Below are 57,671 nucleotides of genomic sequence, written 5' to 3'. Positions count from 1 at the left end.
CCTTCTCCGAAAAATCCTGAAGTAACCACGATAGACTTAATATTTGCTCCAGCGAACTTCACATTAGTTCTTAGATATTTGTATTGTTCATTAAACAAAGCCCTATCCTTCATCTATCATAGCACCCCTTTCATCAACATAAGGAATATCTCCAATAACATTTACTCCCAAATCTTCCACATCAGTATTCACTCTCATGACATCATCGTGAGATTCTCTCACCATAAAAGCTATCAATGAAATAAAAAATCCCACAGCATATGCCAACAAAGTGTCCTTAACCAAATTTGGAGACACAGCTTGTAATGGAGCAGAAGAGTATTCCAACACCTTAACACTGTATTCATCTGCATCGTTCTCCACAGTGATATCTGCCAATTCATCGGCAATATCTCTTGCACGTTGAATAACAGTATCCTCAACATTTATACTAACAATCTTTGAGTTCTCGTCTGAAATGCTAATTTTCTTTCCCAAATCTTCAACATTTGATCTCAACTTCAAGTTTTGCTTCACTTCAGTCAACACCATTCTAGACTTAACCAAAGACTTCACAGTTTCTATTTGAGTAGTAGAAGTGTTGCCACTTTTCGCGCTCACTACAACCTTGGAATCCACACTGTACACAGGTCTCACCCACATAACATCGTAGCAAATCATCGCAATCCCGAACAAAAGCGCCACCATAACAATAGGCACAAATCTATTTCTCAAAGTTCTTACAAATAAGTTATCTCTCATCTTATCTCCTCTTACCAAAAATCTTCGACAAAACTCCACCGCTCTTCTTCTCTAATACAGGAATCCTGTCTATTCTTTCATCTTCCACGATAAGTTGTGGATTAAGTCTCATAATCAAATCAAAATAATCCGAATCTATAATCTTATGAAGAGATTTAATCCCATCTCTAATATATTCCGCCTCATATGCATTTTCAGATTCCGTAGCCACAACATCCACCATTTGTCTGTCCAACAACTCCTTAGCAGTCTTGAACAACCTGCTAGATTTAGACTTAACCACAGAACTCATATCCAATTGCACCAAACAGTCCCTTTCTTTCAAAGAAATCAAATAGTCTGGATTTTCTTGGACATACTTGCATCTTTCCGGATGAACGATAATCGGAACATATCCTTTGATTTGGATATCGTATATAAACTTATTCAAATCCTTGTATTCAGTTGTACTTGGAAGCTCAAGCAGAATATATCTGGAATAATTAATCGAACTAATCAGATCATTGTGAAAATACTCCATCATCTTAGGATCACAGCTCATCAAATTGCCCGACAACACCTGAAAATCAATCTTTTGATAATCAAGTTCTTCATTAATCCTATCGATAAGAAGTTGCTTTTCATCAGCAGTCAGAACCCTTCCATTCGTAGAAATCTCAGAGGCACTCACAACCTTTTTGTAACCAAGTCTCACATATTCTATTGCAGTCGCAATAGCCTGATCCATATTACTCGAACCATTCTTCATGTCCGCCATTATCTTGCTATTAATATCAATCATTTACTCACCCAAAAATTCCTTAGAAACAAAACCTACTTGACCATTAAAATCAACCTTAACCCAAGTAGCCCCATAGTCATCCTTTGTTTCTTCGATAACCTTAAGCTCATCGTCCTTCTTAAGCTTAGTCACAATATCAGAATTAGTGCTAGCTTCACTTCTCAAATTCAAAATATCCGCAGTAACCTTCATAGTCTTCTTTTCAGTAGATTCTTCCGGTTTATTGGAAGCAGTGTTTTCTTCAGAAGGCTTTTCTGCTGGTTGTTCTGGTTTTGAATCTTCAGGTTTTGTTTGTTCTGTAGATTCATTTTCCACAGACTCTGCTGTTTCCGTATTTCTCATCGATTCGTAGTGTTCTGGTTTTCTCAGACAACCAGTCGTCAACACCAACACCAAAATCGCAATAGGTATCAATCTCTTCATAAAATCATCTCCTAATTAACAATTATTATTTTAACATATATTAAGACTTTTATATACCTAAAAATCTCCAAAAAATCACTACTTACATTATACCATCAAATCGCGAAATAGTAACGTGACATTAGTTCCATTATTATATATAATAGAAGAAGATAATCATATTAATATAAGGAGAAAAGTGTGAAAATTTCAATAATAGGATATTCCGCATCAGGAAAATCCACACTAGCACAAGACATATCACAAACATACGATTTGCCATTGCTTCATCTTGACCAAGTAAACATGAAAGAAAATTGGCAAGAACGTGACCTTGATGAAGCGATTAACATAGTAGAAAATTTTATGAAACAAGACGATTGGGTAATAGACGGAAACTATAGCAAATTAAAGAAAACAGAAAGACTCGCTCTATCTGATATCATAATTTTCCTTAACTTCAACAGATTCAATTGCCTTGCAAGAGCCATCAAGCGCTACATCAAATACCATGGCAAAACCAGAGAAAGTTTACCAGACAATTGCCCCGAAAAACTGGACTTTGAATTCATCAAGTGGATACTAATAGATGGACGCAGCAAAGAAAAGCGTGAAAACTATGCCAACATGAAAAAACATTACTCACACAAATGGATTCAAATCAATAACCAAGAAGAACTCACAAAATTTAAGAAATACCTCCAGCGAAGCAACACGAGCCTGTAATAGGCTCTTTTTTATTGGAGTTTTTTGAAAAACAAATATTTTGACAAGTAAAAATACCCGATCACATGATCGGGTATTTTCAGTTCAATAAACTACAGAATCAAATCTATAATTTACTCTTCATCTTCTTTTTTCTTCTTTGAAACATACAATCCACCCAAAGTAGATAGAGCTGCAGCAGCCATCATCATAGCTTCTGATTCAATACCTGCTTTTGGTAAGTTCTTAGCTGGTTTGTCTTGTTTAGAAGGTTTAGAAGGTCTAGTTGGTGCATCGGCAATCTTTTCAACTAAATCACTACCCTTGATAGTATCCTTAGATCCATCTGGATAAGTGATAGTAGCTGATCCGTCTTTTCCGATTTCAACCTTAGTTCCTTGTGGGAATTTATCCTTATTAGCCTTTTCAATAGAATCCTTAACCTTGTCTTTTTCGTCCTTAGTTAAGTTAGAAGGATCTTCAACCTTAGTCTTTCCTGGAACTGTTGGATCTACCTTATCAGCGATATTCTTGTCTGATGGCTTATTGTCATCACCAGGTTTGTTTCCGTCACCAGGTTTGTTTCCGTCACCAGGTTTGTTTCCGTCGCCAGGTTTATTTCCGTCACCAGGTTTGTTTCCGTCGCCAGGTTTGTTTCCGTCACCAGGTTTGTTTCCGTCGCCAGGTTTGTTTCCGTCGCCAGGTTTATTTCCGTCACCAGGTTTATTTCCGTCACCAGGTTTGTTTCCGTCGCCAGGTTTGTTTCCGTCGCCAGGTTTGTTTCCGTCGCCAGGTTTGTTTCCGTCGCCAGGTTTGTTTCCATCACCAGGTTTGTTTCCATCACCAGGTTTTTGGTCATCGCCAGGTTTGTTTCCGTCGCCAGGTTTTGATGGATCAGTTGGGCCACCTGGAGTTGTTCCTGGGTTATCTCCAGTAGATTTTTCATTAACCAACTTGTCTGCTGGAATAGTATCCTTTGATCCATCTGGGTATGTGATTGTTGCATTACCCTTATCATCAACGTCTACCTTAGTTCCTTCTGGGAACTTATCCTTATTAGCATCTTCAATCTTCTTCTTAACTTCTTCTTTTTCCTTATCAGTTAAGTTATCTTTGTCACCTACATCAGTCTTTCCTGGAATAGTTGGGTCGATAATATCAGAGATTGGAAGTTCTGGTCTGCCATCAATTTCTGGATTTCCATGTTTGTATTCGAATACAAGATCTTCAGCTGGGATAGTATCTTTTGATCCATCTGGGTATGTGATTGTTGCATTACCCTTGTCATCAACCGATACTTCTGTTCCTTCTGGGAACTTATCCTTATTAGCTTCTTCAATCTTATTCTTAACTTTTTCTTTTTCCTTATCAGTTAATTTATCAAGATCTTTAACTCCAGTTTTTTCTTCTGGAATATTTGGTTGAACTTTTTCTGCATCAGTTGCACCCTTTTCAGTTATAGTTTGATCAGGAGTTAAGGTATTTGTTGATCCATCTGGATAAGTGATAGTTACATTACCTTTGTCATCAACTTCAACTTCTTTAGCTTCAGGATTTACTTTCTTAACTTCATCCTTAACTTTCGCTTTTTCTTCGTCAGTTAATTTATCCTTATTTTCAACTTCTGTCTTATTTGGTGCGACTGCTGGATTCTTTTCAGCATCTGTTTTTGCTTTTTCAGTTACTGTTTGTTCAGGTGTTAAAGTGTTTGTTGAGTTGTCTGGATATGTTAATGTTACTGATCCATCATTTCCTACTTCAACTTTTGTAGCTTTTGGGTTAGCTGTCTTAACTTTTCCTTCTACTTCTTTCTTTTCTGCATCTGTTAATGCAGTCTTATCTTTAACTTCTGTCTTTTCAGGTGCTACTACTGGATTCTTTTCTGCATCTGTTTTTGCTTTTTCAGTTACTGTTTGTTCAGGTGTTAAAGTGTTTGTTGAGTTGTCTGGATATGTTAATGTTACTGATCCATCATTTCCTACTTCAACTTTTGTAGCTTTTGGGTTAGCTGTCTTAACTTTTCCTTCTACTTCTTTCTTTTCTGCATCTGTTAATGCAGTCTTATCTTTAACTTCTGTCTTTTCAGGTGCTACTACTGGATTCTTTTCTGCATCTGTTTTTGCTTTTTCAGTTACTGTTTGTTCAGGTGTTAAAGTATTTGTAGATTTGTCTGGATATGTTAATGTTACTGATCCATCATTTCCTACTTCTACTTTTTCAGCTTTTGGATTCTTGTCTTTAACTTTCTTTTCTACTTCTGCTTTTTCTTCTGGAGTAAGAGCAGTCTTATCTTTAACTTCTGTCTTTTCAGGTGCTACTACTGGATTCTTTTCTGCATCTGTTTTTGCTTTTTCAGTTACTGTTTGTTCAGGTGTTAAAGTATTTGTAGATTTGTCTGGATATGTTAATGTTACTGATCCATCATTTCCTACTTCTACTTTTTCAGCTTTTGGATTCTTGTCTTTAACTTTCTTTTCTACTTCTGCTTTTTCTTCTGGAGTAAGAGCAGTCTTATCTTTAACTTCTGTCTTTTCAGGTGCTACTACTGGATTCTTTTCTGCATCTGTTTTTGCTTTTTCAGTTACTGTTTGTTCAGGTGTTAAAGTGTTTGTAGATTTGTCTGGATATGTTAATGTTACTGATCCATCATTTCCTACTTCAACTTTTTCAGCTTTTGGATTCTTGTCTTTAACTTTCTTTTCTACTTCTGCTTTTTCTTCTGTAGTAAGAGCAGTCTTATCTTTAACTTCTGTCTTTTCAGGTGCTACTGCTGGATTCTTTTCTGCATCTGTTTTTGCTTTTTCAGTTACTGTTTGTTCAGGTGTTAAAGTGTTTGTAGATTTGTCTGGATATGTTAATGTTACTGATCCATCATTTCCTACTTCAACTTTTTCAGCTTTTGGATTCTTGTCTTTAACTTTCTTTTCTACTTCTGCTTTTTCTTCTGTAGTAAGAGCAGTCTTATCTTTAACTTCTGTCTTTTCAGGTGCTACTGCTGGATTCTTTTCTGCATCTGTTTTTGCTTTTTCAGTTACTGTTTGTTCAGGTGTTAAAGTGTTTGTAGATTTGTCTGGATATGTTAATGTTACTGATCCATCATTTCCTACTTCAACTTTTTCAGCTTTTGGATTCTTGTCTTTAACTTTCTTTTCTACTTCTGCTTTTTCTTCTGGAGTAAGAGCAGTCTTATCTTTAACTTCTGTCTTTTCAGGTGCTACTACTGGGTTCTTTTGTGCATCTGTTTTATCTACTACCTTAACAACAACTTGAACTATTTGTTTTGATCCATCTGGATAAGTGATTGTTACATTTTGAGTGTATGGACCAACTTTACTATCTTTTGTTGGTAATTTTGCTGAGTCAACATATAACCAAGCATGAGAATCATTACCTATTGGTAGAAGGATTCTGTTATCTTCGCCGACTACAAATTCTTTGCCATTTTCCTTGAAGATTAGTTTAACTTTTTCATAAACATCGTGTGCTTTTACGTCAGTTCCTTTTGGTACTTCAAATTCTCCGCCTTTTGCGTTAAATAGTGAATTCCAAGAAGCTACATTCACTTTTACAGATACTTCATCTTTTGATCCATCTGGATATGTTACTACTACTGTAGCATCTTTTGATCCATCTGTTTTAGTGTCTACTGGTTCTTTGAATTCATATTTTGTACCTTTTGGTAGTGAATCTTTGTTTTTGATTGCATCTTCTGCTTTTGGTGTTTCACCTTTTTTAACTGTTATGTCTTGACCTTTTGGAGTATTTTTTGATGCTTGTGATTCACCTACTGTTACTGCCACGTCTACTATTCTTGATGAACCATCTTTAAATGTTACTTTTACTTTTCCTGTATAGCTTCCAGTTTTGTTTACATCTATTGTGCCTTCTGGTGTTACATCTACTACTGTTGCACCTTCTGGTAAGTTTTTGATGTTATCTGTTAAGTCATATGTGCCACCAAATTCTACTTGTTCAGCTTCTGCTTCAACTGCTGGTGTTGTTTTTGTAGCTGTTGCTGTGATTGTTGCATTGTCAGCTGTGATTGCTGTTCCTGGTACTGTTGACCAAGTTGGGTTTTCGTATCCGTCTTTTGCTGTTACTGTTGGATATTTATCAGCTGGTAATTTTGTTCCAATCTTTACATCATATACTTTGTTGTTTGCAATGTCGTTTACACCTTCACCATTTGTGAATGTTACTCTTACATATCCGTCTGGTGTTGGTTTGTCTTCATTTCCTGTTCTGTCTATGATATCTAATAAAGTTGCACTAGCTCTGAACGTGAAAATTCCACGTTTGCTATAATATGGCGCTCTATTTGTAACTTTATGATCTGCTGGGTCCCATTTTACTGGTCCTCCATAACCATCTTCAAATGTTATATCTGTTGGGAAGTGATCGTCTTCTAAAGTTGCGCCCATTTTAGCGTATATTTTTACACCATTAGTGTTCACTTTACTTACACCTAGCTTGCCAGCAAATACAACCGGAATTGCACCGTTAGGTAGGTCTGATTCTTTTATAGCATCAGGATCTGTATTATTTGGATCTATAACTACTACATGTTCACTTACATATAGCCATTGATTTTCAACTTCTATTGAAGATCCATCATTAAAACTTAATCTTAGTTTACCTTCAAATTTTCCGGCTTTACTTGAATCTCTTGTTGTTTGAGTTATATCTGTTACTGTTGCTTGTTCTATTAGTTCCCTTACTTTAGCTGCATTAGTAGTATTATTTGGTGTCACACCTTTTTTCCAATCAATGTCGTCACCCTTCCAAACTTTAATTGTTTCAGGGCTTATTCCGCCAAGTTCTTTTAGTTGATCGGCTATTGTTGCTTTTTTGGATACATTAATAACTGCATTAACATTATCTGTTGTTCCATCTGAGTATTTTACTACTACAGGAATTTTAACAGCTTTTTCTGCATCTCCCTCAACTGGTGTATAAGTCACGCTACCGTCAGCATTAACTTTTGCACCTGCTGGAGCTCCTTCACCTAATTCGTAAGTTACATTTTCTGGTGTTGCTGGATTTCCTTCTTTGTCAGTAAATGTTGGAGCAGCTACTGTTGCTTCTGTTCCTACTTTTCCATCTACAGCTGTATAAGATGGTTCATATTTAGTTGCTTCACCATCTTTAATTGAAAGTGGAACTCTGTCTACGTGTCCTTTTTTGATTAGGACTTCTTGTCCTTTATCATTTAATTTATAGATATCATAAGTTACTTCTACGTTTGGATCTTCTTGTGTTGCTTCAACTTTTACTGTTGGAGTTCCAGAGATTTGATCTCCTGCTATAGTTAAACCATCGATAGCTTTGCCATCTATAAATTTGGAAGATACATTTTTAAATACATAGCCTTCAATATCTGCAGGTTTTACAGTTTTATTGTATTCAAGGCCAACTTCTCCATGTTCTAGTGGCGAGTCTGTAACAAGGGCTGTGTAGTTAGATGTTCCTTCCATTATTTCTCCAGAATCTTCATCAAGAATAGAGGTTGTAACAGTTACAGTGTATTTTCCAGGGACTTTTACGTTCCCGGAGATTGTACCTGTTTTTTTATCTATAGTAAGTCCTTCTGGAAGACCTTCAGCTGAATAGGTTGCACCCTTCATTGATTCATCATTAGCTGCAGGATTTGCAATATTTACATCATCATAGGCAGACACTACAATCTTACCTACCTTAACAGTAAAGGCATCTTGAGCTAAAACTGGTCCTAGACCTCCATCCGGTTTAACATAGTGAAGTTTTGCTATAAAGGTTTTTGTTTCCTTTACATCTTTTGTATCATAAGCTGCTTCTGCTAATGCACCTGTAGCTTTTGGGTTTTGAGTAGGTTCTTCTTTTACTTTGTTTCCATCTTGGTCATACCATACGATTTTAAATGAATCATTAGTGTTTTTGTAAGGAAGACCTTGAGTATTAGTTTTTGCTACATCTCCTGGGATTGCTGTATTTGCTTGGGTATCAAAGTTTGTAATGTTGAATTTAATTTCTGCCGGAGCAAGGTTAAAGTCAGCTCTTGTTGAGTTAGCTGCTTGAACTGTTGATACTCCAAAGGCTGCTTGAGCCCAACCACCGTGGATACCCCAGCCATTGTCAGAGCCTGTGTACCAGTTGTAGTTCCATGGAGTTCTCTTTACAACATCATCTGTATCCTTGGTTGAGATAAATAACCAGTCAGAGTTTACGTGTTTTTCATTCCAATCAAGTGCACCTGTTAAGAATGATCCATCTTTGGCATTTTCTGCAACGGTACCAAGACGGTTTGCTTCTTCCGCGCTCCATTTGTGGGCATCGCCTGCATAGTACTTACCTGCTACTCTTTCGTATTCAGCTACTGCAGAAGTATTTCTATGAGGACCCCAAGTTCCCTTAAATTGGATTAGGTAATCGCCTTCATCATTTGTTTTAGCGCTTACTGTTTCTGCAATCCACTTGTCTTTATCAGCTGCAACTTGTTTAGCAATCCATTCTTGTAATTGGGTTTCAAGTTTAAATGTCCAACCTGATCCACGTATATCGCTAGGTTTGGAAAGGCCTAACATCTTTGCTGTTTTAGCACTGTAAATTTGTTTCAATGCATAGTCAGATAGGTAGGATGCAGTAACTGTTACTCCTTCAGCTGGTGATGTAGGCGTCGATACGATACCCCATTGAATACCACCTGCAGATTCATAGTCCCAAGAAACTTTTCCCCATACAGCTCCTTGACCTGTTTTAGAAATTTGTGGAGTTGTTGGAGTTGCTCCCTTGTGCATCTTTGCTTCATCTTGTTTTTCCATCAAAAGAACTCTGTAATTAACGAGTCTGTTTGGTCCAAGTTGGAAATCGCCACCTGCTACTTTTCTGTCTGTAAATTCAACACCTTCTCCTGTAGAGTATTGAAGTTGGTAGCCTTCTGGAATTGTAGACTCATCTACCCACATTTTATAGGATTCACTCCCTGCTGATGATGTCGTATCTGCATCGAATTTTACTAATTTTCCATCTTGGCCAATATATGGTTTCATTTTAATGTGGAATTGTCCGTCAGCTCCTGAAACTGCGTAATAAGTTGGTGATGTTCTATTCCCTTTTGCTTCATACCATTGGAAATATACCTTTACCCCTTCTATTGGTTTAAATCTTTGTCCAGTTTCTGCCCCTAAGTCAGCATTGATGTCGCCGCCAACTAGAACACCAACATAGCCATGAACTGCATCTTTTGCATCGGCACTTGTAGTTGTGTCTTCTGGTGGTGCAGCGTCTCTAACTCCAGTTGTTGGTGCTTTTGGTGCTAATGCTAATTCTGGTTGATTTAGTTTTTCTATAGCATCTTTGATGTGTTTTTCAACATCGTAATTAGGATCTTTTTCTAGTTCTAATTTAATGTCGTTTTCAATCTTTTGGATTTGTTCTGCATCAAATCCAGCTTCTTCAAGTTGTTTCTTTTGTTTTTCTGTTAATTTAAATTCAGTAGTTTTTTCTGCTGTTTTTTCAGTTGTTGCTTCAGATGTTTCTTCTGCAGTAGCTTTTACTGATCTATCTTGTGCATTTGTTTCAGTCGCTTGTGAAGAATAAGCTTGTACGTGAGAAACTGGTTGTTCAGTTTCTGCAATTTCAGCAGCTTCTTCTTTTGGTTGTTCTGATTCTTCTTCAACATTTTCAACGTTGTTAGCTTCTGTTAATTCAACTGTAGCTTCTACAGCTTGTGGTTGGTCAACTTTTTCAGCTGCAACAACGTTAGGTGTGAAGAACATCATGTAACCTAAAAGGCATGAAACTACACCTACTGTTAGTTTCCTAAGACCGTATTTTGGTCTTTCGTTAAAGCTTTTGGCTCTTTTTTCGGTAATGATTTTTTCAAATATCTTTTTGTTATTCATTACATTTTCCTTTCTTAGAATATTTTCTCTATTGGGTGGTTGGTTTTTGTAACAAAAATAAAATTTCGTATTAAAAATTGTTACTTTTTTGTAATATTTCCCTTTTAAATTCATTTTAATAAGCAAACCACAACAATTGTGAACTTAGAATTTTATTTTTTAAATAATGAAATGCCCGGAAAACGGCTTGTAGCCTAATGTGAAAAAATAATGATTTGTTCAAAAGTTTTCTAGCATTAAATAAAAAATCAACTCTTCGTATGGATATTTTACCACAATCAACAAAAAATGCAACCATATTGATAGCAAATAAAATAAATAGAATCTTCGTTCAATTTACTTACTTTATTGTGATTGTCTGTTAAAAAGCGTGTTTATGATAACATTTGAGCATATGTTTTTATCGCACTAAATCATGTATTGTTATTCTTTTTTATTCTTAATTATCACATTTAACAAAAACACCAATTCTTTTAAAAATTATGATTTTTTTGAAATTAGTTAAAGATTCTAAATTTTTGTTTGATTTGTTAAGTTTATATTGTTTTAAACATTATTTTTTCACTAGTAATGTTAATTCTATTTAGTTTTAAATTTTAAAATGAATTGTTATTTTCAATTTAATTGAGTAATTAGACTTAATTAAAATAAAAGTGTCAACATTTCCATATAAATAAAGTGGCTTTTCAGACAATATGAATTTTTATGATTTTTGAGATTTTTGAACAGAATTATGTTAATACGAAAAATTATTTCAAATTAAGTTACCAATCTATGAACTAAAAAAAGAGAGGACATATGTCCTCTCTAAATCTTTTTAGTATAATCTATTTGCGTAAATTATTTACGTTTTTTAAGTGAAAGATAAGCTCCACCCATTGTAGCCATAGCTGCTGCTGCTATTGTAGCTGCTTCAGCTGCTGCACCTGCTTTTGGTAATTGTTTCTTTACTTTTTTAGCTGGTTTAGCTGGTTTTTTGTTATCTTCTTTTTCTGGTTTTTTGTTGTCTTCTGGTTTCTTTTCGTTGTCTTTTTCTTTTTCAACTACGATAGTTCCACCTTCGATAACTTTTTCGTCATCTTTTTCTTCTTTTTTGTCTTCTTTTCCACCTTTAATAGTTACATATTCAGGAATTTCAATTTCTTTGTCTTTAGCTTCGTCTTTTTTGTCAGATATTTCTTCAACGTTGTTTTCAGCTTTTACTTCAGCTTCTGGTCTGAATAAACTTTTAACTTCAGAAACCATTTTACCTTTTTGAACCACTTTGTATCCTGTTGGGACTGTAGTAATTGTAATCTTGTAAGTTCCTTCAACAATACCTTTAACAATGATGTCTCCGTTTTCGTCAGAAGTAGCTGCGTATACTTTTGAAGTATCTTCGATATTAGTGAAAGTTAATGTTAATCCTTGTACACCTTTACCAGTAGTATCTTTTACTGCAAACTTGTAAGTGTATACTGATTTAACTTCTTTGATTTCATCTTTTGTTTTGTTGTATTCTTCTTTAAGTTTGTTTAATTCTTCTTGTAATTTAGCAATTGCATCAGCTTGTTCGCTACCTGATAATTTTGCCCAATCTTGAAGAGCTTTAATTGTTTCTGCACTTAATTGACCTGCTAGATCATTGATTGATTTATTTTGGTCAGCTAATATTACATTTATTTTAGTGTAGTTTTCTTTTAAAGTTTTTTCGATAGTCTTTAATTCTTCTGCAACTTTGTAAGTTTTTTGGTTAGCTGCTGCATATGCTTTTTTAGCTGTCTTATATCCTTCTAAAGCACTATCATAAGCTTTTTGTGCTGAAACTGTTCCAGCTTGAGCTGCTTCATATGCTTTAGTAGCTTTTTCAATTTCTCTTCTAGCCTTTGTTAATTCAGCTGCAGATTCATTCCATCCGTCACTTAATTTGTATTTTTTGTTTAATCTATTAATTTCAGCATCATAAGCGTTTTTGGCTGTATTAAAAGCTGATTTTTGAGTTGCTTTTGCCGCGTTTACAACATCATCAATCTTTGCTAATTCAGCATCGTATACAAGTTTAGCTTTAGCTTCAGCTTGAGTTTTTTGTTCAAGAATTAATCTTAGTTCAGTAATGTGTCCAGCTTCTGAACCTGCTTCAACTGCTGCATCAAGTGCTTTTTGTGCCGCTTCTTTGTCAGCTACAGTTTTGTCATATGCAACTTTAGCATCTTCTGATTTTCTCTTAGAATTTGCAATAACTGTATCATATTCTCTTTGTGCTTTTTCTTTAGCTGCTTCATATTCACCTTTAGCTTTTGCTACTGCTGCTTGGTATTCACCATATTTAGCGTCGAATGCATCATTTACTTTGATTAAGTTTAATCTTGCTTTTTCTTCATTATCTTTTGCTTTTGTTAATGCTTTTTCAGCTGCTTCATATTTTGCTTTTGCTGCTTCATATTTTGCTTTTGCTGCTGCTTCTTCTTTTTGTAATTTTTCAATTAAACCTTCAGAAGTTCCATCTGGATTGAATGGTTGAGTAACAATTTCAGCTCTTCTTGCTGATTTTTCTTTAATAATAGCAGTGTATTCTGCAATCTTTGCTGCTGCTTGTTCTTTACTTAAGTTTAATAAATAAGTGTAAGAATCTTCAGCTTTGTTGTGATCAGCGAATGTTCCAGCTGGAATTGCTGTTACGATTAGAGCACCAGCTAATGCTGCTGTCAATAATTTTTTGTTTAATTTCATTGGTTTATTCCTCCTAAAATTTTTAACCTTCATAAACTTAAACTTATATCATTTATGACTGTTTATCTGTAATTATATTTTAAATCAAATAATTTAATAAATCAAGCTTTTTAATAAAAGTTTAGTGCTGATTTGTCTAAAATATAACTTAGTAAACTTTCATTTCATGATAACGTGTGTCTATGTAAATTTAATTATACTATAACGAATTAAAATTTCAACCTTTTTTCGAGAAATTTTTTGTGTTTTTACATATTTTTAATGGTTTTTTGATGTTTTTTTGATATTAGACGTATTTATTCTTGTTTTTCTTGGTTTGTATTGGTAGATTTCGCTTAATTTAAATTATTTTTTTGAGTTTGTTTTGTTTTTATGTTCTAATTTTCTTCGATTTCTTTCTCTATATATTATTATATGTTCGTGTGGTAATTATTAGTAGTGTTGTTATGTGAATATTGTGATATATGAGAAAATATTTACATGTCAACTTTGTTATAAAATTATTGCTAGCAGTAGTACTTATAGCACAATGTTATTTGATTTTGAGTTCGTTTGATTTGTGTCAGATGTTTCGTATTTACGCTGTTATGCTAATGCATCTTTTTTTAGATGTTAACTATCGGTACTGTTAGTATAAATGAGATTTGTTTTTGTAACTTTTTTGTAATTTTTTCTCATATTTTTATTTTTTTCAAAGAAAAACACCAAGTTTTTTTGTCCTTGGTGTGTTGTCGTGTTTTAACTTACAATATATTTCATCTGCATGTGTTCGATTCCATCTTCATCGAATGGTTCTGAGTTTTGAATGAATCCTATTTTTTCGTAGAAGTTCTTAGCGTAGGTTTGTGCTTCTATGATTATGGTATCTGCGTGAAGTGTTTGCGCTGCAAATTCCAGCGCTGCTTTCATTATTTGTGCGCCGTATCCTTTGCGTCTTTCTGATGCGATTACTCTTCCGATGTGGAATGTGTCTTCTATTTTGTACAATCTACAGTAAGCCAAGATTTTTGAGTTGTCGTCTTGTAGATATATGTGGTAGCTTTCTAGGTCGATGTCGTCTATTTCGTGGTAGGGGCATTTTTGTTCAACTACGAATACGTCTACTCGGAGTTTGTAGATTTGATAGAGCTCTTGTGTGGATAGTTGTGTGAATTTTTGGATGTGTGTTTGCATTTTATCTCCTAAAAAACTATGCAATTATTCTTGCATAGTTACTTGTGTTTGTTCTTGTTTTGTGTGTGATAGGTTTTCTTGTGTTTTGTCTGATAACGCGATTAATGATGTGATTATCATTGACATTATCAAAAATGTTGTGGCTGGCGATAATTTTAGTGGTACGGATTCTGGAAAATGTACGAGATATCCGTAATTTGTATTAAGAATTAGGTTTACTGTCATTATTACTGCATTCATGATGCTTGTTATCATGAGCGTGTCTTTGATTTTGATGTGTGATGTGTGTGATGATATTATTAACGCTCCGGTAAATGCTAGTAGCAAATGGTTCATGGTGTATGTTAGGTTGGTTACGTGTGGCCACAAGTATTTTGATGGGTCTGGAAATGCGAATGATATGATCGCTCCGATTAGTCCGAGCCATGCGAAGTAGCGCATGAGTTTGTCGTTGCGAAGGATGTATGCTACTAGCATCATGATTGCTGATATTCTGCAGTGAAACAGCGGCAATCCTTCTTTTATGAATATGTTGTGGTTTCCTACATACCATGTAAACAAAAGGATTTGTCCTGCAAAGCCCAGAACCAGTGCTGGTTTGAGTAATTTTTGTTTGTTTTTGATTTTGTAGGCTAATAATATTACTATTAATAGCATTATTCTGAGTAATGCTATGTTGATGTCGGTGTAGGCATCTTCTGTGTATCTGAAAAATTGTGTCATTAATTTTAATAATCTCCTCGTAGATTTACGGATTGTCCAGTGTTGCAGATTTTTTTGACTTTTCCGTCTTTGATTACGTAGCAATTTCCGTAGATTTTGTTTTCATTAGGGACGATGTATGCTCCGTCTTCGATTGCGTAGAATTTTCTCCCGTAGCTGTCGGGAAGTGTGACATCTTCCATGATTCTTTGATTGTCCAGGCGCTCATCTTTGATATCTTTGTAGTGTGGAAGCACTGTGATATCTGTAATAGCCAGTCCTTCAAGGAATCTGTCGTAGTGCGGCGATTTTGCTTCGCCAAGTTTTTCGGGCTGTGCGTACACTTTTGTTGCAGAGTTCATGCTCCCAGCACTTATTCCTATTACAAGTCCTTTATAATCTTTTATGTATTGTTTAAGCCTAATGTCGTGGAAGAATTTGTTTTGTGTGGGAACGTGCCCTCCTGCGAGTATTATGAGGTTTGCGTTGGATATTAGTTTGTTTAAAATGTTTTTTTGAAAAAGAGAAAAAACATCCCAGCTTTTGACTGTGAATCCACTTTTCTCGAATGCTCTTTTGTGGTGAGAGCTTATTGTATTTGTGAGAAATTGCCTGTATGGATTTGATGGAATGTATAGGCAGTTGATATCATCTACATATTCGTGGATTTTGTCGACAAATCCATTTAAGCTGTTAAGTTGTCGTTTGTCCTTGGACATTATGTCACTTGTGAGTATGACCTTCATTTGGTTCTCCTATATTTCGTGCAAATATATTTCGATTCGTATTTTGACCCAATTATCCAATATTTCTTTGGATATAACTTTGCCATACAATAATTTGCCAGCGTCCATTAATCTTGAAAATACAATATTGTCCGCTTTTGGCACGTATCCTAGCTTTACGTTCATATCATTTCTGATTTCGATGGCGTTAGTGTCGTAAGGATTGTCCTGTTGTCTGTAAAATTCCAGCCTATCTCCTATGTGGATGTGCTTTTCCAACTCGTCCATTCCTTCGATGTGTGTGGTTCCTGCGATATGCGTATCGAAAAGCAAAATATCACGTTGGAACGGTTTGATTCCAGATAAGCCATGTCCATCAGTGTATTTTATTCTCAAATAATCGTTGTTCTTTTTTATGATGTCACTCATTTTATTCCTCTTTCAGAAATTGTTTGATTTCTTCGGTGTATATTTGTATTTCATAAGAATACCTGTCGTACATTTCGTTAAGTTCCTTGTATCGTTGAATGGTTTTTTCTTTATTTACCAAAGTTTCTTTTAATATATAAGGATAGGTCGATTTGATTTCTTGAATTTGCGAGTTTAGTTTGTCAACTAATTTGGTAAGCCTTTGTTTTTCTTCAAGGGAATTTTCGACTGTGACTGATTTGTCCTCCAATGATATTTCTATCATTTGTAATTCAAGCAAGTTCCCATTTTCGTAGCATTCTACAACCTTGTTGAAAAGTTCCTTTTCGTATTCTGTGACATTTGGATTCATGTCCGGGTGTAGTTTTTTAATTAGTTTTCTGTAGAGCGATTTTAGTTCCTTATCTTCTTCAACGGATAATCGCGGTAACCCTTGGCGAATTTTCGCATCTTCGATTTCTCCAAGCTTAGCGTTAAGTATCTTGTAGAATTCCTCCATTTCTTTCTCAAGTTGTTCTTCAATCGTATCCAAATCGATAGGCTCGTTGTGATTGCGAGAAGTTATAATTAATTCCAGCTTTCTTTTCAGCCTGCGATACTCACATTCCGCTTCATAGACCTTGTATTCAAGCTTTCCGAATTCCAGAACGTATTCAGCTTCAATATTCTTGCATTCATGAAACAACAAATTATCGCGTTCAAGTAAAAGCATCGACACTGACACTCTGAGCTTGTCAATCTCATCGTCGTATTTATCATTGTAATCCACCTTAACGATTTTTTTAATCATAGCCTTCTCCCCCGATAATTTCTTTAGTTTATTTTACCACAATATTGAGACTTTTGGAGTGTGGTGTAAAATGTTGTAAGTGTTTTGATAGTGTTTGAAAAAAGTATACGTCGTGCGACTCTGATTTTCGTAAACAAACCAAAAACATCGTAAATAAGCGAATCATTCGGAAAAAATTGGAATAAATTCTAGCGAAATGAAACGTAAAAAAAATTGTGCTGTCTGAGCCGAAGGCGAGTTCACAATTTTAGTTTCATAAGCGATGAATTTATCAATTTTTGTAGATAGATGAGCGTTTTACGAGTTTTTGTGTTTCCCTGTCCCTGTACGATGTATGTGTGGTGCGAAACCCCATCTCCCCTTTTTATAGAATTGAAAAAAGTAGAATACCATCTTTGCTTAGAATTCCGTTAGCATTGAAATAAACAAAAAGATCGTAGCTGAATGAGTCATCTGGAGAAAATTGTGCAAAATTCAATCGAAAAAATCCGGCTAAAATTTGACCGCGTAAGCGAAGCGTGCTTCAAATTTTAGGATTTTGAGATTAGAATTTTTCAATTTTTGTAAGCTAGACGAATGTGCTACGAAAACGGGGAAGAAAAAAGTAGATGGAGAATGTTTGCTGAATAATTTAGCATTAAAACAAACCAAAAACATCGTAAATAAGCGAATCATTAGGAAAAAATTGAAATAAATTCTAGCGAAATGAAACGTTAAAAAATCGCACTGTTTAAGCGTCAGCGAGTTTGCGATTTTAGTTTCATAAGCGATGAATTTATCAATTTTTGTAGACAGATGAGCGTTTTACGAGTTTTTGTGTTTCCCTGTCACTGTGTGATGTATACGTCCTGCGAAACCCAATCTCCCCTTTTTATAGAATTAAAAAAAGTAGATTACCATCTTTGCTTAGAATTCCGTTAGCATTGAAATAAACAAAAAAGATCGTAGCTAAATGAGTCATCTGGAGAAAATTGTGCAAAATTCAATCGAAAAAATCCGGCTAAAATTTGACCGCGTAAGCGTAGCGTGCTTCAAATTTTAGGATTTTGAGATTAGAATTTTCCAATTTTTGTAAGCCAGACGAATGTGCTACGAAAACGGGGAAGAAAAAAGTAGATGGAGAATGTTTGCTGAATAATTTAGCATTGAAACAAACCAAAAACATCGTAAATAAGTGAATCATTCGGAAAAAATTGAAATAAATTCTAGCGAAATGAAACGTAAAAAAATTGTGATATCTGAGCCGAAGGCGAGTTCACAATTTTAGTTTCATAAGCGATGAATTTATCAATTTTTGTAGACAGATGAGCGTTTTACGAGTTTTTGTGTTTCCTGTCCCTGTGTGATGTATACGTCCTGCGAAACCCCCTCTCCCCTTTTTATAGAATTGAAAAAAGTAGATTACCATGTTTGCTAAGAATATCATATGGAGAAAATTTTGTTGATTTCATATCGAAAAAATCCGTCCAAAATTTGACCGCGTAAGCGAAGCGTGCTTCAAATTTTAGGATTTTGAGATATAGAAATCACAAATTTTCGTAATCTAGATATTCGTGCAAGCATGGTTTTCTACTTTCCATTTTACTTTAATCTACTGATTTTAATGCTTCAAGCATATCTACTTTTTTCAATTTGTGGTTGACTATTACTCCCAACGCGTAAAGTATAACAATTACTAAAATTACCGGTAGGATATATACCCACACTTCGATGTTTGGGTTGAAGAATATTTCCGCTGGGGCTACTTTATCGAGAATTACTTTGTGAAGTATTTTCCCACCAAATATTCCAGCGATTATTCCAATAATCGACAAGCAGATTGTTTCACGATAGATGTACATGGTTACTTCATTGTTGAAAAATCCCAATACTTTTATCGTGGATAATTCTCTGATTCTTTCTGCTACGTTGATGTTGGTCAAGTTATACAGAATTACTATTGCAAGTAATAGCGACATTATAGTTAGCACTGTCATTACTTTCGTGAGCGAGTTGGTCATCGATTCAACTTGGATGATGACGTTGGTGTTTTGTGATACGGCTTTGATTCCGTTTGACGCCATGAATTTCGCTGTAACCTTCTCTACGTTTGTCTTGGATTTATCTTTGAGGGCAATGAAGTAGCTGTTGTTTGTCGGTTTATCATTTGTAATTTTCGCAAAATAATCATCACTCATGAAGATAAAATGTCCAGCGTACATTTTGGTGATTTGTGCGATTTTGAATTTTCTATCTTGGTTTGCAACTTTTAGCGTTATGGTGTCGCCTATATTCACTTTCATTAAATAGGCTAGTTTCTGCGATATAACTATGCCGTCATTCGTTATTTTGAGTGCGTCTTCGGAGTTTTTGTGTTCCAAATTTATATATGGCGAAAATGTGTCGGCGTGTGTGACAAGCATGGTTAGTGTTTGTTCGTCTTCAATTCCAGGGATGTTTTTCGTTATATCTTCAAAGTGAATCGGAATGTAGCCTTGAATATCATCTGATTTTAATAATTGATCGATCTTTGCTTGTTCTTTTTCTGTTACGAAATCTTTCTTAGCGACTACTGCATCGTATTGGATGATTTGTCCGTATTGTTTGGTTTGGATGCCTTTGATTGATGATGAGATTCCTAGTCCTGCAAATAATAGTGCGACAGACCCTGCAACTCCAAATATCGTCATGAACATTCTTTGCTTGTATCTGAAGATATTTCTTGCTGTGACTTTTTGCGTGAATGTCATTCTGCTCCACAAAGGCGTGATTCTTTCCATGAAAATCTTGGAGCCTTTTGTCGGTGGTTTCGGCAATAAAAGTTGTGCCGCTGTTTCACGAAGTTCCTTGATTGAGATGTAAACTGCTGGCAGTACGCTGCAAATTATTGCGAATAGCACTGATAGTCCGAGTATTTTGAATGAAAAATAGTACTTGACTGGTGGTATGGTCATATTTGCCAAAAGCGACGTGCACAAAATGTACGGAAGTACGTACGTTCCAAGTAGTGTTCCCAAAATCGTGCCCAACCCTCCAGAGATAAGTCCGTATAACACGAATTTCTTGATGACATCAGTATCATTGTAGCCCAATGCCTTCAGAATTCCTGCATTGTTTCGTTCTTCTTGGACAAATCTCGTCATTGTCGTGACTGTTACTAGCGCTGCGACAAGATACAAGACTACTGGGAATAAGTTACTTACTTTCGTAATTCCCGATGATGTCGTTTCGACCATTTTGATTCCGTCGCCACCCGGCATTGTCCTTCTCGTGTATGTCGAATATTCTGGCAACGATAATCCGTCGATTTCTATTTGTGCGTCGTGGATTTTGGATTCTGCGTCTTGGATTTTGTCGTCGGCTTTTTTCTTTTCATTTTCAAATTCTTTTTTGTTGTCGTCGAGTTCTTTTTGTGACGAGGAAATTTTGTTAAGTCCTTCTTGGATTTGTCTTTTTGATGAATTCAGCTGTGCTATTCCGTTTTGGTATTTTGTTTTGGATGCGTTAAGCTGATTGCGTCCAGAGTCATACTTCGCAACAGAATTTTGATAGAGCTTTTTCTTTTCGGATAGTTTTCGTTGTGCTGTGTCAAATTCATCAATTTTTTTCTTTCCAGATTTGTATTGTTGAATTCCCTGATTGTACTTCGCCAATCCTTGGTTATACTGAGCTTCGGATTGTTGTATCATTTTTGATTGTTCTGCGATTGAACTTTCAGCTTGTTGGATTTCTAGAACAACCTCAGGATTTATTCCCTGTTTTTTGAGTTCTGCTTTCTTTTGTTCAAGGTTTTGTTTTGCTTGTTGTAGCTTTGCTTTTCCTTGTTGGATTTGTGCGTTTGATGAATCAAGCTTTGCTTTTGTAGCATCAAGGGTTGTTTTTGATTGTGATAACTTCTTTCTGTTTGATTCGACTTCTTTTTTCTTAGAATCCAATTGTTTTTGTCCGTTGTCAAGCTGAACTTTCGCATCGTCCAATTGTTTCTTGGTTGCTTGAAGACGGCTTTCTGCTGATTCGATTTGGTATTTTGAATTCTTGATTACGGACTCCTTGTCTGCGATTTGTTTTTGTGCCGATACTAGCTTTGCTTTTTCGTCGTCTATTTTCTTTTGTCCGTCGGATAATTTCTTCTCTGCATCGGATATTTCTTTTTTTGAATCTTCGATTTTCTTCTTGGATTTTGTGATTTTGTCATTCGCCTTGGATTTGATTTCTTCGAGTCGTTGTTTGCCGTTATCTTTCAGGATTTCATCGAGTTGTTTCTGATGTTTGTCGACTTTTCTGATGTATTCAGAGTCTGTATAATTAAGCCCACGCACATCGTGAAAGCGTGCACGTGCAATCGTGTAGACATCAGTGTCGAAGTTGTCTTCTGTTACAACTGCGTAACCTTCCAAGTTTCCAGATCCAGCAGAAGAATTTCCCAAAGCGGTCTTGGAGACAATTTCTGTAGAATTGACAAATCCCGTTACTGTGAATTCTTCTTTTTTCAAAATCTTACTGTCTTCGTCTTTTTCTTTGAATTTTATTTTATCTCCGATTTTGTATTTGGATTTGTATTGATCGGTAAGTGCTATGTCTCCTATTTTTTGTGGGAATTTGCCACTTACTAGCTCAAACTTAGATATGTTTTTCGTATTAGAAAATATTCTAAACGATGTTGGAGTGTCATCTATCGTCGCATCTGAAAAATATCCGTACTCAACGTCTGCGATATTTTTGATTTGGTCTATCTCCTTCGCATCATTTGTCGTGATTCCGTAATCGCTGATGACATTGACATCGGACAAATTATAATCTTCGTAGTATTTGTTAGCCGATTTGTCGATATCGGGGCCTGTGACTTTGAGCGCGACAAGTGTCATGGATCCAAGCATCATCAACAACATTATCGACAAAAATCGTCCCTTAGATTCTATAAACGATTTAAAAATCGTCTTGTTTAATGTTTTTTTCTTCATTTTAGTATTCCAACGTTTCTATGTTTTGTGGATTTGCATTCATTACAACATCACGAATTTTCGAGTCGTGCATATGAATAACTCTGTCTGCAATCGGCGCCAACGCTTGGTTGTGCGTAACGATAACAACAGTCGCCCCTTCTTTTCTAACCATATCTTGCAAGATTTTCAAAACTTGCTTGCCTGTATGATAATCCAGAGCCCCTGTGGGTTCGTCACACAAAAGTAGCTTAGGATTTTTCGCAACTGCACGTGCGATTGCGACACGTTGTTGCTCTCCTCCGGATAATTGTGCTGGAAAGTTGTCGATTCTTTCTCCAAGTCCAACTGATTGTAAGACTTCTGTTGCATCAAGCGCATCTTTTACGATTTCAGATGCTAGCTCCACGTTTTCTTTGGCAGTTAGATTGGGAACAAGATTGTAGAATTGGAACACAAATCCTACGTCATTTCTTCTGTAATTTGTGAGTTCTTTTTCGTTGAATGTGCTGATGTCCTTGCCATCTATGATGACATTTCCTTCGTCGTTTGTATCCATTCCACCGAGAATATTTAAGACGGTTGATTTGCCCGCTCCTGATGAGCCGAGAATAATCGCCAATTCTCCTTTTTTTATTTCAAACGATATGTCATTGTTTGCAATTATTTCAGATTGTCCTGATTTATAGCGTTTGTAGCTGTTTCTCATTTCAATGTATGCCATGTGTCACCTCTTATATGAACAATGTGTTGATTTATCTTATAAATTATTTTATATTAAAAGTAGAATTGTAACAAAACAATAGTGAACAGTTTGTTGATTTAAGGAGATTTTATGATTAGAGAAACAGATACCAGGGACAAATTAAAAAAAGCGTTGACGATTTTGTTGAACGAAAAAAGTTTGAACGATATTTCCGTGAGCGAATTGACGAAAGAGGCTAGCATCAACCGTGGAACTTTTTATTTGCACTACGATGATAAAATGGATTTGGTGAATAATTTGGTGGAGGAAATCTTCGAAGAATTAAAGGAGATTTTGACGTCGGAAAAAGTCGGCAGTAAATATTCTTACGATATCATCAAAAAAGTTATCGATTATGTAAAGGATGATTTCGATTTTATTTACGCGTTGACGATGAACAGCTACAATTACATCAACGATACGTTGAGAAAGTTTTTGTTGGCGTTGATTGATACTCTTCCTGAATTAAAATATTCTATTGAGAACCATCCGTTTTTGCCGAAAGATTATTCGACGGAGGTTTTTTTGTCGTTGAATTCGGGAATTATTTTACATTGGATTAGAAAAGGTGGCGTGGAAAGTACGGAAGAATTGGCAAATTATTTTTACCAAGTTAGCAATTTAAAAACGACTTAGTCATCAATGTGACTGAGTCGTTTTGCGATTTAAATAAATGTTACTGTTTCTGACAAATCTTTTCTTTTGTCGTGAAGTGGATTGATTTCAGAATCTTCAGCAGGATATCCTAAATCAAGCATCATTAGGACTTCTTCTTTTGCTGGAAGGCGGAACTTCTTGTGAGTGATATCTGGATCCAAGAAATTAATCCAACAACTTTCCAATCCTTGGTTTTTCGCAGCTAACATCAAATGAGTAGCAACGATAGATGCATCTTCTATTCCAGAATCTCTTCTATCACCAGGATATGTAAACACGTTTGTCTTGTCAAAAGTTACAAGCAAAACTGTACTTGCGCCATATCTACAAGGTGTCACTTCGTCGACTTTCTTCAAATTTTTTTCTGATTGTATTACATAAATGTGATGTTCTTGCAAGTTTTTCGCTGTTGGAGCTAGTCTTCCAGCTTCCAAAATCTTGTCCAGTTTTTCCTTTTCTACCTTTTTGTCGCTATATTTTTTGCAAGAATATCGATTTTTGATTACTTCTCCAAAATCCATATTATTCCTCCCATAATTTTCAAAATATAATACTAATATATCACATTTAGAGGAATTTGTAATATTTTGACAAGAAAAAACCAGTACACATTTTCACGCGTACTGGAATATCCTATTAATTACTTTTGTTGAATAAAGTTGTTGAAAACTTCTGTCAATTTTTGTTTTACATCTTCTGGGATTTGACCTTCTGATTCTTCAACTTTTTTGTAAAGATCAGGGTGTTGTTCTTTTACTTTGTTTACAATTTCTGATAGTGCACCACCTTGTAAAAATCCCGGTAATTTGTTCTTCAATTCTTCTGGAATTAAATCCATTATTTTTTGTTCTGCGTTTGCCATTTTGTGTCCTTTCTTAAGTTGAAATTATTTCGACGTTCCTACGATACATTTATACCCATTTTTTCAAAATAAAAAAGGTCCAACCAAAATTGATTGAACCTTGTTGTATTATAATTTAACTACGTTAACTGCTCTGTCGCCTTTTTCAGAAGCTTCAACATCGTAGGAAACTTTTTGTCCTTCTTCCAATGTTCTGAATCCTTCTTGTTGGATTGCGCTTTGGTGAACAAAAATGTCCTTGTTGTCTTCTCCTGTTATAAATCCGAATCCTTTAGTAGAATTAAACCATTTAACTGTTCCGTTACTCATAATATCCTCCTTGTTATTCCGTAGAATAACTGTACCACTGTACAATTTTATTTTTTGTGATAACTAATTAATTTAAGAGAATAAAATATTTTACAAAACTTTGATTCACTACCTTAATTACTTACTACTTTTTCAGTATACAACTTAAAAGTTATACTGTCAAGCATTTTTAATTAATAGTTTTTGTGTTTTATAAGTTTATTTTTTCATTTCTTTATGTTTTGCAGTCACAGATGTGACTTTTAATTTAAAAACTCTAGTTCTCGGGATTGCCTTGGGATTGAATTCGAAATGTTCCATGTGATATTTGTCCGTCATCACAGTTAGTGCTTTGAATTTTTCTTGCTGATCTGTCACATATTCGACTACACCCTTGCCCATTATGCTCGAATAATTCATCGTGCAGTATCCTATTTCTCTATTGGAATACAAATCGTGACCTGTATCCATCTCAAAAGAAGCCTTGTTGTTCTTGTCGATTAGTTCGTATTTGTAGCCTTCCAACGCTCCATGAAAATACAAAACCAATTCATTGTCAATCACTTCATACCCAAAATTAAGCGGCAAAATATATGGATAACCCTCATCATCCACAAGCCCAAGCCTACAGACATCGCACTGATCAATTATCTTCAATTGTTCATCAAAACTTGTAATTTCACGATCTTTTCTTCGCATTTTATCTCCTTTTCTTTAACGATTTTAGATATTGTTTTTGTGCCGGTGTTATTCTGAAACTTTCCCTCGCTTTTTGAATGGTTTTATTGTGTGTCCAACTCTCCAGCAAATTATCTTCCAGCACGAATATAACATCGTCCCATTGTTTTGCCAATGCTGTCGCAAAAAACCACGCAATCATCATATTTACATAGTATTCTTCGCTTCTGATATCAGAAGCTATTTTCAAATACTCTACCTTGAACTCATCATCCAAGAAATATTTCATCAAAAGACAAATAGCCACTCTAATGGTGTAAGGGTGTGATGATTGTGCCCACAATTTTATTTTTCCGATTAATTTGTCGGTATTTTTGGTGAAAATTTTTGGCGAAATACAGTCGCACACTGCCCAATTATCGACAAACGGAAGAAATCTCTCCAAGTGATTGACACAATCGTCGTAACTTTTCATATTAGAAACCAAAATAGAATGAAGCATATTTTCTTCGTAATATGTGTGTGGCAAATCTTCCATGAAAATTTGTGCCTGTTTTTCATCAATTTTCTTCGCTAATTTTCTCAAATCAGGCATTCTAACTCCAATTATCGTTGACTTGTCGATATTAGGAATTAGTTTTGCTTGGAAATCACGATATTTAAAATCTTGTAGAGATTTTAGTTCATTAATTATTTCCATTTTTATTTCCAATCAAAGTATAAATCTTATAACCAACGCTTACAGTCATCAAAATTCCAAACACAAAAAGCTTTGTCCCAACGGATGGATTTCCTTCTTTGAAATATCCGTAACCTGCCCAGTATAGCAAAAACGTTACGAGTACAGCGATTATCCAGAAAATTCCCACAATTATTTTGTAGACTTTATTGAGCGTAGGGTTGTTTTTTCTATTTCTGAAGATTCTTTCGAATAGAGCGATTAATGCCACAACTATCAGCACGTAAATTATATTGTAAACAAATTTATTCATGATATCATCCTTTGCGTAAAATTCTATGTACAGGCATTTATGTTTATATTATAATATGAATGGTGATTAAATGAAATACGTGTTTTTGTTGAGTAGCAAGGCCGGAGCAGGCTCATTCTCAGAATTAGAGCACTCAATTGTGAAGTGTTACTCAAGCAATAATTTGAAATATACAATAATAAAAACAGAACACAAAAACCACGCTTGTGAAATCGTTCAAAAATATTGCGATTGTTCGGACGTCGTTTTGTATGTGTGTTCAGGAGATGGAACATTAAACGAAGTAATAAATAAAATGAAAGAAATCAACGCAAAGTTCAGTGTGGGACTTATTCCATCGGGAACAGCGAATGATTTCTCTAAGAATTTCGATTATTCAAACTTCAAAATCGAAAACACAATCAAACCCTTTATCGACGATATCGATCTAATCAAAGTCAACGGAAGATATTGTGTGAACGTGCTAAGTTTCGGTTTTGATACAGTGATTTTAAATTCTGCATATAATTTGTTGAAGAAAAACCCAAAACTCAGGGCAAATGCATATCCTCTTGCCGTTTTTCAAAATATATTTAAAATCCCAAAATACAAGCTGGAATCTAGTACAAGTAACGGACAAAACGGAGATGTGAATTTGAAAGGATATTATCTTTTAGGTGCCATTTGCAATGGTGGTTTCTACGGAGGAGGGTTCAATCCTTCACCATATGCGAATTTGACCGATGGAGTGTTGGAAATGTGCTTGGCAGAAACAATGCCATTGTACAAGATAATTCCTTTGATTTTTAAATACAAAAAAGGTGCTCATTTATCACATCCTCTTATTCATTTTCAAAAATTGACTAAAGGAAGTATCAAATTCGAAAAAGAATTAATGGTCAATGTCGATGGAGAAATCTTCACGACAGATTCCTTGGATTTTGAAGTGTTAGCGAAATCTTTGCGATTCGCTAAAGTTTGTGATTATAGGAAGAAATAAAATTTTGTCACGGATATGATACAATATCCGTGACAAAGGAGAATTTTAAATTACTCATTAAAAAATCAGAGCTTTTTAATCAGCTCTGATTTTGTGTGTTATTTGCTATTTACTAGCTTTTTCCAATTCTAATACTACTGAATTTGGAATAGATTTTTCCCCACCAACTATGATTAAGTAGTCGATTGTTTTCTTAACGTATTCTTTTACTTCTTTTGAAGCTCCGTTTTTGCTAACTAATAATATTGGTGAATCGTGACTTGCAGCTACTGGTGATGTTACCAATGCATCTGCGAATACTTCGCCACCTGCAACAAAGGATTGTCTTCAAATACTTTCCTCCGTTTTTTTTTGACTTTCGCAAATTTATAATTGCAAAAATCTTTTGTTATCTATCTTGTATTCCTTATATATATTTTTTGCAATGTTTTTTCTCACATCTTTTTTGTCTATTCTTTTTACAGTTTTCAACAAAAAACTTCCAAGATTATTACAATCCCAGAAGTTATCCCCTATATTTTTACTTATTCTAATTATTTAACGTCGTAGTCGAATTCATTTATCGATCTTTTGCTGTCTATGTTTTTTTCTTTAAGAAATTCCATTTCTTTCAATCCTTTAGATTTTGCGACAACTGATTTAGGAAATGACACGATTTCTTGATTTATTATGCTGATATTGTTATTAACGATTCTTTTCGCGGCTGCTAATTGTTCATTTTCGTCGCTAATTTCATCTTGGAGATTGATGAATTCTTGTGATGATTTAAGGTCCGGATAGCTTTCAGCAAGTGCAAATATTTTGCTGATTTCTTTGTCTTGGTTTTGTATTGCAGTGTTGAATTCTTTGATATTTGCATTTTGTCGAAGTTTAATTACATCCGAAAAAGTTGAGCTTTCATGTTTTGCGTATGATTTGGCAACTTTTATCATTTCACAAATTGTGTCGTATCTTTTTGCTAATGCAATGTCCACGTTTTTCTTGGATTCGTCTATTACGACTTTGTATCGGTTAAATCTATTCGATGTTTTTACCCACCAAATTAATACTATAAAAATGATTAATGCAATTATTCCAATTGCTGTGAATTCCGAATTTAAAAATCTGTCCATAATTTCTCCTTATAATTTTTCACCTATTATATCTATTAGAGAGTAAAATCCTGATAATTTTTCTCTAACTTTTTCGTATTCTGCTGAAAGCGACAATTCATCAACTTGTTTTTTCGTTTGTGGTAATGTAAATAAAAACTCATTTGATTCGAATGATACGGAGATGTATTGTTCATTCATGTATAAGCACACTCTCATTTTCTCTTTCCAATCGTTCAATAACTCTATAATTTTAGGATCTAGAATTAGTCTTGTGTAGAAATCATCTGTTGAATATATTGCGTATGAGTTGTTAAATTCAATGGATTCCGTCTCAATTCCTTTTTCTATTTTTGTTTTCTTGCCGTAGTTTCCATGATTTCTAAGTCCAAGTACTTTACCTTTTTTTATGGGAACTACTCTTATGTGTCCATTTATTTTAGTGTCAAATTTGGCCATCAAAACCTGTCCACAAAAATCGATAATTCGTCGTGTGTGTCCTTCGCTATCTTCAGTTTCTGTGTATGCTTGCATATTAGAAAACTCTGTTTTGTAATCATCACCAAATACTATGTGGCAGTTTCCAAAATAATACTGAGAATCAGGAACCAGCCTTTTCATTACTTTCACATCAATTTTCTTAGAATAATCAATTGTTGTATCCGGCAAGATTTCATTCAACACTGGTAATAGGAAATTATCAATATAGGATTTTGCAAGTTCATTTCTTCGTTGTTTTGAATATTTGTTCCAAAAATACACTATAGCAGCCATTACAAGAAGCGAATAAATATCTAGCATCGCTCTTAATGCAATAAATCCGAATATGGCACCTATAACTAATACAAATGGATTAATGATGTTATTCTTCATTCCATTTTTTACTGAATGTAGTTTTGATTGCATTTGTGGAGAATTTTCTATTTGTTTAATTCGTTTTACGATTTCGGGATTGGTGAATTTATCCCTGTATTTTTTCCTCACTGCTTTTCCTTTCACTCACTTTAATTGCACGTGTATTTATTTATATTTATACCCGATTATTCGTGAAAAATAAGCTATTTATACTATTTTTTGATATTTTTACAAATATTTTACACGTATTTATTATTTCTATGATGCTTGTGTTCAATCATATAAGTAGTAAAGCTATGACAACCTGGAGGTATATATGAATAATGTAATTTTGTTGGTCGAAAATTTAAAATCATGGTACGAAGAAGGTAATCTGGTTTTAAAGGATGTCAGTTTTCATATAAACAATAATGAAAATGTGGCATTAGTTGGTTCAAATGGCTCTGGAAAGACAACTCTAATAAAAACTTTAATGGATATTCATCCTAAGTTTAGTGTAAAAAATATGAAATTCATGGACAAGGGTTCTGATTTTTCTGATGAAAATTTTAAATTAAATAGGATAGCAGTGTTTACAGAAGATAATTCATTTAAGTATTGGACTTTTGAAGAATACAACAACTTCTTGCACAAATCATATAACAGAAATTTTGATAAAAGCTATGAAGAGTACATGATTGAGGAATTTAATTTCAAAAAGTACTTGAAAAAACCTTGCAAGGACTTGTCTACGGGAAATAAGAAGAAGTTTTTTATTATTGCTGCTATGTCACTGAAGCTTCCTTTAGTTTTATTAGATGAGCCGGTCGACGGGTTAGATTTTGAATCTACAAGTTTCTTATATAAATTAATTAAAGAATACAAAAAGTATGGATCAGTGTTTATGTCATCTCATATTTTGGAAAGTATTAATGAGTCTTGTGATCAGCTTGTTTTATTGAAAGACGGATATTTGTCAGAAAAGAAAGAGTTAGACGGACGTTTAAACATGGAAGATATTATGAAGGTTTTTAAAGGTGAAGAAGATGACTAAGGTGTTTCTTAAAGATATGCTCGATAGAAAAACTATCAGAAATTATCTTCTAACTTGTGTTTTGTTTTTTACTGGTGTGAGTTATTTAATGGATAAACAACCTGGATTTTTGAGTGTGAATATTAATATAAATTTCTTATACTTCATTTTCTTGGCACTACTCAGTACGACTTATTTTTTTGTAAAATCTTTCTCAAATTCCGATAATATTTTGCTTTACTATGCACTTCCTTTTAGTAGAGAAAAAATAAATATCGGGTTTTTATCAGCACTCATTGTTGACACGATTATTAGAAAAATGTCGATAATATTTATATTTTTATTTTTGATGAAATCAAATGTTTACAACTACTGTTTCATATTCATAATAGGCTTAATCGTTTGTAATATGGCTTTTGTATGCAATTCTACTAATATCCTTAAATCAGAAAAGACAATATTTGTCATCGTATCGCTGTTAATTATTGCAAGCATTTATTTTCTTGATAAAAATTTTGGATTAGAGCTCATATCAATTGCCATACTTTTAATAGAAGCTATAATTTATTGTGTAATTTCATACTTTGTTTTATTTAAGAAAATCATTGTAAACAGCAATGATTCAAATGTAATTGGTAATACTAATATTTCAAATTATTTCTTGAAGTTCATTTTTGCAGAGAAAATATATTGGGTGAATACTCTAGCCATTTTGTCGATGATGATTTTAGTTTCATTATTAATGCCAAAACCTATAAACATTCCTCTCGCTTTGGCTGTAGCTACGATAAATTCTCCATTATTGACAATTTTTTCAACAGAAAAAGGTCTTAAATATTATGCAAAAATGTTACCTAGTAAATTCGTTAGCCTTTCTTCAGAATACCTAAAGGTTTTATCGATTTATTTTGCGATTGCTAATTTACTTGTACTAGCCGTGAATTACAAGGATTTGAGCATTAAATTAGTTACTCTAATTATTATCGCATGTCTGATCGATATCATAGGCTCATTCATTTTAGAAAATAAATTTAATATACAAAACCAAAAAACTAATATGGATATTTGGAAACATCCTAGAAAATATATCTTATCTATTATAGTGTTCATTGTAAGTTTTATTGGATTCGTAATAATTTAAAATGGCACCTTCTAAGGAGCCATTTTCATTTTGATTATTTTTTTGTTATGCTCATTCCTATAACCATACCCAAAAGCATACCGATTGATATAGAAGTCGCGATGTTGTCTTTTCCTAAAGCAGTTCCGAAACCCGCGCCTAGCGTCATTCCTAACGCCATTCCAAGTGACATATAATTATCATCGGTTTTATCTGATTGTTTCTTCGATTTTTTGATGACGATTAGAACTAATATCACTGTTATAATCAAAGGTAAAAGTATTTTAAATATTTCCATGTCTTCTCCTTTTACAAATCTTTTTTGAAACAAATAATACTGTTTGCCTCGATAAATCCAATTGCAAGATGAAAATTCATGCTTTGGATATTATCCAATAGACAGTCGCTGGCAAACTCAGAACATCCCATTTTTTACCCAAATTTCGCAGGATTTTATGCAAAGTTCTACATTCGCAAAACAAAGTGCTATGTACAATAACACCACGTAAAATTCTGGGAACACACTATTGGATTTTCATAGCTATTATATTTTTGTTTTTATTATTTGTCAAGAAAAAGAACTGATACACATTTGTGCTCAGCTCCTTGTAATAATTTTATTTATTTTTCTTTTTTTTTGATAAATAAACTCCTCCCAGAGTCGTAATTCCAGCAATTGCTAATGATAAAATTTCATTTTCATATCCCGCTTTTGGTAATCTTCTTTTTGGATTATTTTTGTTATTTGCCTTATTTCTTCTTTGAGGATTATTTGCTTTATCTTTTGGTTTTTTCACTTCTGGTGTTTTTGCTTCCGGCTTTTTAACTTCTGGTTTCGTTTCAGGAGTTTTGTTTTCCGGTTTTTTATCTTCTGGCTTTTTAACTTCGGGTGTTTTTGCTTCCGGCTTTTTAGCTTCTGGCTTTTTAACTTCTGGTTTCGTTTCAGGAGTTTTGTTTTCCGGTTTTTTATCTTCTGGTTTCTTGTCTTCTGGTTTTTTGTCTTCTGGTTTCTTGTCTTCTGGTTTCTTGTCTTCTGGTTTCTTGTCTTCTGGTTTCTTGTCTTCTGGTTTCTTGTCTTCTGGTTTCTTGTCTGCTTTTTGAACAACTTTTAAAATTTTTGGTGAATCTTTTTTGCCTTTTTCTTGTTGTTGAATTATATATTCATCGCCTTCTTTTGCTGCTTCTTTCAAATCAACTGACCAGTTACCATCTTTTCCAACCACTGTGCTTAATGATACGCCATCTCTTTCTCCATTTTTAGGTAGTTTTGTTACATTAATTGTAGCGCCAGGAACTCCTTTACCTGTTACTTTAGTATCCCCAGTTTTGATGTCGTGTACTAATGGGAAACTTGATAATGCTTTTTGTTTTTCATTTGGCTTTTTATCTTCGGGTTTCGTTTCAGGAATTTTGTTATCGGGAGTTGGTTTTGTTTCTCCTTCTGGCTTTTTGTCTTCTGGTTTTTTAACTTCTGGTGTTTTATTATCTTCAGGTTTCTTTTCACCTTCAGGTTTCTTTTCAGTTTCTGGTTTCTTGTCTTCTGGCTTTTTATCTTCTGGTTTCTTATCTTCTGGTTTTTTGTCTTCTGGTTTTTTGTCTTCTGGTTTCTTATCTTCTGGTTTTTTGTCTTCTGGTTTCTTATCTTCTGGTTTTTTGTCTTCTGGTTTCTTATCTTCTGGTTTTTTATTATCTTCTGGTTTTTTATTATCTTCTGGTTTTTTATTATCTTCTGGTTTTTTGTCTTCTGGTTTCGTTTCAGGAGTTTTGTTATCAGGAGTTGGTTTTGTTTCAGGTTGTTTTGATTGATAATCAGCTTTTTCAACAGTTATCTCTGTTTGATCTGAATAATCTTTTCCATCTTGACGCTGAACGGCGAATATAATATCTCCTGCTTTAAATTTTTTCGTATCTCCAATTGTAACTGACCAATCGCCTTTTTCATCAACAACTACATCTTTTGCTAAGATAACACCTTTAGAGTAGTTCTTATCAGTTTTTGAAATACTTACTTTTGCACCTGGCACTCCTTTTCCAGAAATTACTGTATCTCCTTCTTTTACGGGATTAATTGCTGGTTTTTGTGATTTTTCTTTTCTTGATTCATTTTCTTTTGCTGGCGGATTTGGTTTGTTGTCTTTGTTATCTTCAGCTGGCGGTTGATTATTTTGTTTTTTTGATTTAACTATTACAGTTTTTTCTCCGTTAGCATATTTCTTATATTGAGTAACTATTATTTTGTCGCCCGCTTTTAACTCTTCACCTAATGTCGCTGACCAGTTACCTTTTTTCATCAACAACAGCATCCTTACTTATGCTTGTACCTGGTTTGTTCTTTAATTCTACTATTAAACCAACTTTGTGTCCTGGTGCAGCGGTCCCTTTAATTGTTTTGTCGCCTTCATATACATCTTTTACTGTCAATTTTGCTTGTTCTTCTTTTTCACGAGCATCTTCGTCTTCTTGTGAAGGTGGATCTTGCTGAGGTTTTTTATTTTGATCAGGATTTTGTTGTGGATTTTTTTCGTTTTTCTTTGCTTCTACAACAGTATTTATTTGTTTAGAAATCTCTTTTCCTTCTTCTTGTTGAACAACTAGAACCACATCACCTTTTTTCAATTCTATTCCTTTTGGAACATTTAAAATCCATTTACCATTTTTATCGACTTCAATATTTTCTCCAATGATAAGACCTTGAGGGCTTGTAACATGAATCTTTGCACCAGCTTTTCCAGTTCCGCTTATAGTCTTATCTCCTTCTGTAACAGGATTTATTGTAGGTGTTTGTGACCTTTCTTTTTCTATATCTTTTTCATGATTTTCTGGTTTATTATTTTCTGTTTCAGGTTTCTTTTCTACATCAGGCTTTGTGTTTTCTGTATCTAAATTGTTTTTATCTTTAACTATACTCATAGCTGTTGCATTTTCTTTGTTTCCATCATATTGAGTAACGTTAATGATATCACCTTTTTCCAATTCGTCTTCTTGTGTCAATGAAACTTTCCACACTCCATTATTATCAACCGAAGTTCCCGCTTGGAATTTTCTACCTGTTTTTGTAGATGTTACTGATAGCTCCACCCTATTACCTGGTTTACCTTTACCAGAAATGACTTTATCCCCTACATTTGATTCATTTATTGTGATTTCATTTTTTTCTTGTGGAGTTTGTTTTTCTGTTTCAGGATTTTTGTTTGCAGTTTCAGTTACAAATGTAAATGTTGTAGTAGATGTTTTTCCTGGTTCTGTTTGAATTGCTTTTACTTTGTATCCTTTTTTAAGCGAATTTTGATCTACTGTGACTTCCCATGTTCCATCTTCTTTTACCGTTGTTTCTCCTGCTGTTTCGCCATCATCTTGTTTCTTTTCGATTTCAACTTCAATCTTAGATCCTTTTACGCCTGTTCCACTAATTTTAGTCTGACCTTCTATAACTTGATTAATCATTGGCGCTTTTGAAGCGTTTTGATTGTTTCTGACTGTTATGTTGGCCGTCACTACAGCTGTAGATTGATCCTTGTATTTCACAGTTACAGTTACGCTTATATTTTTTTCTTTATCTATATTTTCGAATTCTGAAGCATCTGGAGTGTAGCTAATCATTCCTGTATTTTTGTTAATACTCAATCCTTTAGGCGCACCTGTGCCCAATTCAAAAGTTGTGCCTTCAGGCATTGTAACTTTCTTGTCGTTTTGTTTGAACGAAATATTCATAGTTGTACTATTTCCAACATATACAAGACCAGGTATTCCATAAGTCGCTGTGTATTGTGTGTTTAATTTTTGTACTTGATTTTGAATTTCTCCTATAGGGTTAACTGAGCTATCCTTTTGTATGCTAGAATTATCATTGACTTTATCAGTTGCCAAATCTGAATGATCCACTTGTCCAACTGGGGGAATTATTTTTCCTTGTAGTAATTCAGTTGATTTTTCTTTTTCTTTAGTATTTGATTTGTTATTTTTTATGTTTTTTGTCTCATTATCTACCAACACAGAATTTATTTCAGCATTTGCTTGTGATAGGTTTGGAGTTAAAGCAAGCGCATATCCTAAAAAGCACGATACAACTCCTATTGATAATTTTCTTAATCCGTATTTTAGTCTTTTGTTAGCGTTATTCGCTCTTTTTCCGTCAATAAATTTTTTAAGTAATTTTTTCTTATTCATCTCTTTTCCTCTCAATTTTTATTTTAGCTTGTTTCCATTTTTGTATAAGCTAATTTATTAAAATACACTTTATGTTCCTAACAATGCATATTTTACCATGTGAAAATGAAAATTAAAATATTTTTATTCCAATCGCCACTTTTACACATCAAACACTGTTATATCAATCTTTTCGGGTTGAATATATTGAGTTTTTAGACGTTTTTTAACAAAAATCCGTTTTCACAAATTAATTTTCAGTGTGATTTTTATGTTTTTATTTGTATTTTACTTGCATTTTAAGAAGAGTATTTATTATTTTATTTTAGATATTTTATTGAATTTGCTAGGATTCATTTCTTTTTTATTTCATAATTCTTTATTTTATTTTCGCATTTTTGAACATTTATTGTGATTTTTAAGAAATTTTTATTCTTTTTCTTGTATCTTTTTCTTGATTTCGTAAATTTTTCTTAATTTATTTTTATACATTGATTTTATTACGATAAAGATAAGGGTGATTTTTGCTCTAATCTAATAATTTTATGTATTTTTATTCCTTTATCAATGTATATTTCACTTTCATTTCATAATTTTTAATTGTTTTTAAATATTTTTTAAAGTCATGATTACAAATAGTGTTATTAATTTGTGGATATTCTCTAAATTATTACAAAAACGAAATATTTTTCTTCTCTTCGCCATAATTTCATATCCTTTGTCCACTTTCTTATTAATTTCGATGTTTTTATAACAATATTGTTGCTTCATCCCAATAAAAAAACTGACCTTCTAAGTCTTATAACTTTTGAAGATCAGTTATATTTTATTCAGATAAATTTTTCCCCGATAATTTGTATACTTTTTTCGCTCTGTTTTTGAGTCTTGAATCGTGTGTTACACATATTAGTGTCGTTTTTTTGTTCAATTCATCAAGCAAGTCCAAGAATTTGTCGACGTATTCTTCATCCAAGTTAGCTGTTGGTTCATCTAGTATTAATAGCTCTGGTTCATTAATTAACGCCCTTAGAATCATTAATTTTTTGATTTCTCCGCCAGACAAATTTTTCGCACTGTTTAGTTGAAGAAGTTCTTCCATGTCGTATTTTTTGATGAATTTCTCATAATCAAAATTATCCACGCCTGAAATGTCTGCTTTCATTTCCAAGTTTTCCTTAACTGTTAGTGCTGGAAATACTATCAAATCTTGTGGTACAAATGATATTTTTTTGGAACGAAGATCAGATATTTCTTCGTCTGTAAAATCTTTTACTTCTTTGGAGAAAACTTGTACGCTTCCTTCATCGTAATTTAAAAAACCTAAAATCACATTTAGAAGTGTACTTTTACCTGCGCCACTTGCTCCGACTATAGCGATATAGTCATTTTCATCTACAATTAGGTTTACATCTTTTAGTACTTCGTTTTTTCTATCAGAATTGATAAGGTAGCTTTTTGATAAATTTTGTATTTTCAATATTTCCATTTAATTACCTCTCAATGTTAGGGCTAATTCGTCTTTGGATATTTTGATTACGTTGAATATTTGCGTGATTAGGGCAATCACTACTACAACTAATAATGTTATCGCAGAAATAATTAGTATTTCTTTTGCATTTACGCTCATAAATGCCAAGTCCAAAGATTTTTCGATTTGACCGGAGAATAGCTTCACTGTGAGTATGGATAATCCAATTCCTATTACTGCCCCAATAAATGATAGTACTACTGAGTATTTTAGGATAATGGATTTTAGTTTACTCTTTTTTATACCAAGTATTCTAAGTGTTGCCATTTGCTTTTCTTTGTCTTTGAAATCAACTGTAAATATCGAAATTAATACGATTATTGCCATTATCAATGTAAATGTTAGTAGTATTTTCAAATATTTCATAAGAGAGAACATTTCTTTGGATAGATTGTCTACGAAGTTTTTGTTCATGACAACCATAGTGTGAGTTCCTCTTAGTGATTTCATAAGGTTAACTGTTAATTGTTCACTATCTGCATTATCTTGTTTTTTTATTAAAATTGAAGATATTTCAGAATTTGGAACGTATTTTTGTGGATGAACTTTAACAGAATCTTGTAGCATTTTCTTCGCCGTATCAAAATTCATGAATATTGCATTATCAAATCCAAGGCCAGTTTTCATTAATTTTGATTTTACTTTGTATTTTTTGCCGAAAAAAGTCAATGTGTCTGCATCAACTACACTCACGTTATTTCCGATTAAAATTTCTCCGTCTTTCAATTCCTTTACATCTTGTTTCATCCAAGGTTTTATTGTAAAGTCCTTTTCAAAATCAATTCCTATAGCTTGGACAGGGAATGAACAACAAGATTCTTGAAGTGTCGCAATGTACAATTGTGGAGCTGCTTGTTTTACTCCTTTGACTTTTTGTACTTTATCAAGCACATCATTTTGCATGTAGAACTCAGAAGGCTTACCAGATACGAATAATGCTTCTTGTTCTTTTCCGCTTTTTTCTGGAACAATCATCATATCTGCGCCCAATCTTTGTTTCATATTGTCAATTGAATTGTTAAGTCCAATTGAAAAATACATGCTTACAAACAAAAGTGCGGACACTATCGCCATAATCAAAACTATTATAAATGTTCTGACAGGATTTGATGACATCCAGTTTTTAAGGTAAAGTTTATCTTTCATCGATACTCTTCTTCAATACCACAAGATAAGCTATTGAAATTATTGCAAGGATTATCGAGCAGATTGACACTGCTGGAATTGTCTTCATTTGACAAGCGGCACCTGCGTGTTTGCATCCTCCTATTACTACTTTTGCTAATAAAAATGAATCAATAGCTAAAACTGGAACTGCGATATTAATTCCCCATTCGATTTTTTCGTCTTTAATGATGTATGCGATGACTAATAAAATCACGATACTTACTGCGATGACAAAAACAGCATTTGACATGTGGAAACATTTCATTGGCATTTTGCCTGGCATTACTTTGCATGGTTTTGCGATGACTTTTGGTATTAAAGCTAAAATAACCGCCGCTACCAATTGTAAAATTTTCAAAATTTTCTTCATATTTTCCCTCTTAAATATTTAATGTTTCTAATATTATTTTCTTTTTACATACAAATAATTTTATCATAAATATCATTAGTTCATTAATTGAAATTTTCTATAAATAACGCCGTATTTTTAACTTTTTGCAAATTTTTATCATTTATATTCTAAAAATTATCTTACAAATATTGATTTATTAACATTTTGTAATTTTGAATCACTTATAGATTTTTCCTATAAATAGTAAATCGTTTGTTAAATTTATTTACAATTGGGTATATTACTATAAAGTATTTGCGTATTTTGTAAAATAAAAGGTATATGATAAAATATATATATTAAATACCACGAAGAGAGAGATATTATGGATTTAAAACAATTAGAAACGTTCATAACTGTTGTGGAATGGGATAGTTTTTCTGAAGCTGCTAAAAGACTTTATCTTACACAGCCCACGATAAGCACCCACATCAAACAAATTGAAAATGAACTTAATGCAGAATTATTAAAAAGAACAACTAAAAAGTTAGAGCTTACTCCTGAAGGAAGAGAATTCTACAATTACGCTAAGGCTATTTCGAGAATTATGGAAAGCATGCAGGATTCTTTTTCAAAAAAAAGTCTAACTACTTTTAACATCGGTGCAAGTTCTGTTCCTGCAACATATATTCTACCTTCTCTTTTAACAAAATATCACAAATCTCACATCAAAACTTTGGTGAATATAATTCAATCAGATAGTTTAACTACGATTGACGGAGTTATAAATGGTTCAATCAATATTGGAATCGTAGGCATGACTACAATGGATAAAGAACTTACCTTTGAAAAAGTTCTAAGCGATAAGCTAGTAGTAGTCACACCATATAACGATTATTATAATGCATTGAAGAAAAACAATGTCAAGATAAGTTCTATTTTAAAGGAACCAATAATTTTTCGTGAACAAGGTTCTGGAACATTAAAAGAATCTATGAAAATGATAGACGCTTTAGGAATCAGCAAGAATTCACTGAATTTGATTGGAACAGCAAATAGCACTGAAACGTTAAAGCAATGCATCAGAAATGGTATGGGAATATCGATTATGAGCAAACTTTCAGTAGAAGAAGAAGTTGCAAATAATCAATTGATTTCTTTCAAAATCGATGATTTCGAATCGGTACGTCACTTCTATCTGGTATATCGTTCCAACTCTTTACTCTCAGAGCCAGTTATAGATTTCGTAAAATTCACAAAAAAATACTTAGAAGAGAATTTTTAATTCATAAAAATAACCGCAATAGCTCATACTGTAAGCATTGCGGTTTTTTGTGTTTGTTTTTATTAAGTAAGATGAAGTAAGTCATATAAATAATAATGAATGATATCAAAGTATAATGAACGAGTCCTCTGAAAAAAATTTTATAAAATTCAATCGAGAAATTCGTAAAAATTCAACTGTTTGAGCGTAGTAGAGTTTTGAATTTTAGAATTTTGAGATTAGAATTTTAAAATTTTTGTAAGCGAGACGAAGCGAGTTATACTTTGATATATTTTAGGACTTACTCACTTTACTTTTTTAGGACCTTTAACTATTACCCTTCATCATCAAATTACTTCAAATCTGTTTGCTTTTCCTTGTCTTTTTTTTCGATTATTTTAGCCATTATCAAGCTCACAACAGTAAGTCCCACTACCAAAATAATCGCTTGGTAGAATTCCTTGGATCCTACATTCAGCACTTTATCCCCCAAATTCAAATACACAAGCGTTCCAGGAATTATTCCAAGAACTGATGCAAACATATATTTGGACAGGCTTATGTTCGTCAATCCAAATCCGTAATTTATAAGATTGTATGGAATAATCGGAATCAATCTGCAAATGAACAAAAGAGTGAACAGTTTTGAATCTGGTGCATTTAGTATTCTGTCCCTATTTTTTTCGGAGAATTTTTCATTAATCATCTTAACAACATAATCGTGTCCGATTTTTCTAGAAAGTTCAAACATAAGCAAGCAATTCATCGATGCTCCTATAACTGTGTAAATACTTCCCTTAACAAGCCCGAAACTAACTCCACCGATTAACGCCAATGCTGGAACTGGGAAGAAACCAATTGGAAGTATCGTGAACAATAAAATATACACAACCGCTCCCCATGGGCCAGATTTTTGTACCAAGTTTCTGATTGAATCGTAAGGAACGAATACCATCAGTCCCACAGTTAACGCAACCAAAAGAACTATCAAAAATATTTTCTTAAATTTTTCCATATTTCACCTACTAATTATATTTGAATTCATTGTATCGTATAAATTTAATATAATCAACTAAAAAATGCACACAGCCTACTAAGCCATGTGCATTTCTAATATTTTTAAACTTTCAAATCAACAGAGTATTCTGTGTCGTATTTTGAAATAACTGGTTTGACGTCTTCTTCTATAAATTCAACCACTTGTTCTGGGCATCTTCCAATATAAAGTTTGCCATCTAAAAGTGAATTCAAATCGTCTTTGTCAAGATTAAAAGCTTCGTCTTTTTCCAATAATTCTAATAAATTGTTGTCTAGTCCTTCTTCTTTTACTCGTCTACCTGCAACCATAGAATATTCTCTGATTTTTTCGTGAAGTTCCTGTCTGTCGCCGCCACGTTTTACAGCTTCCATCAATATGTTTTCAGTCGCCATAAATGGTAATTCCTCATTAACATGTGCTTTGATTTGGTTTTCGTAAACAACAAGTCCGTCTGTAACGTTGATTGCTATTTCCAAAATACTATCCACAGCCATGAAACTTTCTGGAACACTCATTCTCTTATTTGCAGAGTCATCCAATGTTCTTTCAAGCCATTGAGTACTTGCCACAAATTGTGGGTTTTGAACCAAACTCATCACGTATTTTGAAAGCGATGAGATTCTTTCGCATCTCATTGGATTTCTCTTGTATGCCATCGCTGATGAACCGATTTGTGTTTTTTCAAAAGGTTCTTCCAATTCTTTTCTGTTTTGCAAAAGTCTGATGTCATTTGTCATTTTGTGAGCTGATTGTGCGATTGATGATAGAACTTGAAGCACGTGGTAGTCGATTTTTCTTGTGTATGTTTGTCCACTCACGCTAACTGCGCTGTCAAATCCCATTTCCTTTACGATTTTCTTTTCCAATTCTTTTACTTTGTCGTGGTCATTGTCGAAAAGTTTTAAAAATGATGCTTGAGTTCCGGTAGTTCCCTTTACTCCTCTCAATTTCAAATTTTCTTTTCTGTAAATGACTTCTTCCAAATCCATAAGGAAATCTTGAATCCACAAAGTAGCACGCTTTCCAACAGTCACTAATTGTGCTGGTTGATAATGAGTGTAGCCAAGCGTTGGCAAATCTTTGTATTTAATCGCAAAATCAGACAAGTGTTTAATCAAAATCGCTAACTTTTTCTCTACGATTTCAAGTGCATTTCTCATCACGATAATGTCAGTGTTATCAGTTACATAGCAGCTTGTCGCTCCCAAGTGGATAATTCCAGCTGCGTTTGGACACACTTCACCGTATGTTTTCACGTGAGCCATTACATCATGACGAAGAACTTTTTCGTATTCAGCAGCCTTGTCAAAGTCAATGTCTGAAATGTGCGTTTGCAATTCTTCTATTTGTTCGTCTGTAATATTAAGTCCCAATTCTTTTTCAGATTTCGCCAATGCCAACCACAATCTTCTGAAAGTTTCAAACTTAACTTGAGAGCTGAAATTGTGGCTCATTTCGTGGCTTGCGTATCTCGTGTTTAATGGACTTTGGTAAATATCGTTGTTCATTATTTCTCCTTGAAGTATTCTACTGCATTTCTAAAAATATTTTGCTTGTCGATATCGTAAATATTTTTGTACAAATCATCTGCGATTCTTTCAGTGTGACACATTCTTCCCAAAATCTTACCATCTCTGGATAAAATTCCTTCGATATTGTAGTCTGATCCGTTTGGAGAGATTTTGTAAGCTGAGAAAACTTGTTCATTATCCAAAAGTTCTTGGAGTTTATCTTCTTTGATTACAAATCTTCCTTCACCGTGTGAAATCGGCATTCTGTAAGTTTTGTTCAAGTCAATTCCATTTGTCCAAGGGCTGTTATTAGTCAAGCACAATGTATCTACAAATGTCGCAATGTGTCTTCTGTTTGTGTTAAATGTCAAGTTTGGATCATCTTCTTGTGGTGATGTAACTTTTCCATAAGGAAGAAGTCCAGTCTTCACCAAAGCTTGGAATCCATTGCAAATTCCAATTACCAATCCGTCGTTTTCGTTCAACAAATAATCTATCGCACTACTTATTTTCTCATTTCTTAGAATATTTGCCAAGAACTTAGCTGATCCGTCTGGCTCATCTCCTAGTGAAAAACCTCCAGGAATGGCAAATATTTGCGCTTTTCTAATTTTTTCTGCCAAAACATCAATAGAATTTAATATATCTTCTTGGTTTCTGTTTTTGAATAGAACAATTTCTCCATCTGCTCCATTTTCTTTGAATGCATTCAATGTATCCCATTCACAGTTTGTTCCAGGAGCTGCTAAGATTACAACGTGAGGTGTATCAGTTGGTTTCTTGGATTTCATTCTACGTTGTTCGATTTTTTTATTTTCTATTGGTTTGTACTCGATTTTTTCTTTTGGTGTGAATACTTTATTTAAAACTTGAGTGTAGCCTTCTAGTAATTTTTCTGAATCTAATTTAACATCATTTACGATAATTTCATCACTAAATTCACCGATGTGTTCGATATTTTCGTCGTCTTCAATATATTCAACTACGAAACTTCCGTACATTGGGTTGTACAAATTATCAAATTTGATATTAAAACCAGTGTTTCCTACAGATTGTTCAAAAATATTAGCCAACAATCCTTTCTTATCCAATGCAATTGCAGAAATAATATTTTTCTTTCTGATTTGTTCTGTGATAAAATCGAAATTTTCTTCTAATTTTTCAAGGTTCAATGTTCCGTCTTCTTCGTAAGGTGTTCTCACAAGACCTATTTTGCCTTTGCCTTTCAAATCATTCGTAATGATGTTGTCCACATCTTCGTGTGTCACTGCAAATGAAATCATAGTTGGTGGAACCTTGATGTCCTCGAAGTTTCCACTCATACTGTCTTTCCCACCGATTGGCATTGCTTTGAAATGTTTGGAAACAGTGAATGCTCCAAGTAATGCTTTCAATGGTTTGGACCAGATTTTTTTGTCTAGCATTTTTTCGTAATATTCTTGGAATGTCAATCTGATTAAGTTTTTGTCAGAACCCAAAGCGATTAGTTTACTGATTGATTCTACAACTGCGTAGTATCCTCCCAAGTATTGAGATTGTTCGGACAAATCAGCGTCAAATCCATAACTCATCATAGATACAGTTTTCATAACTCCATCCATTGTTGGAATCTTTGCGACCATTGCTTGAGAAGGATTCAATTGCAATTTACCACCCATTGGATTGATAACAGTGTTTCTTCCGATTGTGGAGTCGAACATTTCTATCAAATCTCTCTTAGATGTTATGTTAAGCATTTTAACTTTGTCGTAGAATTTGTTCGCATCAGAACATTTTTCAGTCAAAATTTCTGGAACATCTTCTGATACAACTTCAACTTCAGCGTTTCTATCTGAACCATTTGTGTTGATGAAATCGTAGCTGATGTCTGCAATCAAATCTTCATCGTAGAACATTCTCATTCTGTTAGTATCTGTGATGTCTGCAACCACAGTTGTCCCGATGTTCTCTGCGTCTGCATATTTCACAAATTCTTCCAAATCTTTCTTAGCTATAACACATGCCATTCTTTCTTGTGATTCACTGATAGCAATTTCAAATGGTTTAAGACCTTTGTATTTCAACGGAACTCTGTCCAAATAAATATCTACACCATCGTGAAGCTCACCAATCGCAACGCTCACTCCACCTGCTCCGAAGTCGTTACATTTTTTGATCAAACTTGCAAGTTCAGGAATTCTGAAAAGTCTTTGGATTTTTCTTTCTTCAGGTGCGTTACCTTTTTGAACTTGTGCAGATTCTGTTTTGATACTTGTAACTTTGTGGCTTTTTGAAGAACCTGTCGCTCCACCAATTCCGTCACGTCCAGTTCTTCCGCCAAGTAAGATTACGATGTCTCCTTTTTCAGGTTCAATTCTCTTGACATTTTCAATTGGAGCTGCAGCCATAACAGCTCCACATTCCAATCTCTTAGCAACATATCCGTCATGATAAATCTCATCTACAAATCCAGTTGCCAAACCAATTTGGTTTCCGTAAGAAGAATATCCTTTTGCAGCTTCTTGTGTAATTTTGATTTGTGGAAGCTTTCCATCCATCGTGTCTTCCAATGAAGTAAGAGGATTGCCCGCTCCTGTGATTCTCATAGCTTGGTAGACAAATGCTCTACCACTTAGTGGGTCTCTTATTGCTCCACCCAAGCAAGTACTTGCGCCACCGAATGGTTCGATTTCTGTAGGGTGATTGTGTGTTTCGTTTTTGAACATCAACAAATAATCCCTTGTTTCGTCAACACCATCAACTTCCACGCGAACTTTGATTTTAACAGAACAAGCGTTGATTTCAGATGAAATTTCCAAATCATCAAACTCGTTTTTGCTTCTCATGTATTTGGACAAAATCGTTCCAAAACTCATAAGATTGATTGGTTTCTCTATGTTTAATTCTTCTCTAACTTTCAAATATTCTTCAAAACTATTATGAATTGCTTCGTCTAGTTTTGTCTTTGCATTGAATTCAATATCCAAGAAAGTGTTGAAAGTTGTGTGTCTACAGTGGTCAGACCAGTAAGTGTCCAAAATCTTGATTTCTGTTTCGTTTGGATCACGGTCTTCTGATTTGAAATAATCTCTGATGCATTTCAAATCTTCGTCATTCATCGCCAATGAGTGATCGTCGACGAATTTTTGAAGCTCATCATCTTTCATATCTCTGAAATTTTTGTATGTTTCGTTTTCCAAATTCTTAGGATTTTCTTGTTTCAAAGTTGTTGGAATACCAAGCAAACTAACCTTGTGGCTGTCAACAGGATTTACCAAATATTTTTCGATTTTTTCCAAATCTTCTTTGTTAGCGCCTTCGATTTCGTAAACTGTCGATGTCTTGCAGTCGACATCTTCATCCAAAATCAAACTCAATGTGTCAAGCACACCTTGTTTTCTTTGGTCAAATTGACCTGGCAAATATTCCACAGCGATTGCGTTTTTCATATCAGCTTGTAATTTCAACGCATCTTCTCCGTAGAACACATCATCTACAGATTTTTCGCTAAGAACTGTGTCGACAATTTTTCCCAAATTATCGTCGCTAATTTCCAAATCGTATCTCTTGTAAATTACGAATTTATCCAAATCAATTCCAAGTAAGTTTTCAATTTGCTTTTTCTTTTCCTTAGATTCATAATCGTATTCGTCTTTTTTCCTGACATAAACTCTTTTAACTCTAGGACCAATATCAGTTCTGTGATACATGTTTTTAAAATCCACCTTTTCTATATCTTCATAACAAGCCTTAATGACATCATCAAAATTCTTTTTAGAATTTACAATATTTAGTACTCGGCCACCGTTTGTGACGATTTTGCCGTCGACTTTTTTCGTTCCTGCATGGAAAACAACACTGTCTATATCAGAAATTGTAATCTCATCACCCTTGTCATAACTTTCCGGATATCCACCAGCACTTAGAACAACGCAAAGTGCTTTGTTGTCATTTATTTTCAAATTGACATCGGATAATTTCCCTTCGCTTGTTTTCATCATAATATCCAACAAATCATTGTCGATAAGTTCAAGCACGACTTGAGTTTCAGGATCTCCAAATCTAGCGTTAAATTCCAACACGTAAACTCCATCATCAGTAATCATAAACCCAATGAACAACAATCCTCTGAAATCAATGTTTTCTTCTTTTAATCCTGTGAGAATTTTGTCCAAAACGCTTTTTTTGATTCTATCTACAAATACTTCTGCCTCGACATTTGGAGCGTAAGTTCCCATGCCGCCAGTGTTTGCTCCCATTTCTCTTTCAAAAATCTTCTTGTGATCCTTCGCTGTTGGAAGTGGAAGAATCGTCTTAGAATCAGTAAAGCACAACAAACTCATTTCAAATCCGTCTAGGAATTGTTCGATGACAACCATGTTATCTTTTTCTAGTACATCTTTTAAGATTTCCTTCAAATCATCAGAATTATCTACAATGTAGACTCCTTTTCCAGCTGCAAGGCCATCTCTTTTAACGACAACTTTGCCATTTTCTTCCAACAATTTACTTGCAAAACCATAAGACTCATTAAAATCTTTGCTCTCCAAATACTTAGCTGTATTGATGTCGTATTTTTCCAAGAATTTTTTCGTAAATGATTTTGAGTTTTCAAATTCAGCGGCTTTTTTTACAGGTCCAAATATTTTAAGACCATTTTCTTCGAACAAATCTGAAATTCCGTCGCACAATGGATTTTCAGGGCCAACAACTGTGAAGTCTATTCCATTTTTCTTTGCAAATTCAAGCAGACCTTGCAAATCATCTGCTTGAATATCTACGTTTTCTCCGATATCTTCAGTTCCAGCATTTCCTGGTGCGAAGAAAACTTTCCTATTTTCATCAAAAGATTTTATTTTACGTCCAAGCGCGAACTCTCTTCCACCTGAACCTACAACTAATATTTTCATAAAACCTCCCAATTTTTAATGTTTGAAATGTCTGTTTTTTGTGAACACCATACTAATTCCGTACTCATTGCATTTATCGATGGAGTCTTGGTCTTTGATACTTCCACCTGGTTGAATAATAGCTTTTACTCCTAATTTGTGTGCAAATTCTACGCAATCAGAAAATGGGAAGAAAGCATCTGATGCCAATACGCATCCAGTAAAATCAACGTCCGGGTGATTGTTGGCTATGTTTTCCAACGCCCAAATCCTAGATGTTTGTCCTCCACCAATTCCCAAAGTGTGAGAATCTTTTGCTAGTACAATTGCATTTGATTTTGTGAATTTAACCACTTTCATGGCAAATTCCAAATCTTTCTTATCTTCATCACTTGGTTTTTCGTCAGTAACTACGTTGTATTCGTCAACGCCGAAGTCTTTGTCTTGGATTAAAACTTTTCCGTTCAAATACTTAATGTCTTCTTTTACTGAATCGTTGTCAAATTTTATCTTAACAAGTCTGATGTTTTTCTTTTTGGTTAAAATTTCAAGTGCTTTTTCGTCGAAATCTTTCGCAGCGATAATTTCCAAGAAAATTTGGCTCATTTCGTCGGCACATTTTTCATCTACAACTCCATTGATGGCGATAATTCCACCGAAGATCGAAGTTGAATCTGCCAAGTATGCCTTGTGGTACGCTTCAGAAACGCTGTCTGCAATGGCAACTCCACATGGAGATTGGTGCTTCAATGCAACACAAGAATTTGCTCCCAATTCGTCAGCCAATTCCACTGCTACATTCAAATCGTTGTAATTGTTGAAGCTCATAGCTTTACCGTGAATGACTTCGCAATCTGTCAATTTGCCATTTACAAATGGGTCTATGTAAAGATTGGCACTTTGATGTGAGTTTTCTCCGTATCTAAGTTCGTCTTCTTTTTTGAAACCAAAAGTTCTGTAGTCACTACGTTCTCCAACTTGTTCTTGAAAATATCTTGAAATCACAGAATCGTAGTAAGCTGTCAAACTAAAAGCCTTCATCGCTAGTTTTTCTCTGTAAGCTATGTCCACGTTGTCATTTTTCAATCTGTCGATAATTTCGTCATAATCAGACGGATCTGTTACAACCAAAACGTCCTTGTAATTTTTTGCAGCACTTCTTATCAAAGTTGGACCACCGATATCGATGTTTTCAACGATGTTGTCGTGGTCTCCAGTTTTCAATGCGTTTTGGAAATCGTACAAATTAACCACAACAATGTCGATTGGTTGAATGTTCAATTCTTCTACAGTTTTCTTGTGTTCTTCGTTATCTCTCTTATACAAAATTCCACCGTGAACGTATGGTGACAAAGTCTTCACTCTGCCTTGCAAAATTTCAGGGAAATTTGTAACCTTGGAGATGTCTATTACATTTACTCCAGATTTTTCGATTTCCTTGTAAGTACCACCTGTAGATATGATTTCATATCCCAATTCTTGTAAACTTTTTGCTAACTTACCAACATTTGTCTTATCCGTAAGTGAAATTAATGCGCGCATGAACTCTCCTCCAATTTTTTTATAGCATCTTTCAAAATGCCATGTTCTATTTTCAAAACTTTCTTTGCTATCTCATCTTCCGATTTACAATCAGAAATATCCACAGACCTTTGAAGTAAAATATCTCCATCGTCTAATTTTTCATTCACGAAATGCACAGTTGCACCGCTAGTTTTTTCCTTATTAGCAAAAACTTTTTCGTGAACATGGATTCCATAACATCCCTTACCACCGTATTTTGGAAGCAATGATGGATGGATATTTACAATTGTAAACTCATTTATAATTCTCTTTGAAATTTTAGGCAAGAAACCTGCCAACACGATCAAATCTACATTTTTTGATTTTAAACAATTTATGATTTCTTCGTCATCTTTTGAAACCAAAGTATCCACGTTGAAATCTCTCGCAAAATTAAGACCAGCTGCGTTTTTGTTACTAACCACAACAACAATATCGCTTTTGAAATAATTGTCTTTTTTTGCATCCAACAGAGCTTTCAAATTGGTACCAGTACCTGAAATAAAAACTGCAATATTCATTTAATCACCTATATAACTATCGGATCTACTGGATAATCTCCATCAAAACAAGCCTTACAGAATTTGTCCATTTTGTCGCTGCTCGATTTTATCATTCCTTCCATTGAAATAAACGCTAAGCTATCTGCGCCGATTTTTTCACGGATAGCTTCGATATCCATGTTCGCTGCAATCAAATGCTTTCTTGAAGGCGTGTCAATTCCGTAATAGCAAGGGAATTTTACAGGTGGCGATGTGATTCTCATGTGAACTTCTGTCGCACCAGCTTCTCTAATTCTTTGAATCAAATTAGCACTTGTAGTTCCTCTTACAATGGAATCATCTATAAGAACAATTCTCTTTCCTTTTAATACATGTCTTAGTGGATTTAGTTTCAACTTAACAGCCATTTCTCTTTCTTTTTGAGTTGGTTTGATGAAAGTTCTTCCCATGTATCTGTTTTTTACCAAACCTTGTGCATAAGGAATTCCTGTTTTTTGCGCGTAACCTATCGCTGAAGGAATACCTGAATCTGGAACCGGAACTACCAAATCAACATCACATGGAGATTCTTGTGACAAATATTCTCCGCATCTTCTTCTAAAATTATATGCGTTTGTTCCATCTAAAGTGGCATCTTCTCTTGCGAAGTACACATATTCAAAGAAACAATGACGTGGTGCTTCATCTGTTGTATACATCGAAGAATTTGCTCCTTCTTTGTCTACGACAATTATTTCTCCTGGTTTAACATCTCTGATTTCAGTTGCTCCGACGATTTCCACCGCTGCATTTTCTGATGCAAACACAACATCTTCATCATTTTTCCCCATAACAAGAGGTCTAATTCCCAAAGGATCACGAAATGCTACAAGCTTATCTTTCAAGCACAACACAACTGCGTAAGCTCCTTTGATAAGTTTCATTGTTTTTTTGATAGCTTCAACGATGTCACCTTTGTAATATCTAGCAATCAAATACAAAATAACTTCACTGTCAATCGCTGTTTGGAACATCACGCCATCTTCTTCAAGTCTAGTTCTTAAAATTTGGTGATTGATAAGATTTCCATTGTGCGCCAAGCTCATTTCAATTCCCTTTGCAAAAGCCATCAATGGTTGAGTATTGTAATCGTGAGAACCACCAGCTGTCGAATATCTTACGTGTCCAATTCCTACATTACCAACTAAATTATTCAAATTTTCTTCCTTAAACACATCGATAACAAGTCCCATGCCTTTTTCTCTATGTAGGTTTTCACCGTTACTAACGGTGATACCACAGGATTCTTGTCCTCTGTGTTGTAAGGAGTTAAGTCCGAAAAATAATTTCTTATTAACTTCGGACTTAGAATATATCCCTATAACTCCACACATCCTAGCCTCTCATTCTATTTAGAACTTCTTTGTAGCCTTCTGTCAAATCTCCCAAATCTCTTCTGAAAATATCTTTGTCTAATTTTTGGTTAGTGTCTTTATCCCACAATCTGCAAGTATCTGGGCTGATTTCGTCAGCTAATAAGATTTGTCCATCGTCAGTTTTACCGAATTCGATTTTGAAGTCAACTAATTTTAAGTTGATTTTCAAGAAAAATTCTTTAAGTAATTCGTTGATTTTCAAAGTTTCTTCTCTTAAATAGTCATATTCTTCTTTTGTGATAACTCCAAGAGCAATTGCGTGGTCTTCACACATCAATGGATCTCCCAAATCATCATTCTTATATGATAATTCAAAAGTTGGTTGATTTAAAACTTTTCCTTCTTCAACGCCGTATCTTTTTGCAAAAGAACCTGCAGTGATGTTTCTAACGATAACTTCAAGTGGCATGATAGTAACTTTTTTAACTCTCATATCAGTATTGTTGATTGTTTCAATGTAGTGAGTTTTGATACCGTTTTTTTCAAGCATTTCAAAAATCATTGTAGTGATTGCCAAGTTAAGTTCACCCTTACCAGCAATTGTAGCTTTCTTTTCACCGTTACCAGCTGTTGCATCATCCTTGTATCTGATGATATATTCATCAGCCTTTTCTGTTAAATAAACTTCCTTTGCCTTACCTTCGTACAATTTTTCCATAATACCCTCCTAAAATAAAAAAATAGAGAATTCTAGATAGAATTCTCCTAAATTTTTTGACAAATATACACTTGTTTATTGGACGCAAAAATAGCTATCAATTTGCCTCTCAATTTATTGATAAGGCTTAAATCGTGATTCGTAAATCTCAAATCAAAAAGCTTTTTTATGAAATTTATTGAAATATCAATAACGCTCATCATTTTGCCCCCACTAAAATAATTTACAATATATTATATCACACAGACCTATAATTTGCACCATCAAAATATAAAAAAATAACAAACAATTTCATACACTACATTATCATAAAAATCATTGTAAATTATTTTTCACTCATTTCACGTGATTTTTCCACACAGGCAAGCTGAGCTTGAATGACAGCATTTCTAAGCCCGTATTTTTCTAAAACTCCCACAGCCTTAATAGTCGTTCCTGCTGGCGAACACACCATGTCCTTCAATTCTCCTGGATGTTTGTGAGTTTCCATTAACATTTTAGAAGCGCCGAGCACCGATTGTGCCACGAATTTGTATGCCATATCTCGTTTCATTCCCGTTTGTACAGCTGCATCAGCCATCGCTTCCATAAACATAAACACATATGCAGGAGACGATCCGCTAACTCCAATCACACAGTCCATCAAACTTTCGTCTATTACTTCGCTTTTTCCAAACGAATTGAAAATATCCGTCACGATTTTCAAATCATCATCATTTATATTTTCATTCGGACAAATCGCAGACATTCCTTCCCCGACAAGACATGGCGTGTTCGGCATAACACGTAAAATCTTGTGGTCTTTTCCCAAAATTTTTTCAATATCTGAAATATTAACCCCTGCTGCAACAGAAATCACAATAGCTTCCTTATTAATAACATCTTTGATTTCTTCTAAAACTGTTGGAATAATATGTGGCTTCACTGCAAGTATTACAACATCAGAATTTTCACAAGCTTTCTTGTTGTCAGTAGTCGTGTTCACTTTCAATTCTTCTTTCAAATCGTTTAATTTCTTCTCAGATTTATTTGAAACAAAAATTTTATCTCTATCTATTAACTTAGATTTCACAACGCCAGAAATCATCGCAGATCCCATGTTTCCCGCGCCAATAAAACATAATTTATTCATAAATACCTCGCTTGATTTTCTTAACTATATTCTATCAGATTTCATAAAAAAAGAGCTAGAAATCAACTAGCTCCAATTAGAATTTATTTGATTTTTTCCAGAACTTCTTTTGTTTTTTCAGCATTCATGTTGTGATAGAATTTGCCATTAATCATAATATTTGGCCCATCCTTACATTTCTTGAAACAATTTTGAGTTCTGAGTCGAATTTTTCCATCAGCAGATGTTTCATTAAAATCCATTCCAAGCTCTTTTTTCACCGTCTTCAACACTTCCATCGACCCGTTCTTCGCACATCTCGGTCCCGAACAGCACACAATCTCGTATTCAACCTTTGATTCTTTGATAGATGGAATGAATTTTATAATCGTCTTGATGTATTTCTCATCAATATCAAAAGCGTCTGCTATTTGCTTTTGGTGACTAATCGAAACACAACCAAAAAAATCCTGGCAATTCCTAATAGAAACCTTCGCTCCCTCTTGGCTACCCTTGCCAAAACTCTCCACAGATTCGTCTAGCTTTTCCTTGAAAATCAGCTCCTCATTCTTTTCTTCACACATATAATCACCTTTTACCTTTTTTCTTATTAAGTTTATTATTAATATAGTTACTTATATCCACAAATTTATCCAGACTTCTGAACACTTGAAAAATTGCAGAACGAATAGCAAAATCTTCGTGAGTTTCTGGCAATTTCATCATATTGAAATGATTTTTTAGAAAATCAATTCTATTTTTCACCTTCGCCATTTCTTCACCATCTGTCAAATTTTCAGAAGTTTCTATTAAAATATCTGAAATGTATTTTCCATCTGAATATTCGGGAGGAATCGTCTTCAAATCATGATACATCTCTTCTAATAAATCCATCTCCCTATTTCTCAAACGTAAATTGTCCAGTATATCTCTGCTATTTTCAATTAAATTATCATTTTCAATTATCGCAATTTCAATCGCCTTGTCGATGTCTTCATCAAGTTTTGAAATCTTGTCTTTGTATAACTTCACATCTAAATGTGTTATCAGAGATTGTCCGAACAAATTCAAAATGAACGTCATATCTTCGTCAATATTATCGATTAACTTGTTTAATCTATCTTGGCTTGTAGGAGCGTAGAAATTGGTTAGCATTGCAAATCCTGTCCCTATAAACACTAGTGCCATTTCATTCAAAATAATAGCTGAGTCAATTCTTCCGAATGCCAACAAATGTGTCACAATTACACTTGAAGGTCCCAACCCCAGCTCTATCTTTAACAAAAAAGACACTGGCACAAATAATAGCAAATACAATCCGAAAACCCAATTTTTATATCCCAGTTTTTCAAATAAAAATCCTCCAATCAAAAGAGCAATCACTGCAGACAAAGTTCTCTTAAGTCCACCTTCTATCGTAGCTTTTCTAGTATCAAACACATTTAATATCGCAATAATTCCCGCCGCAGCTGCAAATTCAAGTGATAATTCTTGTGAAACAATTATCGCCAAAAGTGAAGCCAAAGCCGTTTTAATCGTTCTAGATACTATCGATTTTTTCATAATAAACTCCTATATACTTTCGTTGTATTATTTATACCCAATTTGTGTTTCAAATGGTAATTTTAGCCACAATAAAAGCACCTACAAATGTAGATGCCTAATGATTATTTTCAATATCTATCAAACTCAAAACCAACGTCATTATCATAATGAAAAATGCAAAAAACGCGTATAAAAAATTGGCACTCATAATATTTAGCTTAAAAAGTCCAGCTATGCAATAAGCATATATACTAAACCAAAAAACAAATAGTGACCAATCCTTTTTGTTTTTGAACGTAATTGATTTGTTATGACTGATTAAAATTGATATCAATTTTATAAAAATAAAAATCCAAATCAACAAAAATGCAATGCACGAAAACAATTCATCAGTTATTTTATCTAAAACGAGAGAAATTGCACTTGCAACCGCTACGAATAATACTGCGCAAATTCCTATCAACAGTGATTTTGCAATACTAAAATCTGATTTGTCGAAAGATTTGTCCCATTGTTTCAAAGTCATAAAAATAATTGCTGGCACTTCAAACATATATCCCAAAAAATTAACCCAAATTACACTCATGAACATATGATGATTGATAGCAAGAGTGATTGGGCGTCCATCCCACACCCAGAAGCCTCCGTTTAACCTTATTGCCACCACATCCAAAAGCAAATCCATGCTCACAATCAACCAACCACTCAACAAAGCCTTCATTACATTGCTGATTGAAAACTTGTTTGCGATTCTAAGCGCACACACGCTGATTCCTCCCCACATCAGGCCTCCGAAAAAGGGAAACTGATAGGGGTAGAAACCAATACTTATGAAAAAATCATTGCTATAATGATAAATATCTGTAAATCTCACTGCCAAAAGTTCCAAGCAAAACCCAGCCAAAGCTCCCGAAATCAAAAGACCAAGCTCTCTGTAGTTTTTGCTTTTCAAAATATCGACAACCAAGATAGATACGATAAAATAGCATAAAATCTCAAAACCATTAATCCAGTTCATAATTTTCCCCACTCTTATCTCAATCTGCTACCAACAAAGCATCCCATCAACGAAATCGCGCCGTAAATGAATATATAAATCGTGGCACTTTCATTCATATAAATAAGTACGTAAGGCACGAATATCACCATAACCAAAAGAGGGTAAAGAAAGTCAAAAGAATTCTTACTGCCACATATTATAGCATTTACAAAAGTTATAACAGGAATTGCAAATAATAAAATAAACATTGCACTGCCCGTATCTTTCATTAACAATGTCAACAAATAAAAACAGATTACATTGACCATTAAATACGGGAAAAGTTTTTTAATTCTATTCATAATATCTATTCCTCATCATCAACCGATTTTACAGATTGCAAATTATATTCTGACTTTAATTTTTTGAAAAATCCGTCAATATCATAATTTTTATTAAAAGAAAAAGTCACCTCAATCATAGATTTGTCATCCATTTCCTCGTCAACAATATCTAGTTTTCTAATTTCAACACCTTCTTTTGAAGTAAATTCATAAAAACTATCTTGATTAAAATTATAAGTATCGAAAATCATTGAATATGATTTTGTAGTTTTCTTGTTGATTAAATCACTGATTTTATTGAGTGAAATCAAAGTTACAAGACAAATCACAGTCGCAATGATTGCCCCTTCGTAATATCCAATTCCTACCGCAAGCCCAATCGCCGCAGATAGCCACAAAGTCGCAGCCGTAGTTAATCCTGTCACCGCATTCTTTTTTTGAAGAATAGTACCAGCACCCAAAAAACCAATACCGCTTATAACTTGTCCCGCAATCCTCGCAGTGTCCCTGGCAGTATCAGATGAAAACTTACCAATACCGTCAATTCCAATAAGCATAATCAAACACGCCCCAACACTAACAATAATGTGAGTTCTAAAACCCGCAGCCCTATTCTTGATTTCTCTCTCTATTCCAATTACAGCTCCCAGTATCGCTGCTAATATTAATCTAGTTGCTACCATAAATATATCCATAAATTCCTCCTTTTATATTTATACCCAATAATTATTGCGGGTAAGTCTTTTATGAAACTAAGAATAAAAAATATTTTGTGCATTTACTTAAGCGCTAAATTAAATGTGCAAAAAAGAATAAAAACAATTTACACAAAAAATATTTCAACTAATTAAGGAGCTGAAACCAAAATTTTACGGGTGATGCTTAAAAGCGTCACCCGATTTTTTGTATAAAATATTTTATTAATAGTTATCAAATTCTTTTCAGATTTTTTTATCTTTTTTATTCTACCATCTTCAATATCCAAAGCCACTTGACATTGAACTGGACATGTTCCACATATACCTTCTTTCCTATTAATCCTACTTATTGTTTATATTAATATGATATCAAATATTTAGATATTTGTTAAATAAAAAAATCGGAGTTTCCTCCGACTTTTTTATTATTTTTTGTAAACTTCTGGAATTTTAATGTCGTTTCCAACTTTATTGTCAATTCCATCAATTTCTTTAGCCTTCTTTAGCCAATCTTCAAAGCTAATTCCTATAGGGAATTTTTCATCAATTTTATCTTTCTTAGTAAAATCACTGAAGGATTCTATTCCTGACTCTTTAACGAAATTTAGATTTACAAATTCACCAAGCTTATCAGTTTTTGGTCTAAATTTTTTATCAATATTGTATTCATCGTATTGTTTTACAAAGTTATCAATATTTTCTTGATTAAATTCCCAAGTAAGTGTTCTACCTTCTGCAATGGTCTTCATATAGATTGTCATAAGACCAACTTCAGGTGCTGTACCAAATCCGTCTGCAAACATCATTGCTGCGTTATATGGATGTTCGTATAAGTATTTAAGTGACATTGAATGTGCTACTAAAAGTCTTTTTGCAACTTCTGGATGTTCTTTTTTGAAGTTTTCATTCATTGCATATATACAGCACATTCCCCAACCATGTTTATGGTCATTTTTTTCTTTAGTTTCATCAATTGTTCCACCCCAGCCTACAGCAACAACTCTTCCAAGTCCTTGATATTCACATTGTGAAGCATATGGGTCACAACATGAAAATGCTGAAATCTGTCCTGATTTAAGTGCCATAGGGGCATCTTTTTGTCCCATCTTTACAATTTGATATTTGTCTTTTTCAGTTGGTATTCCAAGTTTAGATGCCCATTTAATCCATTCAGGATCATTTTCAGGATCTTCTGTGATAGCTAATTTTTTACCAACTAAGTCCTTAGGATCTTTAATGTCATTAGAGACAACTAAGTATCTTGATCCTCCAATGTGATTTGCAGCCGCCATGATTATAGGAGCTCCTTCATTTCTTGCATTTAATGCCCCTTCAATACCCATATAACCTACGTGCATTTCACCTGTTGTCATTGCTTGTGCTATGTTTGTGTTATTTGTTTTTGTAACTGTAACATTTAATCCTAAAGCTTTATAAATTCCCGCTTGTTCTCCAACAATAGCTGCTACCATATGGTCACAGTTATTGTATCCCATTTGAATCTTTAGATTCTTGTCGGCTTCAGGGATTTCTGGCAAGTTATACTTTGCCGCTACAGCCTTTGCATCATATGCTACTTTTTCAACATTCCCAGTTGAATTATCTTTACATGCTGTAAGTGAAAATAGCATACATGAAATAAGTAAAATAGATAAAATCTTTCTTTTCATAATTAACCTCCTTTTATTGATATATCTATATAATTATTATAAACCTTAAACTTAAGTTAATGGTCAAGCGTTATTCATCTAATCCTTCAATATAAT

At 34.0% G+C, this 57,671-nt stretch carries 49 protein-coding genes and 1 pseudogene (2 of these 50 cut by a window edge); 6 read left to right on the top strand and 44 right to left on the bottom strand.

From position 1 onward, the window contains the following. The 4 genes in view from ABDJ34_RS06000 to ABDJ34_RS05985 are tightly spaced (at most 1 nt apart) and all read right to left on the bottom strand, a layout consistent with a single transcriptional unit that may run on beyond the window. On the bottom strand, positions 1-113 hold the 5' portion of the coding sequence (locus ABDJ34_RS06000) for a CpsD/CapB family tyrosine-protein kinase (protein ID WP_412701711.1). Its footprint begins 487 nt before the window's first position; 113 of the gene's 600 nt are visible here — the first part of the coding sequence; it begins with the start codon at positions 111-113; its stop codon lies beyond the left edge, outside the window. Next, positions 103-741, bottom strand: a complete 639-nt coding sequence (locus ABDJ34_RS05995; protein WP_412701710.1) for a YveK family protein — start codon at positions 739-741, stop codon at positions 103-105. Before ABDJ34_RS05995 ends, ABDJ34_RS06000 begins: the two co-directional genes overlap by 11 nt. 1 nt (position 742) lies before the next feature. Then, positions 743-1,522 carry a tyrosine-protein phosphatase gene (locus ABDJ34_RS05990; protein ID WP_412701709.1) on the bottom strand — a complete coding sequence of 260 codons (780 nt, stop codon included), beginning with the start codon at positions 1,520-1,522 and terminating at the stop codon, positions 743-745. Then, positions 1,523-1,945 carry an SH3 domain-containing protein gene (locus ABDJ34_RS05985; RefSeq protein WP_412701708.1) on the bottom strand — a complete coding sequence of 141 codons (423 nt, stop codon included), beginning with the start codon at positions 1,943-1,945 and terminating at the stop codon, positions 1,523-1,525. 180 nt (positions 1,946-2,125) lie between these two features. On the opposite strand from ABDJ34_RS05985, the gene ABDJ34_RS05980 reads away from it, so the two are divergent. Next, positions 2,126-2,650 (top strand): DNA topology modulation protein, encoded by a 525-nt coding sequence (locus ABDJ34_RS05980; protein ID WP_412701707.1) that lies wholly within the window; start codon positions 2,126-2,128, stop codon positions 2,648-2,650. 113 nt (positions 2,651-2,763) lie between these two features. Here ABDJ34_RS05980 and ABDJ34_RS05975 read toward each other — a convergent pair whose 3' ends face one another. The 9 genes from ABDJ34_RS05975 to ABDJ34_RS05935 all read right to left on the bottom strand — a co-directional run bounded on the left by ABDJ34_RS05975 (position 2,764) and on the right by ABDJ34_RS05935 (position 22,680). Next, a complete protein-coding gene (locus ABDJ34_RS05975; RefSeq protein ID WP_412701706.1) occupies positions 2,764-10,509 on the bottom strand; it encodes a Rib/alpha-like domain-containing protein in 7,746 nt (2,581 codons plus the stop codon). An 840-nt stretch (positions 10,510-11,349) separates the two neighbouring features. Beyond that, positions 11,350-13,218: an adhesion factor FAF gene (gene faf / locus ABDJ34_RS05970; RefSeq protein ID WP_412701705.1), complete on the bottom strand. Its 1,869-nt coding sequence runs from the start codon at positions 13,216-13,218 to the stop codon at positions 11,350-11,352. A 738-nt stretch (positions 13,219-13,956) separates the two neighbouring features. Further along, a complete protein-coding gene (locus ABDJ34_RS05965; protein WP_412701704.1) occupies positions 13,957-14,391 on the bottom strand; it encodes a GNAT family N-acetyltransferase in 435 nt (144 codons plus the stop codon). 24 nt (positions 14,392-14,415) lie between these two features. After that, a complete protein-coding gene (locus tag ABDJ34_RS05960) occupies positions 14,416-15,114 on the bottom strand; it encodes a YwaF family protein (RefSeq protein ID WP_412701703.1) in 699 nt (232 codons plus the stop codon). Between the two features lie 5 nt (positions 15,115-15,119). Then, complete coding sequence (locus ABDJ34_RS05955) at positions 15,120-15,839, bottom strand: Type 1 glutamine amidotransferase-like domain-containing protein (protein WP_412701702.1); 720 nt, start codon at positions 15,837-15,839, stop codon at positions 15,120-15,122. 9 nt (positions 15,840-15,848) lie between these two features. Next, a complete protein-coding gene (locus ABDJ34_RS05950) occupies positions 15,849-16,247 on the bottom strand; it encodes an HIRAN domain-containing protein (protein ID WP_412701701.1) in 399 nt (132 codons plus the stop codon). A gap of 1 nt (position 16,248) precedes the next feature. Beyond that, positions 16,249-17,037 carry a DnaJ domain-containing protein gene (locus tag ABDJ34_RS05945; protein WP_412701700.1) on the bottom strand — a complete coding sequence of 263 codons (789 nt, stop codon included), beginning with the start codon at positions 17,035-17,037 and terminating at the stop codon, positions 16,249-16,251. 1,586 nt (positions 17,038-18,623) lie between these two features. Beyond that, the gene (locus tag ABDJ34_RS05940; RefSeq protein ID WP_412701699.1) at positions 18,624-21,977 is read right to left on the bottom strand and encodes an FtsX-like permease family protein; all 3,354 of its coding nucleotides are present in this window, start codon (positions 21,975-21,977) and stop codon (positions 18,624-18,626) included. A 1-nt stretch (position 21,978) separates the two neighbouring features. Next, positions 21,979-22,680, bottom strand: a complete 702-nt coding sequence (locus tag ABDJ34_RS05935) for an ABC transporter ATP-binding protein (RefSeq protein ID WP_412701698.1) — start codon at positions 22,678-22,680, stop codon at positions 21,979-21,981. A gap of 111 nt (positions 22,681-22,791) precedes the next feature. Here ABDJ34_RS05935 and ABDJ34_RS05930 point away from each other — a divergent pair, with 111 nt between their 5' ends. Next, the gene (locus ABDJ34_RS05930; RefSeq protein WP_412701697.1) at positions 22,792-23,337 is read left to right on the top strand and encodes a TetR/AcrR family transcriptional regulator; all 546 of its coding nucleotides are present in this window, start codon (positions 22,792-22,794) and stop codon (positions 23,335-23,337) included. Between the two features lie 29 nt (positions 23,338-23,366). Here the strand turns inward: ABDJ34_RS05930 and ABDJ34_RS05925 are convergent, their stop codons facing one another. The 6 genes from ABDJ34_RS05925 to ABDJ34_RS05900 all read right to left on the bottom strand — a co-directional run bounded on the left by ABDJ34_RS05925 (position 23,367) and on the right by ABDJ34_RS05900 (position 26,178). After that, positions 23,367-23,879: a nitroreductase family protein gene (locus tag ABDJ34_RS05925; protein ID WP_412701696.1), complete on the bottom strand. Its 513-nt coding sequence runs from the start codon at positions 23,877-23,879 to the stop codon at positions 23,367-23,369. 119 nt (positions 23,880-23,998) lie between these two features. Beyond that, positions 23,999-24,220 carry a hypothetical protein gene (locus ABDJ34_RS05920; protein ID WP_412701695.1) on the bottom strand — a complete coding sequence of 74 codons (222 nt, stop codon included), beginning with the start codon at positions 24,218-24,220 and terminating at the stop codon, positions 23,999-24,001. Positions 24,221-24,328: 108 nt separating this feature from the next. Continuing rightward, a complete protein-coding gene (locus ABDJ34_RS05915; protein WP_035108999.1) occupies positions 24,329-24,529 on the bottom strand; it encodes a cold-shock protein in 201 nt (66 codons plus the stop codon). Positions 24,530-24,727: 198 nt separating this feature from the next. After that, positions 24,728-25,207, bottom strand: a complete 480-nt coding sequence (locus tag ABDJ34_RS05910; protein WP_412701694.1) for a pyridoxamine 5'-phosphate oxidase family protein — start codon at positions 25,205-25,207, stop codon at positions 24,728-24,730. A gap of 1 nt (position 25,208) precedes the next feature. Then, positions 25,209-25,886 carry a DNA alkylation repair protein gene (locus tag ABDJ34_RS05905; protein ID WP_412701693.1) on the bottom strand — a complete coding sequence of 226 codons (678 nt, stop codon included), beginning with the start codon at positions 25,884-25,886 and terminating at the stop codon, positions 25,209-25,211. Beyond that, positions 25,873-26,178 (bottom strand): hypothetical protein, encoded by a 306-nt coding sequence (locus ABDJ34_RS05900; protein WP_412701692.1) that lies wholly within the window; start codon positions 26,176-26,178, stop codon positions 25,873-25,875. Before ABDJ34_RS05900 ends, ABDJ34_RS05905 begins: the two co-directional genes overlap by 14 nt. Positions 26,179-26,248: 70 nt before the next feature. Here ABDJ34_RS05900 and ABDJ34_RS05895 point away from each other — a divergent pair, with 70 nt between their 5' ends. Next, positions 26,249-27,157, top strand: a complete 909-nt coding sequence (locus ABDJ34_RS05895; RefSeq protein ID WP_412701691.1) for a diacylglycerol/lipid kinase family protein — start codon at positions 26,249-26,251, stop codon at positions 27,155-27,157. Between the two features lie 105 nt (positions 27,158-27,262). Here the strand turns inward: ABDJ34_RS05895 and ABDJ34_RS05890 are convergent. From ABDJ34_RS05890 to ABDJ34_RS05880, 3 genes and pseudogenes are all read right to left on the bottom strand, one after another. Next, positions 27,263-27,460: pseudogene (locus ABDJ34_RS05890) on the bottom strand (cell wall-binding repeat-containing protein); the annotation flags it as partial. A 230-nt stretch (positions 27,461-27,690) separates the two neighbouring features. Further along, complete coding sequence (locus ABDJ34_RS05885) at positions 27,691-28,269, bottom strand: LemA family protein (RefSeq protein WP_412701690.1); 579 nt, start codon at positions 28,267-28,269, stop codon at positions 27,691-27,693. 9 nt (positions 28,270-28,278) lie between these two features. Further along, positions 28,279-29,232 (bottom strand): DUF3137 domain-containing protein, encoded by a 954-nt coding sequence (locus ABDJ34_RS05880; protein ID WP_412701689.1) that lies wholly within the window; start codon positions 29,230-29,232, stop codon positions 28,279-28,281. A gap of 187 nt (positions 29,233-29,419) precedes the next feature. Here ABDJ34_RS05880 and ABDJ34_RS05875 point away from each other — a divergent pair, with 187 nt between their 5' ends. Together ABDJ34_RS05875 and ABDJ34_RS05870 are read left to right on the top strand one after the other, a co-directional pair. Further along, positions 29,420-30,136, top strand: a complete 717-nt coding sequence (locus ABDJ34_RS05875; protein ID WP_412701688.1) for an ATP-binding cassette domain-containing protein — start codon at positions 29,420-29,422, stop codon at positions 30,134-30,136. After that, entirely contained in the window at positions 30,129-31,256 is a 1,128-nt protein-coding gene (locus tag ABDJ34_RS05870; RefSeq protein ID WP_412701687.1) for a hypothetical protein, read from the top strand. Before ABDJ34_RS05875 ends, ABDJ34_RS05870 begins: the two co-directional genes overlap by 8 nt. A gap of 34 nt (positions 31,257-31,290) precedes the next feature. Here the strand turns inward: ABDJ34_RS05870 and ABDJ34_RS05865 are convergent, their stop codons facing one another. The 6 genes from ABDJ34_RS05865 to ABDJ34_RS05840 all read right to left on the bottom strand — a co-directional run bounded on the left by ABDJ34_RS05865 (position 31,291) and on the right by ABDJ34_RS05840 (position 38,446). Beyond that, positions 31,291-31,533 (bottom strand): DUF2700 domain-containing protein, encoded by a 243-nt coding sequence (locus tag ABDJ34_RS05865; protein ID WP_412701686.1) that lies wholly within the window; start codon positions 31,531-31,533, stop codon positions 31,291-31,293. Between the two features lie 319 nt (positions 31,534-31,852). After that, complete coding sequence (locus ABDJ34_RS05860; protein ID WP_412701685.1) at positions 31,853-33,526, bottom strand: Ig-like domain-containing protein; 1,674 nt, start codon at positions 33,524-33,526, stop codon at positions 31,853-31,855. Then, the gene (locus tag ABDJ34_RS05855; protein WP_412701684.1) at positions 33,513-35,402 is read right to left on the bottom strand and encodes an Ig-like domain-containing protein; all 1,890 of its coding nucleotides are present in this window, start codon (positions 35,400-35,402) and stop codon (positions 33,513-33,515) included. Before ABDJ34_RS05855 ends, ABDJ34_RS05860 begins: the two co-directional genes overlap by 14 nt. Before the next feature lie 805 nt (positions 35,403-36,207). Beyond that, entirely contained in the window at positions 36,208-36,867 is a 660-nt protein-coding gene (locus tag ABDJ34_RS05850) for an ABC transporter ATP-binding protein (protein WP_154273049.1), read from the bottom strand. Beyond that, positions 36,868-38,055 carry an ABC transporter permease gene (locus ABDJ34_RS05845; protein WP_412701683.1) on the bottom strand — a complete coding sequence of 396 codons (1,188 nt, stop codon included), beginning with the start codon at positions 38,053-38,055 and terminating at the stop codon, positions 36,868-36,870. Further along, positions 38,045-38,446 carry a DUF4418 family protein gene (locus ABDJ34_RS05840; protein WP_412701682.1) on the bottom strand — a complete coding sequence of 134 codons (402 nt, stop codon included), beginning with the start codon at positions 38,444-38,446 and terminating at the stop codon, positions 38,045-38,047. Before ABDJ34_RS05840 ends, ABDJ34_RS05845 begins: the two co-directional genes overlap by 11 nt. 346 nt (positions 38,447-38,792) lie before the next feature. Here ABDJ34_RS05840 and ABDJ34_RS05835 point away from each other — a divergent pair, with 346 nt between their 5' ends. Beyond that, on the top strand, positions 38,793-39,692 hold the full coding sequence (locus ABDJ34_RS05835; protein ID WP_002834761.1) for a selenium metabolism-associated LysR family transcriptional regulator: 900 nt from the start codon (positions 38,793-38,795) through the stop codon (positions 39,690-39,692). Positions 39,693-40,023: 331 nt separating this feature from the next. Here ABDJ34_RS05835 and ABDJ34_RS05830 read toward each other — a convergent pair whose 3' ends face one another. From ABDJ34_RS05830 to ABDJ34_RS05755, 16 genes are all read right to left on the bottom strand, one after another. Beyond that, a complete protein-coding gene (locus ABDJ34_RS05830) occupies positions 40,024-40,686 on the bottom strand; it encodes a TVP38/TMEM64 family protein (protein ID WP_412701681.1) in 663 nt (220 codons plus the stop codon). 104 nt (positions 40,687-40,790) lie between these two features. After that, entirely contained in the window at positions 40,791-42,218 is a 1,428-nt protein-coding gene (gene purB / locus ABDJ34_RS05825; protein ID WP_154254854.1) for an adenylosuccinate lyase, read from the bottom strand. Continuing rightward, positions 42,218-47,110 carry a phosphoribosylformylglycinamidine synthase gene (locus ABDJ34_RS05820; protein ID WP_412701680.1) on the bottom strand — a complete coding sequence of 1,631 codons (4,893 nt, stop codon included), beginning with the start codon at positions 47,108-47,110 and terminating at the stop codon, positions 42,218-42,220. The genes purB and ABDJ34_RS05820 overlap by 1 nt, the downstream gene beginning before the upstream one ends. Positions 47,111-47,125: 15 nt before the next feature. Continuing rightward, a complete protein-coding gene (purH, locus tag ABDJ34_RS05815) occupies positions 47,126-48,631 on the bottom strand; it encodes a bifunctional phosphoribosylaminoimidazolecarboxamide formyltransferase/IMP cyclohydrolase (protein WP_412701679.1) in 1,506 nt (501 codons plus the stop codon). Then, positions 48,619-49,173, bottom strand: coding sequence for a phosphoribosylglycinamide formyltransferase (purN, locus tag ABDJ34_RS05810; protein ID WP_156850030.1), 555 nt, complete (start codon positions 49,171-49,173; stop codon positions 48,619-48,621). The genes purH and purN overlap by 13 nt, the downstream gene beginning before the upstream one ends. An 8-nt stretch (positions 49,174-49,181) precedes the next feature. Further along, on the bottom strand, positions 49,182-50,528 hold the full coding sequence (gene purF, locus ABDJ34_RS05805; protein WP_227905759.1) for an amidophosphoribosyltransferase: 1,347 nt from the start codon (positions 50,526-50,528) through the stop codon (positions 49,182-49,184). Position 50,529: 1 nt separating this feature from the next. After that, on the bottom strand, positions 50,530-51,228 hold the full coding sequence (purC, locus tag ABDJ34_RS05800) for a phosphoribosylaminoimidazolesuccinocarboxamide synthase (protein WP_094206209.1): 699 nt from the start codon (positions 51,226-51,228) through the stop codon (positions 50,530-50,532). 325 nt (positions 51,229-51,553) lie between these two features. Beyond that, positions 51,554-52,360, bottom strand: a complete 807-nt coding sequence (gene proC, locus ABDJ34_RS05795) for a pyrroline-5-carboxylate reductase (RefSeq protein ID WP_412701678.1) — start codon at positions 52,358-52,360, stop codon at positions 51,554-51,556. An 83-nt stretch (positions 52,361-52,443) separates the two neighbouring features. Next, positions 52,444-52,923, bottom strand: coding sequence for an NADH-quinone oxidoreductase subunit NuoE family protein (locus ABDJ34_RS05790; protein WP_412701677.1), 480 nt, complete (start codon positions 52,921-52,923; stop codon positions 52,444-52,446). Positions 52,924-52,927: 4 nt separating this feature from the next. Then, positions 52,928-53,902, bottom strand: a complete 975-nt coding sequence (locus ABDJ34_RS05785; RefSeq protein ID WP_412701676.1) for an aromatic acid exporter family protein — start codon at positions 53,900-53,902, stop codon at positions 52,928-52,930. 97 nt (positions 53,903-53,999) lie between these two features. Further along, positions 54,000-54,902 (bottom strand): DUF422 domain-containing protein, encoded by a 903-nt coding sequence (locus ABDJ34_RS05780; RefSeq protein WP_412701675.1) that lies wholly within the window; start codon positions 54,900-54,902, stop codon positions 54,000-54,002. A 14-nt stretch (positions 54,903-54,916) separates the two neighbouring features. After that, positions 54,917-55,225, bottom strand: a complete 309-nt coding sequence (locus tag ABDJ34_RS05775; RefSeq protein ID WP_412701674.1) for a hypothetical protein — start codon at positions 55,223-55,225, stop codon at positions 54,917-54,919. A gap of 5 nt (positions 55,226-55,230) precedes the next feature. Next, positions 55,231-55,902: an MgtC/SapB family protein gene (locus ABDJ34_RS05770; RefSeq protein WP_412701673.1), complete on the bottom strand. Its 672-nt coding sequence runs from the start codon at positions 55,900-55,902 to the stop codon at positions 55,231-55,233. Between the two features lie 152 nt (positions 55,903-56,054). Then, positions 56,055-56,192 (bottom strand): hypothetical protein, encoded by a 138-nt coding sequence (locus tag ABDJ34_RS05765; protein WP_412701672.1) that lies wholly within the window; start codon positions 56,190-56,192, stop codon positions 56,055-56,057. A gap of 138 nt (positions 56,193-56,330) precedes the next feature. Beyond that, complete coding sequence (saoX, locus tag ABDJ34_RS05760) at positions 56,331-57,575, bottom strand: ABC transporter substrate-binding subunit SaoX (RefSeq protein ID WP_412701671.1); 1,245 nt, start codon at positions 57,573-57,575, stop codon at positions 56,331-56,333. A 70-nt stretch (positions 57,576-57,645) separates the two neighbouring features. Beyond that, a protein-coding gene (locus tag ABDJ34_RS05755) for a MerR family transcriptional regulator (RefSeq protein ID WP_412701670.1) crosses the window boundary here: on the bottom strand, positions 57,646-57,671 show its 3' end. The gene runs 370 nt beyond the window's last position; only the last 26 of its 396 coding nucleotides appear in the window; its start codon lies beyond the right edge, outside the window; the stop codon is at positions 57,646-57,648.

It is taken from the genome of Finegoldia dalianensis, from assembly GCF_046255015.1.
GTDB lineage: Bacteria > Bacillota > Clostridia > Tissierellales > Peptoniphilaceae > Finegoldia > Finegoldia magna.
The sequence above is the reverse complement of the archived record's forward strand: the minus strand, read 5'-3'. Positions and strand labels throughout refer to the sequence as shown.

Excerpts from the sequence above, each read along its gene's own strand:
- ABDJ34_RS05985 (WP_412701708.1), bottom strand. The coding sequence starts at position 1,945 with ATGAAGAGATTGATACCTATTGCGATTTTGGTGTTGGTGTTGACGACT.
- ABDJ34_RS05870 (WP_412701687.1), top strand. The coding sequence starts at position 30,129 with ATGACTAAGGTGTTTCTTAAAGATATGCTCGATAGAAAAACTATCAGA.
- ABDJ34_RS05935 (WP_412701698.1), bottom strand. The coding sequence starts at position 22,680 with ATGGCATACATTGAAATGAGAAACAGCTACAAACGCTATAAATCAGGA.
- proC (WP_412701678.1), bottom strand. The coding sequence starts at position 52,360 with ATGAATAAATTATGTTTTATTGGCGCGGGAAACATGGGATCTGCGATG.
- ABDJ34_RS05990 (WP_412701709.1), bottom strand. The coding sequence starts at position 1,522 with ATGATTGATATTAATAGCAAGATAATGGCGGACATGAAGAATGGTTCG.
- ABDJ34_RS05900 (WP_412701692.1), bottom strand. The coding sequence starts at position 26,178 with ATGAATAAATTTGTTTACAATATAATTTACGTGCTGATAGTTGTGGCA.
- ABDJ34_RS05790 (WP_412701677.1), bottom strand. The coding sequence starts at position 52,923 with ATGTGTGAAGAAAAGAATGAGGAGCTGATTTTCAAGGAAAAGCTAGAC.
- ABDJ34_RS05925 (WP_412701696.1), bottom strand. The coding sequence starts at position 23,879 with ATGGATTTTGGAGAAGTAATCAAAAATCGATATTCTTGCAAAAAATAT.
- ABDJ34_RS05840 (WP_412701682.1), bottom strand. The coding sequence starts at position 38,446 with ATGAAGAAAATTTTGAAAATTTTACAATTGGTAGCGGCGGTTATTTTA.
- ABDJ34_RS05920 (WP_412701695.1), bottom strand. The coding sequence starts at position 24,220 with ATGGCAAACGCAGAACAAAAAATAATGGATTTAATTCCAGAAGAATTG.
- ABDJ34_RS05770 (WP_412701673.1), bottom strand. The coding sequence starts at position 55,902 with ATGGATATATTTATGGTAGCAACTAGATTAATATTAGCAGCGATACTG.
- ABDJ34_RS05875 (WP_412701688.1), top strand. The coding sequence starts at position 29,420 with ATGAATAATGTAATTTTGTTGGTCGAAAATTTAAAATCATGGTACGAA.
- ABDJ34_RS05845 (WP_412701683.1), bottom strand. The coding sequence starts at position 38,055 with ATGAAAGATAAACTTTACCTTAAAAACTGGATGTCATCAAATCCTGTC.
- ABDJ34_RS05945 (WP_412701700.1), bottom strand. The coding sequence starts at position 17,037 with ATGATTAAAAAAATCGTTAAGGTGGATTACAATGATAAATACGACGAT.
- purC (WP_094206209.1), bottom strand. The coding sequence starts at position 51,228 with ATGGAAAAATTGTACGAAGGTAAGGCAAAGGAAGTTTATTTAACAGAA.
- faf (WP_412701705.1), bottom strand. The coding sequence starts at position 13,218 with ATGAAATTAAACAAAAAATTATTGACAGCAGCATTAGCTGGTGCTCTA.
- ABDJ34_RS05930 (WP_412701697.1), top strand. The coding sequence starts at position 22,792 with ATGATTAGAGAAACAGATACCAGGGACAAATTAAAAAAAGCGTTGACG.
- ABDJ34_RS05895 (WP_412701691.1), top strand. The coding sequence starts at position 26,249 with ATGAAATACGTGTTTTTGTTGAGTAGCAAGGCCGGAGCAGGCTCATTC.
- ABDJ34_RS05975 (WP_412701706.1), bottom strand. The coding sequence starts at position 10,509 with ATGAATAACAAAAAGATATTTGAAAAAATCATTACCGAAAAAAGAGCC.
- ABDJ34_RS05915 (WP_035108999.1), bottom strand. The coding sequence starts at position 24,529 with ATGAGTAACGGAACAGTTAAATGGTTTAATTCTACTAAAGGATTCGGA.
- saoX (WP_412701671.1), bottom strand. The coding sequence starts at position 57,575 with ATGAAAAGAAAGATTTTATCTATTTTACTTATTTCATGTATGCTATTT.
- purB (WP_154254854.1), bottom strand. The coding sequence starts at position 42,218 with ATGAACAACGATATTTACCAAAGTCCATTAAACACGAGATACGCAAGC.
- ABDJ34_RS05850 (WP_154273049.1), bottom strand. The coding sequence starts at position 36,867 with ATGGAAATATTGAAAATACAAAATTTATCAAAAAGCTACCTTATCAAT.
- ABDJ34_RS05775 (WP_412701674.1), bottom strand. The coding sequence starts at position 55,225 with ATGAATAGAATTAAAAAACTTTTCCCGTATTTAATGGTCAATGTAATC.
- ABDJ34_RS05835 (WP_002834761.1), top strand. The coding sequence starts at position 38,793 with ATGGATTTAAAACAATTAGAAACGTTCATAACTGTTGTGGAATGGGAT.
- ABDJ34_RS05785 (WP_412701676.1), bottom strand. The coding sequence starts at position 53,902 with ATGAAAAAATCGATAGTATCTAGAACGATTAAAACGGCTTTGGCTTCA.
- ABDJ34_RS05830 (WP_412701681.1), bottom strand. The coding sequence starts at position 40,686 with ATGGAAAAATTTAAGAAAATATTTTTGATAGTTCTTTTGGTTGCGTTA.
- ABDJ34_RS05995 (WP_412701710.1), bottom strand. The coding sequence starts at position 741 with ATGAGAGATAACTTATTTGTAAGAACTTTGAGAAATAGATTTGTGCCT.
- ABDJ34_RS05965 (WP_412701704.1), bottom strand. The coding sequence starts at position 14,391 with ATGCAAACACACATCCAAAAATTCACACAACTATCCACACAAGAGCTC.
- ABDJ34_RS05885 (WP_412701690.1), bottom strand. The coding sequence starts at position 28,269 with ATGGACAGATTTTTAAATTCGGAATTCACAGCAATTGGAATAATTGCA.
- ABDJ34_RS05910 (WP_412701694.1), bottom strand. The coding sequence starts at position 25,207 with ATGCGAAGAAAAGATCGTGAAATTACAAGTTTTGATGAACAATTGAAG.
- purF (WP_227905759.1), bottom strand. The coding sequence starts at position 50,528 with ATGTGTGGAGTTATAGGGATATATTCTAAGTCCGAAGTTAATAAGAAA.
- ABDJ34_RS05960 (WP_412701703.1), bottom strand. The coding sequence starts at position 15,114 with ATGACACAATTTTTCAGATACACAGAAGATGCCTACACCGACATCAAC.
- ABDJ34_RS05780 (WP_412701675.1), bottom strand. The coding sequence starts at position 54,902 with ATGAACTGGATTAATGGTTTTGAGATTTTATGCTATTTTATCGTATCT.
- ABDJ34_RS05860 (WP_412701685.1), bottom strand. The coding sequence starts at position 33,526 with ATGAAAAAAGGTAACTGGTCAGCGACATTAGGTGAAGAGTTAAAAGCG.
- ABDJ34_RS05865 (WP_412701686.1), bottom strand. The coding sequence starts at position 31,533 with ATGGAAATATTTAAAATACTTTTACCTTTGATTATAACAGTGATATTA.
- ABDJ34_RS05955 (WP_412701702.1), bottom strand. The coding sequence starts at position 15,839 with ATGAAGGTCATACTCACAAGTGACATAATGTCCAAGGACAAACGACAA.
- purH (WP_412701679.1), bottom strand. The coding sequence starts at position 48,631 with ATGCGCGCATTAATTTCACTTACGGATAAGACAAATGTTGGTAAGTTA.
- purN (WP_156850030.1), bottom strand. The coding sequence starts at position 49,173 with ATGAATATTGCAGTTTTTATTTCAGGTACTGGTACCAATTTGAAAGCT.
- ABDJ34_RS05940 (WP_412701699.1), bottom strand. The coding sequence starts at position 21,977 with ATGAAGAAAAAAACATTAAACAAGACGATTTTTAAATCGTTTATAGAA.
- ABDJ34_RS05905 (WP_412701693.1), bottom strand. The coding sequence starts at position 25,886 with ATGGAAATAATTAATGAACTAAAATCTCTACAAGATTTTAAATATCGT.
- ABDJ34_RS05820 (WP_412701680.1), bottom strand. The coding sequence starts at position 47,110 with ATGAAAATATTAGTTGTAGGTTCAGGTGGAAGAGAGTTCGCGCTTGGA.
- ABDJ34_RS05855 (WP_412701684.1), bottom strand. The coding sequence starts at position 35,402 with ATGAATAAGAAAAAATTACTTAAAAAATTTATTGACGGAAAAAGAGCG.
- ABDJ34_RS05950 (WP_412701701.1), bottom strand. The coding sequence starts at position 16,247 with ATGAGTGACATCATAAAAAAGAACAACGATTATTTGAGAATAAAATAC.